General features: G+C 58.4%; 49 protein-coding genes, 1 tRNA gene and 2 pseudogenes (1 of these 52 cut by a window edge). 31 read left to right on the top strand and 21 right to left on the bottom strand.

Features of this window, described 5'->3' with window-relative positions; genetic code table 11:
- From ACGJAX_RS19380 to ACGJAX_RS19355, 6 genes are all read right to left on the bottom strand, one after another.
- Positions 1 to 25, bottom strand: the start of a protein-coding gene (locus ACGJAX_RS19380; protein WP_390955756.1) for an ABC transporter permease subunit. 758 nt of this gene lie to the left of the window's left edge; the window shows 25 of its 783 coding nt (coding positions 1-25); its start codon is at positions 23 to 25; its stop codon lies off the left edge, out of view.
- Positions 26 to 154: 129 nt separating this feature from the next.
- Complete coding sequence (locus ACGJAX_RS19375) at positions 155 to 1,573, bottom strand: ABC transporter substrate-binding protein (protein WP_390955755.1); 1,419 nt, start codon at positions 1,571 to 1,573, stop codon at positions 155 to 157.
- Between the two features lie 219 nt (positions 1,574 to 1,792).
- Entirely contained in the window at positions 1,793 to 2,038 is a 246-nt protein-coding gene (locus tag ACGJAX_RS19370) for a ferredoxin family protein (RefSeq protein WP_008060065.1), read from the bottom strand.
- Between the two features lie 26 nt (positions 2,039 to 2,064).
- Complete coding sequence (locus ACGJAX_RS19365; protein ID WP_390955754.1) at positions 2,065 to 3,795, bottom strand: fumarate reductase/succinate dehydrogenase flavoprotein subunit; 1,731 nt, start codon at positions 3,793 to 3,795, stop codon at positions 2,065 to 2,067.
- Entirely contained in the window at positions 3,792 to 4,544 is a 753-nt protein-coding gene (locus tag ACGJAX_RS19360; RefSeq protein ID WP_390955753.1) for a UTRA domain-containing protein, read from the bottom strand. Before ACGJAX_RS19360 ends, ACGJAX_RS19365 begins: the two co-directional genes overlap by 4 nt.
- A gap of 164 nt (positions 4,545 to 4,708) precedes the next feature.
- The gene (locus tag ACGJAX_RS19355) at positions 4,709 to 5,596 is read right to left on the bottom strand and encodes a Dyp-type peroxidase (protein ID WP_390955752.1); all 888 of its coding nucleotides are present in this window, start codon (positions 5,594 to 5,596) and stop codon (positions 4,709 to 4,711) included.
- A gap of 328 nt (positions 5,597 to 5,924) precedes the next feature.
- On the opposite strand from ACGJAX_RS19355, the gene ACGJAX_RS19350 reads away from it, so the two are divergent.
- Both ACGJAX_RS19350 and ACGJAX_RS19345 read left to right on the top strand, forming a co-directional pair.
- Positions 5,925 to 7,550, top strand: a complete 1,626-nt coding sequence (locus ACGJAX_RS19350; protein ID WP_390955751.1) for an aldehyde dehydrogenase family protein — start codon at positions 5,925 to 5,927, stop codon at positions 7,548 to 7,550.
- Between the two features lie 44 nt (positions 7,551 to 7,594).
- Entirely contained in the window at positions 7,595 to 8,638 is a 1,044-nt protein-coding gene (locus tag ACGJAX_RS19345) for an FUSC family protein (protein WP_247256652.1), read from the top strand.
- Between the two features lie 7 nt (positions 8,639 to 8,645).
- Here ACGJAX_RS19345 and ACGJAX_RS19340 read toward each other — a convergent pair whose 3' ends face one another.
- Complete coding sequence (locus tag ACGJAX_RS19340; RefSeq protein WP_130204108.1) at positions 8,646 to 9,539, bottom strand: DMT family transporter; 894 nt, start codon at positions 9,537 to 9,539, stop codon at positions 8,646 to 8,648.
- Positions 9,540 to 9,675: 136 nt separating this feature from the next.
- Between ACGJAX_RS19340 and ACGJAX_RS19335 the strand changes: the two genes are divergently transcribed.
- Entirely contained in the window at positions 9,676 to 10,113 is a 438-nt protein-coding gene (locus ACGJAX_RS19335; RefSeq protein ID WP_010461024.1) for an Lrp/AsnC family transcriptional regulator, read from the top strand.
- Between the two features lie 66 nt (positions 10,114 to 10,179).
- Here the strand turns inward: ACGJAX_RS19335 and ACGJAX_RS19330 are convergent, their stop codons facing one another.
- Positions 10,180 to 10,851, bottom strand: coding sequence for a Bax inhibitor-1/YccA family protein (locus ACGJAX_RS19330; protein ID WP_247256609.1), 672 nt, complete (start codon positions 10,849 to 10,851; stop codon positions 10,180 to 10,182).
- A 123-nt stretch (positions 10,852 to 10,974) separates the two neighbouring features.
- Between ACGJAX_RS19330 and ACGJAX_RS19325 the strand changes: the two genes are divergently transcribed.
- From ACGJAX_RS19325 to ACGJAX_RS19310, 4 genes and pseudogenes are all read left to right on the top strand, one after another.
- Positions 10,975 to 11,062, top strand: a tRNA-Ser gene (locus ACGJAX_RS19325).
- Positions 11,063 to 11,268: 206 nt separating this feature from the next.
- Positions 11,269 to 11,475: pseudogene (locus ACGJAX_RS19320) on the top strand (hypothetical protein).
- Between the two features lie 492 nt (positions 11,476 to 11,967).
- Positions 11,968 to 13,197: an alanine racemase gene (alr, locus tag ACGJAX_RS19315; protein WP_390955750.1), complete on the top strand. Its 1,230-nt coding sequence runs from the start codon at positions 11,968 to 11,970 to the stop codon at positions 13,195 to 13,197.
- 729 nt (positions 13,198 to 13,926) lie between these two features.
- Positions 13,927 to 14,148 carry a Rid family hydrolase gene (locus ACGJAX_RS19310; RefSeq protein WP_390955749.1) on the top strand — a complete coding sequence of 74 codons (222 nt, stop codon included), beginning with the start codon at positions 13,927 to 13,929 and terminating at the stop codon, positions 14,146 to 14,148.
- A gap of 344 nt (positions 14,149 to 14,492) precedes the next feature.
- Here ACGJAX_RS19310 and ACGJAX_RS19305 read toward each other — a convergent pair whose 3' ends face one another.
- The 3 genes from ACGJAX_RS19305 to ACGJAX_RS19295 all read right to left on the bottom strand — a co-directional run bounded on the left by ACGJAX_RS19305 (position 14,493) and on the right by ACGJAX_RS19295 (position 18,162).
- Positions 14,493 to 16,733: a TonB-dependent siderophore receptor gene (locus ACGJAX_RS19305; RefSeq protein ID WP_390955748.1), complete on the bottom strand. Its 2,241-nt coding sequence runs from the start codon at positions 16,731 to 16,733 to the stop codon at positions 14,493 to 14,495.
- A 110-nt stretch (positions 16,734 to 16,843) separates the two neighbouring features.
- Positions 16,844 to 17,245, bottom strand: a complete 402-nt coding sequence (locus ACGJAX_RS19300; RefSeq protein WP_247256963.1) for a ParB N-terminal domain-containing protein — start codon at positions 17,243 to 17,245, stop codon at positions 16,844 to 16,846.
- Between the two features lie 26 nt (positions 17,246 to 17,271).
- Entirely contained in the window at positions 17,272 to 18,162 is an 891-nt protein-coding gene (locus tag ACGJAX_RS19295) for an aldolase/citrate lyase family protein (RefSeq protein ID WP_390955747.1), read from the bottom strand.
- 611 nt (positions 18,163 to 18,773) lie between these two features.
- Between ACGJAX_RS19295 and ACGJAX_RS19290 the strand changes: the two genes are divergently transcribed.
- From ACGJAX_RS19290 to ACGJAX_RS19240, 11 genes are all read left to right on the top strand, one after another.
- Entirely contained in the window at positions 18,774 to 20,168 is a 1,395-nt protein-coding gene (locus ACGJAX_RS19290; RefSeq protein ID WP_390955746.1) for a Y4yA family PLP-dependent enzyme, read from the top strand.
- Between the two features lie 56 nt (positions 20,169 to 20,224).
- A complete protein-coding gene (locus tag ACGJAX_RS19285; protein ID WP_247256966.1) occupies positions 20,225 to 21,226 on the top strand; it encodes a cysteine synthase family protein in 1,002 nt (333 codons plus the stop codon).
- Between the two features lie 25 nt (positions 21,227 to 21,251).
- On the top strand, positions 21,252 to 22,412 hold the full coding sequence (locus tag ACGJAX_RS19280) for an NAD/NADP octopine/nopaline dehydrogenase family protein (RefSeq protein WP_390955745.1): 1,161 nt from the start codon (positions 21,252 to 21,254) through the stop codon (positions 22,410 to 22,412).
- 39 nt (positions 22,413 to 22,451) lie between these two features.
- Entirely contained in the window at positions 22,452 to 24,302 is a 1,851-nt protein-coding gene (locus ACGJAX_RS19275; RefSeq protein ID WP_390955744.1) for an IucA/IucC family protein, read from the top strand.
- 13 nt (positions 24,303 to 24,315) lie between these two features.
- Entirely contained in the window at positions 24,316 to 25,560 is a 1,245-nt protein-coding gene (locus ACGJAX_RS19270; RefSeq protein ID WP_390955743.1) for an MFS transporter, read from the top strand.
- A gap of 141 nt (positions 25,561 to 25,701) precedes the next feature.
- A complete protein-coding gene (locus tag ACGJAX_RS19265) occupies positions 25,702 to 26,217 on the top strand; it encodes a sigma-70 family RNA polymerase sigma factor (protein ID WP_390955742.1) in 516 nt (171 codons plus the stop codon).
- Complete coding sequence (locus ACGJAX_RS19260) at positions 26,218 to 27,195, top strand: FecR domain-containing protein (protein WP_390955741.1); 978 nt, start codon at positions 26,218 to 26,220, stop codon at positions 27,193 to 27,195. It abuts the gene before it with no gap.
- Between the two features lie 94 nt (positions 27,196 to 27,289).
- Positions 27,290 to 29,704, top strand: coding sequence for a TonB-dependent siderophore receptor (locus ACGJAX_RS19255; protein WP_390955740.1), 2,415 nt, complete (start codon positions 27,290 to 27,292; stop codon positions 29,702 to 29,704).
- Positions 29,705 to 29,766: 62 nt separating this feature from the next.
- Positions 29,767 to 30,954, top strand: coding sequence for an ABC transporter substrate-binding protein (locus ACGJAX_RS19250; RefSeq protein ID WP_390955739.1), 1,188 nt, complete (start codon positions 29,767 to 29,769; stop codon positions 30,952 to 30,954).
- Entirely contained in the window at positions 30,951 to 32,012 is a 1,062-nt protein-coding gene (locus tag ACGJAX_RS19245; protein ID WP_390955738.1) for an iron chelate uptake ABC transporter family permease subunit, read from the top strand. Before ACGJAX_RS19250 ends, ACGJAX_RS19245 begins: the two co-directional genes overlap by 4 nt.
- Positions 32,006 to 32,761, top strand: a complete 756-nt coding sequence (locus ACGJAX_RS19240; protein WP_390955737.1) for an ATP-binding cassette domain-containing protein — start codon at positions 32,006 to 32,008, stop codon at positions 32,759 to 32,761. Before ACGJAX_RS19245 ends, ACGJAX_RS19240 begins: the two co-directional genes overlap by 7 nt.
- Positions 32,762 to 32,806: 45 nt before the next feature.
- On the opposite strand, the gene ACGJAX_RS19235 is transcribed toward ACGJAX_RS19240, so the two are convergent.
- Together ACGJAX_RS19235 and ACGJAX_RS19230 are read right to left on the bottom strand one after the other, a co-directional pair.
- Positions 32,807 to 34,177 (bottom strand): heavy metal sensor histidine kinase, encoded by a 1,371-nt coding sequence (locus ACGJAX_RS19235; RefSeq protein WP_390959935.1) that lies wholly within the window; start codon positions 34,175 to 34,177, stop codon positions 32,807 to 32,809.
- On the bottom strand, positions 34,174 to 34,845 hold the full coding sequence (locus tag ACGJAX_RS19230) for a heavy metal response regulator transcription factor (protein ID WP_090322932.1): 672 nt from the start codon (positions 34,843 to 34,845) through the stop codon (positions 34,174 to 34,176). The genes ACGJAX_RS19235 and ACGJAX_RS19230 overlap by 4 nt, the downstream gene beginning before the upstream one ends.
- A gap of 146 nt (positions 34,846 to 34,991) precedes the next feature.
- Between ACGJAX_RS19230 and ACGJAX_RS19225 the strand changes: the two genes are divergently transcribed.
- From ACGJAX_RS19225 to ACGJAX_RS19205, 5 genes and pseudogenes are all read left to right on the top strand, one after another.
- A complete protein-coding gene (locus ACGJAX_RS19225) occupies positions 34,992 to 35,495 on the top strand; it encodes a heme-binding protein (RefSeq protein ID WP_390959933.1) in 504 nt (167 codons plus the stop codon).
- Between the two features lie 10 nt (positions 35,496 to 35,505).
- On the top strand, positions 35,506 to 35,916 hold the full coding sequence (gene uraH, locus ACGJAX_RS19220) for a hydroxyisourate hydrolase (RefSeq protein ID WP_390955736.1): 411 nt from the start codon (positions 35,506 to 35,508) through the stop codon (positions 35,914 to 35,916).
- A 508-nt stretch (positions 35,917 to 36,424) separates the two neighbouring features.
- Positions 36,425 to 37,150 (top strand): annotated as a pseudogene (locus ACGJAX_RS19215) (PAS domain-containing protein); the annotation flags it as partial.
- Between the two features lie 81 nt (positions 37,151 to 37,231).
- Positions 37,232 to 37,741, top strand: coding sequence for a methyl-accepting chemotaxis protein (locus ACGJAX_RS19210; RefSeq protein WP_245706742.1), 510 nt, complete (start codon positions 37,232 to 37,234; stop codon positions 37,739 to 37,741).
- A 72-nt stretch (positions 37,742 to 37,813) separates the two neighbouring features.
- Entirely contained in the window at positions 37,814 to 38,584 is a 771-nt protein-coding gene (locus ACGJAX_RS19205) for an EAL domain-containing protein (RefSeq protein ID WP_212613248.1), read from the top strand.
- A gap of 201 nt (positions 38,585 to 38,785) precedes the next feature.
- Here the strand turns inward: ACGJAX_RS19205 and ACGJAX_RS19200 are convergent, their stop codons facing one another.
- Positions 38,786 to 40,645: an ATP-binding cassette domain-containing protein gene (locus ACGJAX_RS19200; protein WP_390959931.1), complete on the bottom strand. Its 1,860-nt coding sequence runs from the start codon at positions 40,643 to 40,645 to the stop codon at positions 38,786 to 38,788.
- 384 nt (positions 40,646 to 41,029) lie between these two features.
- Between ACGJAX_RS19200 and ACGJAX_RS19195 the strand changes: the two genes are divergently transcribed.
- The 3 genes from ACGJAX_RS19195 (at position 41,030) to ACGJAX_RS19185 (ending at position 46,061) form a co-directional block, all read left to right on the top strand.
- Positions 41,030 to 42,610, top strand: a complete 1,581-nt coding sequence (locus ACGJAX_RS19195) for a diguanylate cyclase (RefSeq protein WP_390955735.1) — start codon at positions 41,030 to 41,032, stop codon at positions 42,608 to 42,610.
- 12 nt (positions 42,611 to 42,622) lie between these two features.
- Complete coding sequence (locus tag ACGJAX_RS19190) at positions 42,623 to 44,167, top strand: methyltransferase regulatory domain-containing protein (RefSeq protein WP_390955734.1); 1,545 nt, start codon at positions 42,623 to 42,625, stop codon at positions 44,165 to 44,167.
- 571 nt (positions 44,168 to 44,738) lie between these two features.
- Positions 44,739 to 46,061, top strand: a complete 1,323-nt coding sequence (locus tag ACGJAX_RS19185) for a DUF1329 domain-containing protein (RefSeq protein WP_247256977.1) — start codon at positions 44,739 to 44,741, stop codon at positions 46,059 to 46,061.
- A 63-nt stretch (positions 46,062 to 46,124) separates the two neighbouring features.
- Here ACGJAX_RS19185 and ACGJAX_RS19180 read toward each other — a convergent pair whose 3' ends face one another.
- Both ACGJAX_RS19180 and ACGJAX_RS19175 read right to left on the bottom strand, forming a co-directional pair.
- A complete protein-coding gene (locus ACGJAX_RS19180) occupies positions 46,125 to 46,940 on the bottom strand; it encodes a substrate-binding periplasmic protein (protein ID WP_390955733.1) in 816 nt (271 codons plus the stop codon).
- Positions 46,928 to 47,221, bottom strand: a complete 294-nt coding sequence (locus ACGJAX_RS19175) for a hypothetical protein (RefSeq protein ID WP_390955732.1) — start codon at positions 47,219 to 47,221, stop codon at positions 46,928 to 46,930. The genes ACGJAX_RS19180 and ACGJAX_RS19175 overlap by 13 nt, the downstream gene beginning before the upstream one ends.
- A gap of 150 nt (positions 47,222 to 47,371) precedes the next feature.
- Here ACGJAX_RS19175 and potE point away from each other — a divergent pair, with 150 nt between their 5' ends.
- The 3 genes from potE to ACGJAX_RS19160 all read left to right on the top strand — a co-directional run bounded on the left by potE (position 47,372) and on the right by ACGJAX_RS19160 (position 51,301).
- The gene (gene potE / locus ACGJAX_RS19170) at positions 47,372 to 48,718 is read left to right on the top strand and encodes a putrescine-ornithine antiporter (protein WP_390955731.1); all 1,347 of its coding nucleotides are present in this window, start codon (positions 47,372 to 47,374) and stop codon (positions 48,716 to 48,718) included.
- A 41-nt stretch (positions 48,719 to 48,759) separates the two neighbouring features.
- Positions 48,760 to 49,665, top strand: coding sequence for an amino acid ABC transporter substrate-binding protein (locus tag ACGJAX_RS19165; RefSeq protein WP_090322955.1), 906 nt, complete (start codon positions 48,760 to 48,762; stop codon positions 49,663 to 49,665).
- A gap of 220 nt (positions 49,666 to 49,885) precedes the next feature.
- Positions 49,886 to 51,301, top strand: coding sequence for a DUF2252 family protein (locus ACGJAX_RS19160; RefSeq protein WP_390955730.1), 1,416 nt, complete (start codon positions 49,886 to 49,888; stop codon positions 51,299 to 51,301).
- Between the two features lie 68 nt (positions 51,302 to 51,369).
- On the opposite strand, the gene ACGJAX_RS19155 is transcribed toward ACGJAX_RS19160, so the two are convergent.
- From ACGJAX_RS19155 to ACGJAX_RS19135, 5 genes are all read right to left on the bottom strand, one after another.
- On the bottom strand, positions 51,370 to 51,714 hold the full coding sequence (locus ACGJAX_RS19155) for a cupin domain-containing protein (protein WP_390955729.1): 345 nt from the start codon (positions 51,712 to 51,714) through the stop codon (positions 51,370 to 51,372).
- A gap of 136 nt (positions 51,715 to 51,850) precedes the next feature.
- Positions 51,851 to 52,237, bottom strand: coding sequence for a VOC family protein (locus tag ACGJAX_RS19150; protein WP_103405483.1), 387 nt, complete (start codon positions 52,235 to 52,237; stop codon positions 51,851 to 51,853).
- Between the two features lie 92 nt (positions 52,238 to 52,329).
- Positions 52,330 to 53,454 carry an S-(hydroxymethyl)glutathione dehydrogenase/class III alcohol dehydrogenase gene (locus tag ACGJAX_RS19145; RefSeq protein WP_390955728.1) on the bottom strand — a complete coding sequence of 375 codons (1,125 nt, stop codon included), beginning with the start codon at positions 53,452 to 53,454 and terminating at the stop codon, positions 52,330 to 52,332.
- Positions 53,455 to 53,568: 114 nt separating this feature from the next.
- Positions 53,569 to 54,537, bottom strand: coding sequence for an ABC transporter substrate-binding protein (locus ACGJAX_RS19140; protein WP_090322962.1), 969 nt, complete (start codon positions 54,535 to 54,537; stop codon positions 53,569 to 53,571).
- 153 nt (positions 54,538 to 54,690) lie between these two features.
- On the bottom strand, positions 54,691 to 55,530 hold the full coding sequence (locus ACGJAX_RS19135) for a hypothetical protein (RefSeq protein ID WP_390955727.1): 840 nt from the start codon (positions 55,528 to 55,530) through the stop codon (positions 54,691 to 54,693).
- A 116-nt stretch (positions 55,531 to 55,646) separates the two neighbouring features.
- On the opposite strand from ACGJAX_RS19135, the gene ACGJAX_RS19130 reads away from it, so the two are divergent.
- Positions 55,647 to 56,573: a LysR substrate-binding domain-containing protein gene (locus ACGJAX_RS19130; RefSeq protein ID WP_390955726.1), complete on the top strand. Its 927-nt coding sequence runs from the start codon at positions 55,647 to 55,649 to the stop codon at positions 56,571 to 56,573.
- Between the two features lie 229 nt (positions 56,574 to 56,802).
- Entirely contained in the window at positions 56,803 to 57,612 is an 810-nt protein-coding gene (locus tag ACGJAX_RS19125) for a response regulator transcription factor (protein ID WP_090322966.1), read from the top strand.
- The last annotated feature ends 59 nt before the right edge of the window (positions 57,613 to 57,671 follow it).

The raw sequence follows: 57,671 nt of genomic DNA, 5'->3' as shown, positions 1-57,671 counted from the left end.
GCCAGCGCTTAAAGGGTCCGTTCACAATTGTTCCTCTCAACCGATTTCCTGTAGGGGGCGTGCCTGCTCACGATGAGGTGTCAGTCGACATTTCCTTGGCTGACACTCCATCGCGAGCAGACTCGCTCCTACAGGGGACTGCGGTGTTTTTGAATTAGCGCACGGCCACCGCCTGGGTGGTGGCATCGGTGAAGTCGAACACCTTGCCGCCCTGGGCCGTGGCGAATTGTTGGGCCTGTCCCTTGAGCAAAAACGCACTGAGGCGCCCTTTCGCATCACTGGCAAACCACGCCTGATCCGCCAGTAACTTGATGCCGCTGTCGCTGGCCTGGGCATACACCGCGCGGATGTTCTTGCCTTCCTGCTTGAGGCTGGCCAGCGCGGTGAACGCGGCTTCCGCCGACGCGTACTGACGGACTTTCGCTTCGCCACGCACCCAGATCTCGGCCACGTGGCTGAAGTCGGTGATGGCTTTGCCAGTGGACGCATCGACCGCTTTGAGCGGGGTTTGCGCGTAGTTGGCCAGTTGCGCGGTGTAGTCCAGTTTCGAGGCCTTGAAGGCGGCGCGGATGTACTGGTCGTCAATGAAGGTATTCAGATCGAGCCCGCGATCCGCCTTTTTCAGCAGTTTGAGGGTGTCGATGGCGGTGCCGACGGCCTGGCGATATTCAGGTTTCCAGCTCAGGTCACGGGTCTGTACGCCCAACGGACCGTGGAACAGGTAATTGACCTCGGCATCGACCCCGGTGACCTTGGCGATCAGTTCGCTGTACTTCTCCGGCTCGGCGGCGAGCAACTGATTGGCCTCGATGCTGGCGCGCAGGTAGGCGACGACGATCTCCGGGTATTTTTTCGCGTAGGCCTGGTCAACCAGCGCACCGTGGAAGGTTGGCGCCCCAGCCTGGGAGCCGTCATAGATCTTGCGTGCGAAGCCTCGGCTGGGGAACAGCTCGGCGAACGGCACGAAGTCGGCATGGGCGTCGATCTTGCCGGCCTGCAAGGCGGAGCCGGCGACTTCCGGTGGCTGGGCAATGATGTTCACGTCCTTGAGCGGGTCCCAACCCTGGGCCGCCACGGCACGCAGCAACATGCCATGGGCGGTCGAAGCGAACGGCACGGAAATGGTCTTGCCCTTCAGCTCGGCCAGCGACTGCACGCCCGAGGCACTCGGCACCACGATGCCGTTGCCACTGCCCTTGATGCTACCCGACAGCACGCTGATGAACAGGCTGTGCTTGCCCGCCGTTTCGAACGCCACACCGTTGAACGAACCGGGGAAATCGGCCATGGCGCCGAAGTCGAGTTTGCCGGCAACCATTTCGTTGGTCAGGGGCGCGCCGCTGGTGAAGTTCTTCCACTCCACGTCGTACTTCGCATCCTTGTATTGCCCGTCATGGGGCAGGTATTTGTCGAGCAGGCCCAGTTCGCGGATCAACAGACCACCAGCGGCGCAGTTGATCGTGGTGTCCTGGGTGCCGATGGCAATGCGGATGGTTTCGGCCGAGGCCGACAAGGTGAATGAGGCCAGTACCAGACCGGCAAACGCTGCACGCAGCGATGTTGGCAAAACCATGGTGAATCCCCTCGAATCATTTATTGGATGTTCGTCTCCGCCACGATCAGGGCGTGGTGGGAAACGAGGGGTGTTTGAAACAGGCGTCCGGTGGTGGCCGGATGGCTTTAACGCATTTTTTCAACACACGATCTGGAGCCGGCTTGAACGGCGAAAGCGGTGTGTCTGTTGCAGAGGTGGTGAATGTGAAATCGCTTTCGCTGGCAAGCCAGCTTCAAGTCAGCGCAACAAATAAGGGATGTCCACTTTCACTGCCCCGGTCGGGCAGTCCTTCTCACAGGGCATGCAGTACCAGCACTCATCGAAGGCCATGTAGGCCTTTTGCGTGGCCGGGTTGATGGCCAGCAAGTCCATCGGGCAGACGTCGACGCACACGGTGCAGCCTTTGTGGGCGATGCACAGGTCCTCGTCGACGGTGACCGGCGCGTTGGAGCGGAAGAAGATTTCCTGGGGCTGATAGGCCATGTTCGGTCTCTCTTTTGTTGATGGCATCAAGCCGCGTCGGCACCGACCCGCAACCGGTCGTAGGCCTGCATTTCATCGGCGTCGAGCGGGATGATGTAAGGCTCGACGGCTTTCTTGAAACTGGTCATCAGGCCGTTTTCATCCTTCTTCAGGTGGCAATGGCAGAACCAGTCGTTGTCGTTGCGTTGCGGGTGATCGACCCGATAGTGGTAAAGCCCCCAGCGACTTTCAGCGCGGAACAACGAGGCCCGGGCGGCCATTTCGGCACAGTCGCGGATCATGCTGACTTCCATGGCACGCATCAGTTCGTGGGCGTTGTGGGCCTTGATCTGATCGAGGTCGCGCTGGATATCGCTGAAGCGCTGCAGGCCGATTTGCATTTTCTTGGTCACTTTCGGCGGTTGCAGGTAGTCGTTGACGAAGCGCCGCAACTTGTACTCGACCTGGGCCGGTGGCAGGCCGTGTTCGCGGTCCAGTGGCGCGTAGACCCGTTGTTTCTCGGTTTCGATCTGCGCCGCATCCAGCGCCGAAAACTCACGCCCGGCGACGAAATCCGCCGCATTGGTCCCGGCAAACCAGCCGTAGGTGAACGCGCCGAGCATGTAGTTGTGCGGCACCGCTGCCATGTCCCCCGCCGAGTACAAACCCTTGACCGAGGTTTCGGCTCGCTCGTTGACCCACACCCCCGATGCCGAATGCCCGCTGCAAAAACCGATCTCGGAAATGTGCATCTCGACCATTTGCGTGCGGTAGTCGGTGCCGCGATTGGCGTGGAACTGGCCGCGACTCGGGCGCTCGTTGCTGTGCAGGATTTCTTCGATGTTCTGGATGGTTTCCTCGGCCAGGTGATCGAGTTTGAGGAACACCGGACCATTGCCGCTTTCCAGTTCCTGGTGGAACTCCCACATCATCTGCCCGCTCCAGTAGTCGCACTCGATGAAGCGTTCGCCCTTGTTGTTGGCGGTGTAGCCGCCCAGCGGACCGGTGACATAAGCGCAGGCCGGGCCGTTGTAGTCCTTGATCAGCGGGTTGATCTGGAAGCATTCCAGGTTCGCCAGTTCGGCCCCGGCGTGATAGGCCATGGCGTAGCCGTCGCCGGCATTGGTCGGGTTTTCGTAAGTGCCCATCAGGTAGCCCGAGGACGGTAGGCCCAAACGCCCGGCGGCGCCGCACGCCAGAATCACCGCCTTGGCCTTGATCACATGAAAGTCGGCCGTGCGGCAATCGAAGCCCATCACACCATTGACCGCGCCCTCTTCGTCCTTGAGCAAACGGGTACAGACCAGGCGATTGGTGATGCTCACCCGCGCCCGCTTCAACTGGCGATACAGCACTTTCTTGATGTCATGCCCTTCGGGCATCGGCAGCACGTAGGCGCCCATGTGATGGACCTTTTTCACGGCGTAGTCGCCGGTTTCGTCCTTTTCGAACTTCACGCCCCAGCGGTCCAGTTGCTCGATCGTTTCGAAGCTGTGGGTCGCGTAGGCGTAGACCGCCGCCTGGTTGACGATGCCGTCGTTGGCGATGGTGATTTCCTTGGTGTACTGCTCCGGCGTCGAGTGGCCGGGGATGATCGCGTTGTTCAGGCCGTCCATGCCCATGCTGATCGCGCCGCTGCGCTTGACGTTGGCCTTGTCGATCAACAGTACCCGCAGGTCGCGGTTGCGTTCCTTGGCCTTGATCGCCGCCATGGGCCCGGCAGTGCCACCGCCGATCACGACGATGTCGTATTCCTGCTCCAACGTGTTTCGGCTCATGCCTGCTCCCCTTTTTGCCGGTCGATCCGCAGGCGGTACTGGAACGCGTCGCCTCGGTAGTAAAGGTGTTCGAAATCCAGGGGCCGCCCATCAGCGTCATGGGTCAGACGCTCGATGCGCATGATCGGCGAGCCCGGTTCGACGTTCAGCGCCTGGGTCAGATCGCTGTCAGCCAGCACCGCATCGATGGCCAGATCGGCGTGACCGAGGGCCAGGCCGCAGTCGTTTTCGAGGATCAGGAAGATGTCGCGGGTGACCAGGTCTGCCTTCTCCAGGCGCTCGCCGATGGCTTTGGGCAGGTAGGTGATTTCCAGCGAAATCGGCTCGCGATTGATCAAGCGCACCCGTTTGATCTGCGCCACGACTTCACCCTCGGCGACCTGCAAACGCTCGGCCACCTGTTTGTCGGCGGCAATGAATTTGAAACTGCGCAGGCGGTTGATCACCTCGTAGCCGCGACCGGTCATGGACTCGGCCAGGCCTTGCAGGCTGCTGACGTTCTGGAAGGTCTTGGGTTTGGCGACGAAGGTGCCCTTGCCGTGAATCTTGAAGATCAGCCCTTCCTTTTGCAGGTCACCGAGGGCCTGGCGCACGGTGATGCGGCTGACCTTGAACAGCGCGCCGAGCTCGCTCTCCGAGGGCATCTGGCTGTCTTGCGGGTACTGACCATCGAGAATGCGGGCGCGCAGCACATCCCGCAGCTGGGTGTGCAAGGGAACGCTAGTGAGGGATAGAACGTTATCGGTCATGAAGATCACTTGTTATAACGAGTTATGACGTGATCTTAGAGTTCTAAAGAGAGAGCTGAGAAATACTGTTTGGGAATAAGGTTAGAGCGCACGATCAAGCGTGCGGTGAAACACCTGTGGCGAGGGAGCTTGCTCCCTCGCCACAAAAGCCAGCTCGTGATCGGTCAGTCGATACGCAGTGCACGCAGGTCCAGTCGACCGTCCTTGAGCGGCGGACACCAGTAATAGCCGCCGGTAATCGGCCGGCTGATTCGGTACAAACCGTCGGTGATGCCGTCTTCCAGGCCACTCATGCGCCGCAGCTGGACTTCGAAGGCGTCGAGGGAGAAACCGAACGCGAGGAACATCAGACCAGCGCGGTCGCCTTCGATCCATGGCATCGAGCGACGCACGATGAACGCCTCGGGCGCGAAGCTTTCCTGGGCTGTGCGTTTGACGTGGGCGGAGATTGGCGCGTCATCGAGTTCTTCGTTGTCGCTCAGGCGTCGGCCCATGATGTGGTCGGTTTCGTGGGAAGGCAGAGCATGAAAGCTCTTCAAGTCGTGCTGCCACTGCTGAATCGCGGCAAAACTGCCACCGACCGTGCCGTCGACGCCTTCAGCCACCAGCGCGGCAGCCGCGGCGGCCTCGTCCTGGGGGTTTTCGGTGCCGTCTTCGTAGCCAGTCAGGTCATGGCCGTCGCGATGGCGGAAGCCTTCGGTCATCTGCACCAGGCGAAAGGCCGGCGCCAATGCCGCTTCAAGGGCATTGCTGCGATTGAGCAGCTCACCACGGTCGACGCCATGCAACCAGCACCAGAGCGCGTGTTGGGTCGACGGGTTGTCAACGCCCACGCCCGTCAGCGCCGGGAACACCCGCAGCCCTTCAATGTTGCCGTTCAGGGCCTTGACCAGGGACTCACCGAAGCCGACCACGGCCGACTGGCCGTCCACCAGTTGCATCAAATTGTCGAGCGCCGTCGGCAGCGCAGCGGCGGATTCGAGGGCGAAGAACATATGGCGAGCTTGAGGCGGAACAGGGGTGGCGAGAATGCCCGGCTGGTAATGACTCATATGAACTCCTTATGAAAGAGCACGAAGTTTAACCGCAGCACCGGCCGTTGTGTGTGCTCAGGTCAATGTCCATGTACAAGAACTGCGTAAAGCGGTCTACGCTAGAGACACAAGATCCAGACCCTCAACCCTTCTACTCTGCCTGTCGCCGCGCGATCGACTCAACATCCGGGGCATTGAACATTGAATGTAGGAGCGAGCTCGCTCGCGAAAAACCCAAGACCACCGCGGGGCGTCTGATTTTTACGCGTTATCGTTAACGACCTTCGCGAGCGAGCCCGCGCCTGCCATGGCCCGGGCTCGCCAACATCTCTTCAGGGGTAGCGACATGACCACAGCGAACATCCTTGGCAATCTGTTTCCCGAGGCCGGCAGCATCCCGGAAAAATACCGCCTCGACGCCCCCACCGAACAGCGTGAATACCTGGTCGACGGCATACTGAAAACCTGGCCCGGCCCCCTCGCCCAGGTCCGCAGCCCAGTGTATTTCAGTGGCCCGAATGGCGATGAACAAGTCATCCTCGGCAGCACGCCATTGCTCGATGCCGAGACCGCCTTGACCGCCCTCGACGCCGCTGTCCGCGCTTATGACCGCGGCCAGGGCTTGTGGCCGACCTTGCGCGTGGCCGAGCGCATCCAGCATGTCGAATCCTTCCTCGGCCGCATGCGCGAACAGCGCGAGGCAGTGGTCAAGTTGCTGATGTGGGAAATCGGTAAAAATCTCAAGGACTCGGAGAAAGAGTTCGACCGCACCTGCGATTACATCGTCGACACCATCAACGCCCTCAAGGAACTCGACCGCCGCTCCAGCCGCTTCGAACTGGAGCAGGACACCCTCGGCCAGATCCGCCGCGTACCGATGGGCGTGGCCTTGTGCATGGGCCCCTACAACTACCCGCTGAACGAAACCTTCACCACGCTGATCCCGGCGCTGATCATGGGCAACACCGTGGTGTTCAAACCGGCCAAACTCGGCGTGCTGCTGATTCGTCCATTGCTGGAAGCCTTCCGCGACAGCTTCCCGGCCGGGGTGATCAACGTGATCTACGGCAGCGGTCGCGAGACCGTCAGCGCCCTGATGGCCAGTGGCAAGATCGATATCTTTGCGTTCATCGGCACCAATAAAGCCGCCAGCGACCTGAAAAAGCTCCATCCAAAACCCCACCGTTTGCGCGCGGCGCTGGGCCTGGATGCGAAGAATCCCGGTATCGTCCTGCCGGAGGTGGATCTGGACAATGCGGTCAATGAAGCGGTCACCGGGTGCCTGTCGTTCAATGGCCAGCGCTGCACGGCGCTGAAAATCCTCTTTGTCCACGAAGACGTGGTCGAGCGCTTCATCGAAAAATTCAACACCAGGCTCGCCACGCTCAAACCCGGCATGCCGTGGGAAAGCGGCGTGGCCCTGACGCCGCTGCCGGAGTCGGGCAAGGTCGCTTACCTGCATGCGCTGGTGGCGGATGCGCTCGACAAGGGGGCGAAAGTGGTCAATCCCCATGGAGGTCAGGCACGCGCGTCGTTCTTCTATCCCGCGCTGCTGTACCCGGTGACGCCGCACATGCGCGTCTATCAGGAAGAGCAGTTCGGTCCTGTGGTGCCAATCGTGCCGTACCGGCATCTGGATACGGTGATCGATTACGTCCTGGAGTCGGACTTCGGCCAGCAGTTGAGCATCTTCGGCACCAACCCGGTGGCGGTCGGGCGACTGGTGGACACCTTCGCCAACCAGGTCGGGCGCATCAACCTCAACGCCCAATGCCAGCGCGGGCCCGACACCTACCCTTTCAACGGGCGCAAGAACTCGGCCGAGGGCACTTTGTCGGTGCATGACGCACTGCGGGTGTTTTCGATCCGGACACTGGTCGCCACTAAATTCCAGGAAAGCAACAAGGACCTGATCAGCGAGATCATCAGCGGCCGTAGTTCGAGCTTCCTGACCACCGATTACATATTCTGAGGAGTGCCGACCTGAGCCAGTCCAGAGCCCTTCAACTGCCGCCGCTGCTGCGCCGTTTACTGCGTCCGATACTGGATCCGTACCGGCGCTATCGTCATGCCAGGGTCATCCACGCCGTACGGGTGTCACTGGGGTTGCTGGCGTCGATCCTGCTGACCACTGGCATCCACCTGCCCCACGGCGAGTGGGCGTCAGTGACGATGCTGGTGGTGATCGGCGGCTTGCAACACCACGGCAATATCGGCAAAAAATCCGCCGAGCGGGCCATCGGCACCCTGGTCGGGGCCACGATCGGCCTGGTGCTGGTGGTGCAACAGGCGTGGCTTGGCATGCCGTGGCTGACCTATTTCGCCATGGCGGTGATTTGCGGTTTTTTCTCGTACCACGCCATCGGCAAGGGCGGTTATACGGCACTGCTGGCTGCCATTACCGTGTTCATCGTCGCGGGTCATGGTGACAATCCGGTTTCCGACGGGCTATGGCGTGGGGTCGATATCCTCATCGGTATTGCCCTGGCCCTGGCGTTTTCCTTCGCCCTGCCGCTGTACGCGGTCTATTCCTGGCGCTACAACCTGGCCGACGCCTTGCGTGATTGCGCGACGATCTACGGACGCATCATCAACGGTCAACCCGTCACGGCGGACGAACATCTCAAGCTTATGGGGCGCCTGAACACGGTGATGGTGCAGTTGCGCTCGCTGATGCCCTCGGTGTCCAAGGAAGTGAAGATTTCCATGACCGAACTCGATGCCATCCAGCGTCACTTGCGCATGTGCGTCAGCACACTGGAGATTCTCGGCAACATCCGGCCGGATGCCAGCGACCCGGACGCCATGGCCCATCTGCAATCGGCTTTGAAAGCGGAGCACCGGCTGATTCGGGTGCAATTGATCGGCATGGCCCGGGCGTTGAAATCCGGCGCGTCCCAGCGGCTCAGCCGCCCCGTCGAAGTGCTGCCGGATTCAAGCCTGGACACGCCGGTCTATAGCTCGCTGGACGGTTACCGATTGCTGGTCCGGCAGTTGGCGGCCAACATTGGCGAGATGCGCCAGCGCCTGGCGAAGACTTCGCCGCGCTGGAACATCTGACCCTTGATTACTGTGCAACCGTGCGACGCAACTTCAGGCCCCAGCCCTGTTGCATCCCCGCCGCCGCCAGCAGAATCGCGGCAACGCCGATCCATTGCAGGGGTTCCAGGCGATGACCGAAGGCAAACCAGTCGACAAAAATGGCCGCGATCGGATAGATGAACGACAGCGCGCCGGTCAGGGCGGTCGGCAGTTTCTGGATCGCGCCGTATAGCAGCACGTACATCACCCCCGTGTGCACGATGCCCAGGGTCACCAGGCTGGCCCAGGCACTGGGTGCCTGCGGCAGCGCCGAAAAATGCGCGAATGGCGCCAACAGGAGCACACCGGTGCTGACCTGAATCAGTGCGATCAGATGCGGCGGCGTGCCGGTCAGGCGTTTGATGATTAACGCGGCAATCGCATAAAGAAATGCAGCGCCCAACGCCAGAACGATGCCGATCAGGTACTCGTTGCCGCTCTCGCCCTGCCCGCCATGGGCACTGACAATCGCCAGCATCCCGAGAAACGAAACGCCCAGCCAGGCCATCTTCTGCAGCGTGATTTTCTCGTTTAGGAACAGCGCGGCCAGGCCCACCAGCATGAACGGCTGCACGTTATAGACGGCGGTGCCGATGGCAATCGACGCGCGGGAATAGGAGGCGAACAACAACACCCAGTTGCCGACGATCGCCACGCCGCTGAGCACGGCCAGCAGGAAGGTGGTGCGGGTCAGGATACCGGGGCGCAGGAAACCGAATGCAGCGCAAATCAGCAGCAAGGTGCCGGCCCCGAATAGGCAGCGCCAGAACACCACATCCAGTACCGGTTGCCCGGACACCAGCACAAACCAGCCGATGGTCCCGGAGATCAGCATGGCGGCGGTCATTTCGAACGAGCCGCGACGTATTGTTTTGTCCATCATCAGACTCCTGTGTTTGAGGCCAAAGTATGCCAATCCAACCGGGAGCTTCTCCAGTGCATAAATCAGGCTAAACTCGGATTCTGCCTTTTTTATCAAGGTGACTTTGAAGAGTTGCCTAATCGAGGATTGCACCATGACCGATGATATCGACCAAGTGCTGATCACGGCGCTGATGGACGACTCACGACGTTCGCTCAAGGCCCTGGCGCAGATCAGCGGCCTGTCATCGCCGAGCGTCGCCGAACGACTGCGACGACTTGAAGAGCGTGGCGTGCTCAAGGGTTATACCGTTGAAATCGACCCGAAATGCTTTGGCTATCAGCTCCAGGCGATCGTGCGCATTCGCCCGCTGCCGGGTCAGTTGCAGGAAGTCGAACGGCAGATCCAGGCGATTCCGGAATTCACCGAATGCGACAAGGTCACCGGCGACGACTGCTTTATCGCGCGCTTGCATGTGCGTTCCATGGAACAGTTGGACACCCTGCTTGACCGGCTCAACACCCACGCTGAAACCAATACGGCAATCGTCAAGAAAACCCCGGTCAAACGCCGGTTGCCTCCAATGGCCTAGCGGTTTTCGGCAAATCACAGGCAAGAAAAAACCCGCCGAAGCGGGTTTTTTACTCAAGGCTGGCGATCAATCATCGCGACCCATGATGCCAAACAGCTGCAACAAGCTGATGAACAGGTTGTAGATCGATACATACAGGCTGATGGTCGCCATGATGTAGTTGCGCTCGCCGCCGTGAATGATGGCGCTGGTCTGGAACAGAATGCAGACCGAAGAGAACAGCACGAAACCGGCGCTGATCGCCAGTTGCAGACCGCTGATGTGGAAGAACATGCCCGCCAGCGTTGCACCCAGCAGTACGAAGAAGCCAGCAGTGATGAAACCGCCGAGGAAGCTCATGTCCTTGCGGGTGATCAACACATAGGCCGACAGGCCACCAAATACCAGTGCGGTCATCGCGAAGGCCGAGCTGACCACTTCAGCGCCGCCCTGCATGCCTAGGTAACGGTTGAGAATCGGGCCGAGCAGGAAACCCATGAAACCGGTCAGGGCAAATGCCGACACCAGGCCCCAGGCGGAATCACGGAGTTTGTTGGTAAGGAAGAAAAGCCCGTAGAAGCCGATCAGCACCACGAAAACGTTTGGATAACCGACACGCATCTGCTGCGCAACGAAGGCCATCACACCGCTGAATGCGAGCGTGAGTGCAAGCAAGCCGTAAGTGTTGCGCAGGACGCGGCTAACCTCTAGCTGCTCAGCCTGCAAGCTGTTATTAACTGCGTAATCCTGTTCGCGCATGGCGACACTCCTGTTGGTTTGAAACGTTCAGTCGCAAAGATCATAACAGACGCCCTGTAACAAGCTATGCAGAGAGTTTGACAGTGTGTTTCATTCAGGTATTATGGCGCCCGCAACACAAACGGAGGTGTGGCCGAGTGGTTTAAGGCAACGGTCTTGAAAACCGTCGACTGTAACAGGTCCATGAGTTCGAATCCCATCGCCTCCGCCATCTTTATACGACAAAGCCCTGATTTTTCAGGGCTTTGTCGTTTCTGGGAGTTGGTAAAAATCCTGAGCGCCGGCAAGTGTTCCATAACTTTATATGGACGTATTCCAGAACTAAGCCGCTATATCCCTTCTCCGGCATCCTGCAGACAGTAAAAAAACCATCTCAAAATGCGCTGCAAAGCTGCCCCTCAAGACTGAGGATTTGCGATGCCACATTCAGACCTGCTGCCTTCCCGCCTCTTCAAAATCGATGAAAACCGGCTCACACCGGAAGCCGCCATCATGGCACTTACGCTTTGGGCTTAACTACACGGAGCGACCGAGGGCGACGGAAATGTTCGCGGAGCCCTGGAAGCGATCGACCGGAAAGAGGAACTCATCAGGACGACGCTGACGATAATGACGCCGGAGTGACTGCTAGAACGTAGGAGCCTTGACTGAATGAAACATAATGCGTCCTCTTTGAGCGTCACGTTGTTGCCACAAAGAAGTCACTCTAACGGGTAGAGCCCAGAGTGACGGTCAGGTCATTCGGACCGTTGCGAATCACGGAAAACGTCGACAGAGGCGGACGACTGCCCGCAGCTCACGGGCTTGCTATCGCGCGCGGAACCAATTGTCGTAAATCCGCTGGTGCGTACCGTCCTCACGCATGGACAGCAACGCAAGGTTGATCTTCTTGCGCAGCCTGCTACGCCCCTCTCATGTCGCGACACAATGTGCTGATTCGCGGTAGCCGTCCGAGCAACAAACCTTGCTGATGCCATTGCATAGGGCCAAGGTGAGCGCGAACAAATCCCTTACAAGTTTTTACATCTTCGAACCCAGCGTACAACGGCAACTTACATCGCCTTCCAATAATCGGCACCGGAATAATAAAAAGACCGATTACATGGAGAGTTTCAGATGCCCTTTACCCGCACTGTTCTAGCGCTGTCCCTCGGCCTGATTTTTTTGCAAAGCCAAGCCCAGGCGGCACCGCCGCTGTCGCTCGCAAACGGCAACTCCGAGCTGACTGCGCAAATCAGTAATGCCTGGATTGAAATCAACAAAACCGCGCTAGAGCACAATATCCGTACCCTGCAAGCCGAGCTGGCCGGCAAGTCGAAACTCTGTGCAGTACTCAAGGCGGACGCTTATGGTCATGGCATAGGGTTGGTGATGCCTTCGGTGATCGCGCTGGGGGTACCGTGTGTGGCGGTCGCCAGTAACGAAGAGGCTCGAGTGGTTCGCGAAAGCGGCTTTAAAGGCCAGTTGGTCCGTGTTCGCACCGCCTCCCTGGGGGAGCTGGAAAATGCGCTGCAGTACAACGTCGAGGAACTGGTTGGCAACCTCGATTTCGCCCGCCAGGCGGCCGACCTTGCACATAAACACGGTCGCAAATTGCAGGTGCACATCGGCCTAAACTCAAGCGGCATGAGCCGTAACGGCCTGGAAATGGCTACCGAGCAGGGTAAACAAGACGCGCTGGCGATCACCAAACTGCCAAATATCGACGTGGTTGCGATCATGAGCCACTTCGCCGTGGAAGATAAGGACGACGTACGTAAAGGGCTGGCCACCTTCAATGAGCAAGCCGCCTGGCTGATCGACGTCGCGCATCTCGACCGCAGCAAGATCACCCTTCACACTGCTAACTCCTTCGCCACCCTGGAAGTACCTGAATCGCGCCTGGATATGGTGCGCACCGGCGGCGCGTTGTTTGGCGATACCGTCATCACGCGAACTGAGTATCAGCGCGTGATGCAGTTCAAGTCGCATGTGGCCTCGGTCAATAGCTATCCCGCTGGAAACACCGTGGGCTACGATCGCACGTTCACCCTGACACGTGATTCGAAACTGGCCAACATCACGGTCGGCTACTCCGATGGCTATCGTCGCGTGTTCACCAATAAAGGTGTGGTGTTGATCAATGGTCATCGCGTGCCGGTGGTGGGCAAGGTTTCGATGAACACTGTAATGGTCGATGTCACGGATGCACCCGACGTCAAGGCGGGTGATGAAGTGGTGCTGTTTGGCAAGCAAGGTGCAAGCGAAGTCAGCCAGGCTGAAGTCGAAGAGATCAACGGTGCGCTACTGGCCGACCTCTACACCGTCTGGGGCAGTGCCAACCCGAAAATATTGGTCGAAAGGTAATCCCGCCATTATCGTAACTCAGGGGAGCGCGTTCATTCAGGCACAGTTTTGAAGAGCGCTGACACGCTCCAATGTATGACAGGGACCGACAAGAGAGAGCTTGCTTTCTCTTGTCGGAAGATGACCGTCATACCTTTTTCGAGCTGACTCAATGTGACACTGGCTACGGATACACCAGGTTGCTGGCGTTCTTACGACCTGTCGCGGATTACTGCCCCGCACCACTCAGCTTTTCTCGTCGAAACTGCCCTGGTGCCAACGCCGCGATACGCTGTTTCTAAAGGTTTTCGCCCAAAAGCTGACGCTGGTGACAGGCAGAAATCGGCCGATCCTGCCCCTCATAACAGCCTGGAATCTGCCACGAACACCCCCAGATACCGCTTCCGCCCCCCCTTACATCGCAGCCTGCAGTAGCGGCACCGGTCCGCGTTGCAGGAGACGTTTGATCAGCCCGTCGACGGTAAGCGACTGGCTTTCAACGCCTTCAGAAACGTGTACGAGGCGTGATTGAGTGAGTCTCGGGGCGGCTAGCTTTCCTTCTTCGGGGCTACCCAATTCGACCCGCGTTCTGATCGCTGGGTACGCATCAATATGTATCAGAACGCCCCCTTTCCTCATGAATTGAACCAGGTCCTGCCAGCTCCGAGTCCTCGCGCTTGCTGGGTGCAGGGGCCGGGCTAAGCCACAACAACTGAATCATCCAATCTGGAAACCCAACGGATCTCGACCATGAACCCTGCTATTCAACGTATCGGCACAACCAAGCGCTTCAGCCAAGCCGTCATTCACAACAACACTGCGTATCTGGCGGGCCAGGTCTCACCATTGACTGAGGGCGATATCACCGCACAGTCACAAGACATGTTCGACAAAATCGACACCCTGCTGGCCAAGGCTGGCACGGACAAAGGCCAGCTTCTCTGCCCAGATCTGGTTGGCCGACATGGCTGACTATGACGGCATGAATCAGGTTTGGGAGCGGACGCGGGCGCACCTGTGCGCGTGTGCGCGGAGTCACCCATGGCCAAGAAACATTATCGGATCGAAGTTCAGGTCATCGCGGCGCTGATGGGGTGACCGCATCTGCTCACGGGCTCTTTCGTCCGAAAGCAATGAACACATTGAACGGTCGTCGCTGCCTCACAGCGGCACCGTCACTCTCTATAAACCCGAAGATCCCTGACGCCCCTTCAGCCCGAATCGCCTCCTGCGGCAGTGGCTGCGGTTACGCCTGCCAAGACATGATCAAGTCAGGGTAACAACCGCTCAATAGTCCCTACCCCTACCCCTCCTTCTCAAAAATCAACCGTCGCCGATAACTGCAAGGTGCGCGGATAACCAGGAGAGAACGCGCCATAGGAGGCAACGCCCGACCAGTATTCTCGATCGAACACATTCTGTACGGTGGCGCGGAACGTCGTCGGTCGACCTTCGATTTTGGTGGCATAACGCGCGCCGGCATCGAAGCGAGTCCAGGCATCCAGTTCCTGGGTATTGGCTTGATTGACGTATTGGCGGTCGGTGTAAATGACACCGCCGGTGAGGGTAAAGCCCTCAAGCCAAGGCGTGTCCCATTCGGCCCACAGGTTGGCTTGCACGTCTGGCACGCCTACCGGTTTGTTGCCGCGATTGGCGGCAGTGGCCGAATCGGTCAACTTGCCATCGAGTAGCGTCACCCCGCCCATCAAGCGCGTGCCCTGTGCCACTTCGCCGAACATGCTCAACTCGATACCGCGATTACGCTGTTCGGCCTGCACGGAAAACACGTTGTCGACGCCGATTTCGCCACTCGGTTTTTCAATCTGAAACAACGCCAGGGTGGTCATGAACGTGCCGTGTTCATACTTGACGCCGATTTCAAGCTGCTTCGATTCGTAAGGTGCGAACGTCTCGCCAGCGTTGACCGCCGAGCCCGGTGCGATATCACCTTTACTCAAGCCTTCGACGTAGTTGTAGTAGAGCGAAACATCGTCCCAAGGCTTAACCACCACGCCAACCAGCGGGGTCGTGGCATTGTCGTTATATTTCGAGCTGACCGAACCTGCAGCGTTGTAATTGCGTGATTCGATGTCTTGCCGGCGCACCCCCAGGGTCAACTGAAAGCGGTCATCAAGCATGGACAGCGTGTCGGTCAATGCGACACCGGATAGATCCGATTCGGAAATGCGCAGCACTGTTGGCGCGTTGATAAATTGCTTGGGCACATCCACCGGATGGTAAATGTTCGAACGGACTTCGGTGCCGTTGTTGATCCCTCGGGACAGCTCATCCTGATATTGGGTGGCCATCAGCGTAGTCGTGTGAGTGACCGGACCGGTCGCGAACACTCCGCGGATCCCGACGTCGGCGGTAGAGCGGTCGACGTTGAATTTGTAATACCCGGGAATGTTGCTGGTATCGCCCGCCTCGTTGATGATTCTCGGCACCTGGTCAGACATCCGCTTGACGTCTGACCTGCCGCCCCCCGCATGGGCAAACACGGTGACCGCATCATTCAGGTCATATTCGCCGCCCAGCAATGCCGACTGTTCTTTCGTATCGGACCAACCCCAGTCCTGCGACACGTTGGTCCGGCCATTGGGTGCCGATGGAATATCAATACCAGGCGCAACAGTGAATGGCCTCGACGGTGCATCGAAGCTTTCTTTCTGGCTGATGTAATCCAGGTTCAAGCGCAAGCGCTCGCCACGATAATCCAGCGCGATGGCGCCGATACCCAAATCTCGCTGCTGATTATCAACGGCAGTGTCACCCCCTTGCAGGTTGCCGTTGAAGCGCACGCCAAACTGATTTTCTTCACCAAAGCGACGGCTGACATCCAGATGTCCACCGACTTGGGAGTCCGAAGCGTAGCTGGTGGTAACGCGGGTCAGGTCTTCGTCCAGTGGACGTTTGGGAACGATATTGATCACGCCACCGACGCCACTGTTTGGCGAAATGCCGTACATCAAGGCGCCCGGTCCCTTCAGCACTTCGACCCGCTCGGCATACTCGGTGAATACCCGGTAGTTGGGCGCCACGCCATACACGCCATCGAACGCCAGTTCGCCCAGGTTGCCTTCACCGACCGGAAAGCCACGAATGAAAAACGAGTCGACGATGCCGCCAGTCTGCCCGGTGGAGCGCACCGAAGGGTCACGCTCCAGCGCATCGGCCACGGTCACCGTTTGCAGGTCGGCCAATGTCCTGGCGGTGTAACTGGTCACGCTGAACGGAGTGTCCATCACGTCTTTGTTGCCCAGCATGCCCAGTCGGGCGCCCCGCGCAACCTGGCCACCGGCGAACGCTTGCGGCAATGCGGAGGGACCACTGTAGCTGGCGTTGATGTCGGTGGTGTCGAGGGTCAGCGAATGGGTGCTGTGATCGGCCGGTGTCGCGATCGGAGTGTTAGAGGTCTCGTCAGCGGCAACGCCCTGTTGTTCGGGGGCTGAAGCCCAGGCGTTGGCGCTTGCTGCGACCAGGACAACATTCAGCATGGCGGTACGAATGGCGAGTGTTAACGCGCGCTCACCGCAAGGACGACTGACAACAGGCATGACGTGAGGATCCTTTTCAAACAGGGAAAATGGTAATCACTCCTATTGCCAGTCTATTTGCGAAAAAGTATCACTCTCAGTAGAAACTTTTTTCTGCTGCGCTGCCAAAGCTAGGCATACAGGCGTTCCAGCGGTATCGCGATCACCGGCAGCGCCGGATCAAACGCGTGCCGGGTGGTCTTGTATGGAAAGATCTCACCCCGGGCAATCGTGGTGAAAATCCGCGCCACTTCGAACGCCTGCCCGGTCCGCCAATGCCGCACACATACCCGCGGATCGGTGTAATCGAGCTGAATGCAAGGCACCCGCTTCAATCCCAATTGCAAGGCCGCGTTGAACCGGTGATTGCCGTCCATGACGATGCCCTGCGAGCGCTCGACGATAATCGGCTCCAGCCAATGCCCGGCCCGTGCAATCGACTCGCACAGCCTCGTCACATTGGCAAGGTCGACCTGCTCGGACTGCTGCACTTCACTCAGCGGCCGCAACGTAATCCGATAACCGTGTTCCATGGTTGATCTCCTGATTCGCCGAGGCTTCAGCAAGCGCCTGCGCGAGCAATTGGCGCGTATTGGCTGGCCACATCGAGCAGGCGCTGGGCATGTTCGATCAACGGCAAATCAACCATCTCGCCATCCACCTGCACCGCATGACTGCCCGTGGCCACGGCCCTCATCACACGATCGGCCCACGCCAATTGGCGCGAATCCGGCAGGAAGGCGCGCTGAACCGTGACCAGTTGCGAGGGGTGGATGCACAGCTTGGCGCCGAACCCCAACGATCGCGCGTAAAGGGCGTCCTTGGCGACCACCGCCAGATCACTGATCGCCGGCGTGACGCCGTCAATCGGAGACGGTAAGTCCGCCGTGCGAGAAGCCAGCACGATGCGGTGGCGGGCGAAGAGAAACGCTTCAGGGATCTGGCTGCAATTGATATCGAGGGAGAAATCCAGCGAGCCGAACGCCAGGCGCGCCACCCCTGGAATCGCGGCAATCGATTCCACCTGCTGCAATCCTTTGGCCGTCTCGATGATCGCGATGATCTTGAGTTCCGGTTGCCACTTCAGCGACTGTTCGACGACCCGGCCAAGGGCATCCGGGCATTCCACCTTGGGCAGGAAAATGCCATTGCAACGCTCGGGATAGCGCATGTCGTACAGCCAGCTCTGGTCTTGGTGGAACAGGGTACTGCCGACGCTATTGAGGCGGATGTAACGCTCGCAGGAAACGCTCGGCGTACTCTCCTGCCATGCCCAAATTGCTGTCCGAGCGTCGGCTTTGCGGTCCGGATGAACGGCATCCTCGAGGTCGAGAATGATCGCGTCAGGATTCGCTTCGACAGCTTTGGAAAAACGTTCGGGGCGGTTGCCCGGCACGAACAGGTAGCTGATCGCGAGTGGGGTTTTGCTGCTGCGTCGATCGGATGTCATGGCGTTGCTCCTTGGCGTGAATCGTTGTGAATCTGAAAAAATCAGGCCCTGCCAGCGCCGGATTTCCGCGCCTGCCCGTGGCGGCCTGCACCTCGCCGTAACGCCTTGTTCATCAGGGTATTACGGGATTTTTTTAAACAGGACGAACGCGTACTTGAGCGTGTAAATGCACGCTCATTCATTCGCCCTGTGCAGGTCGTTATTCAAAAATATTTGAAAACCTTACTTGATAATGGTTCGCATTAGCAATATTGTTCACGTCGCCAAGAGGAACGATCCTCGCTTCAAAGAACGTCATCAGTCGCAATGGGAAGTGCATACCGGTAATGGCACAAGAATGTCAGTTACGGGCCACTTACACAGACTGGTCATCAACTAGTGGCCGATCAGAATGTCCGTACAAACCTTATGGAGTGGGGTTCTCATGCAATTGTTTTGTCAATCATCCATTACGGTCCGTGCTAAAAATCCCTCTTCAGGTTTCGCGTGGCATCCGCCTCCACTGCATTGAAAACTCGTATCTGACGAGCAAAAAAAATACTGCTTCCCTCGATAACTGCTGGTTATCGAATATCAATGGCCACGTTCTATTTCGAGCCAGAGGATTAACTATGCCTGCAATGAATGCGCAGCCCATCGAACAGCGAATTGAAGTTCATCATCCGGACAGGCTAAAACCGCTTATCGACTTTGTTATTGCCACACTGATCAACCATTTTCCGGGCACACTTTCAGCTCTGGTCAAACAACATGGCTCACCATTAAATCTGGTCTGGCCACATGCTTTCGAATTGAATACGAAGGCGCTGCAAACGGTGTTGAACCAACACAATGTGTGTCACGCCATCTTCTATGGCGCCAAGGCCAACAAGTCCCAGAGCCTGCTGAGCGCGGCGGCAAATTCGGGTATTGGTGTCGATGTTTCGAGCATTCATGAGCTGGAGGCAGCCCTGCGAGCCGGTACGTTGGCGGCAAAAATCTGCGCGACCGGCCCGGCCAAAACCGCTGTGTTTCATCAAGCGCTGATCAGCGCGGGTTCACTGATCTGTGTGGATTCGCTGGAGGAATTGGATCACCTGAAAACAGTGATCGAATCCCTGACAACTCCTGCAAAAGCACGGATTTTACTGCGTTACAGGCCTGCAAGCTGTCCGAAGAGTCGATTTGGAATGGGCTTTGAGGACTTGCTTGAATGCCTTCATCGGCTGACCCGACAACCCAGGCGCTTTCACTTCGAAGGGTTCCATTTCCACTTGGGCGGTTACGGATTCGAATCCCGTGCGCAAGCCTTCTGTGAAGTCTCAGGGTTTGTCCAGGCGGCCCGTGAAATGGGTCTAAATCCACAGATGATCGACATCGGCGGAGGCCTGCCGATTCGTTATGTCGAGCCTCAGGCCTATCGTCAGTTTTTACAGCACGACAATAAGTCCGAGCATTATTACAACAATACAGTGCCCAACTTTTATTATCCCTATGGCAGTGAGCTGACAGCGCCTCAATGGTTGACATTGTTCCTCCAGGCCGACCACTCGCCCGGACTGTCTATTGCCAACTATTTGAACATGCAAAAGATAACACTGGCACTGGAGCCCGGCCGAAGTCTGGTGGACCAGGCGGCCATTTCATTGTTTCGGGTCACACGCACAAAAAAACTGGCCGATAACAAAATCGTCATTTTTGTTGAAGGCAGTAGTTTCAGCGCCTGTGAAACCTGGTTTTCGTCGGAGTATCTCGTTGATCCGATACTTATCAGTACAAGCGAACTACCGCACACACCGACTCAAGCTTATATCGCTGGCCATAGCTGCCTGGACGACGACGTCATTACCCATCGCCTGATCAACTTTGCCACCACCCCCCAGGCAGGCGACTTATTGGTTTACGTCAATACCGCCGGTTATCAGATGGACTTGCTGGAAAACGAGTTTCATCGCCATCCCCTGCCCCGGCGCTTGATGGCGACCTGTTGTACGGAAGGTAACTATGCATTTGCACCTGACTACTAAAGGGAATGATTGAAATGATATTGAATAAAGTTTCTGATCTTATTGGCAATACACCCATGTTGGGTATTGATGTTCCGGATACCGACGCCAGGCTGTTACTCAAGATTGAAAAGAACAACCCCGGCGGCAGCATCAAAGACCGCATGGCGCGGAACATGGTGCTGGCCGCGCTCAAGTCCGGACGCCTGAAACCCGGCGGCGTCATCGTCGAGTCGTCGTCCGGCAACACCGGCATCGGCCTGGCCATGGCCGCCGTCGAATTCGGCCTGCAGTTTATCGCCGTGGTCGATCATCACGCGGCTCAGGACAAGATCGCCGTCATGAAGGCGCTGGGCGCCGATATTCGATTCGTTAAAGGCACCTATCGCGAAGACGAAGTGGCGGTGGTCGAGCGCCAACGCATGGCGGCTGAACTCGCGACCGACATTCCCGGCGCCGTGTTCATGAACCAATCCGACAACGCCGCCAATGCAGGCGGTTACAGTGATTTCGTCCGCGAAACGATTGCTCAGGTACAAGGCCCTATCGGGGCCTACGTCGGTTGTGTCGGTACCGGCGGTTCGATGACCGGGATCGCCCGTGGTTTGAAACTGCACAATCCCGACACCGTGACCGTTGCGGTGGAACCGGCCGGCTCCATTGTCTTCGGCCATCCCGGCTATCCCTACTACCAGTCGGGCACCGGCACTCCGGCCGGTGACACGGTCGGTCTGGTGCTCGACTACAGCTGCATCGATCTGGGCGTGCAGGTCACCGATTCCCAAGCCTTCGAAACCGCCCGCTACATCGCCCGACACCTGGCGCTGTTGGTAGGTGGCTCGACCGGCGGTGCGATTTTCAAGGCATTGGAGCTGATCCACAAAGGCGTGCTGACCGGGAACGTGGTCGTGCCAATCGCCGATGGCGGCGAAAAATACCTGCACACCGTGTTCGACGATAAGTGGCTGCAAGAACGTGATTTGCTGGATACGAACGTCGCACCGCAACTGGATGCCTGGCTGGGCAAGACCCAATGGCTGGACACCGTTTCCGCGCCACTGCAATTAAACGTCGCATGACCCACCCACACAGGAACGCCTCTCGATGAATCTGTTGAAAGTCGCCATTTGTGGTGGCGGCAGGACCGGCCATCTCAACGCCATTCTGTTCAAGCAGCTGCCCAATGTTCAGGTTTCGATGCTCACCAGCAATCTGGAAATCATCGAACAGCATGCCCGTCAGACGCCGATGCAGGCGTTGTTGCCCAACGGTTCGACACTGCAAGCCCGACTGGATCGGGTGACCACTGACCCCAGGGCCGCCGTCGAGGATGCCGACATCGTCATCGTCACCGTGCCGGCCCATGCCCGGCCGCAAACCCTGAAGGACATCGCACCGCATCTGAACGCGAGCAAACCGGTGTACATCGGTGCGATTCCCGGTTTTTGCGGTTTCGACTGGCTGGCCGAAGCCACCCTGCCCGACCGCCCGAACCTGGTGATCTGGGGCATGAAGGACGTCCCGCATACCGCATTCGAGCTGACGCCTGGACGCTCGATCAAAATGGGCGGCGGCAAAAGCCAACTGTACGTGGCCACCCATGCCCGAGAGCCGCAAACCGCGCGCCGACAGCTGGAGAAAATACTGACCAGGCTGTACGGCCCCTGCGTGACGATGCTGGAAAATTACCTGGAGATCACCCTGACGCCGGGCAACCCGATCATGCACAGCTCGGTGATCTACGGGCTGATCGGCCCCTTTGGCCAATGGCATCGCAAGATCTTCCCGCAACGCCTGTGCTGGTGGACCGAGTGCCCGGAACTGGGTGCCTACTTCCTCGAACGCATGGATCAGGAAAGCCAGGCGCTGTGCGCGGTCATTAGCCAGCGCATGGGCATCGACCTGTCATCGGTCAAATCCTTGAAACAGGAAATTGTCGAGGCCTACGGCGAACAGATCCGCGACCAGAGCAGCATGCTTTCGATTCTGCGCACCAATCAGGCCTACAACGACATCCTTGCCCCCATGGTGCCAGCCGACGGCAACCGCGCCGGCTACGTCATCGAACGCGAGAGCCGCGCCTTCAACGAAGACGTCGCCTACGGCCTGGTGCTGCTGGTGGAAATGGCCAAGCGCTTCGACCTCAAGGTGCCCCATATCGAAGAAGTCCTGCAGTGGAGCGTTGGCTACATGCATGGCCTGCGCGACTCCGCGCTCGACTACTTCCCAAGCCTGTGGCCACACGCGACCAGCGCCGCCGCTTGATCCCTTTATTCACATTATTTCGACGAGCAGACCGCTGATATGGATGACTTCAATACACTGATCGCCTATTCCCGTAAAAACGCCATGCGACGTTTGATCCGTTGCCTGTTTGCGGAAAACATCCTTGATCGTTCGAGCCTGATTTTTTCGGCTGAAGGGAATCAGGCCACCTACCCGCTGAAGGATGCCCGCGCCCACCTGTTTTTCTCCGACATCGCCAAGGGTCCGGCCGATACCGTGGTCAATGACGGTGATGTGGTGCTGTTGACGGACGAAGGCGTACGCCAGGTGATCACCCGCCATCAGGATTTGCTGGATGTGCTGCGCGACAGCTTCGACTTCGAGCCGACCGACGAAGGCGTGGCCGGGCTCAAGGCCGACATGGAAAACAGCCTGACCAACGATGCCCACGCCCGTCAGCATCGCCAGCAATGGAACGCGCGAATGGAGCAGGCAGCCAGGGATCAGGGCGTCAACAGCTTCACCGACTACCTGCGCCAACATGCCAATACCAAAGACGCCGCCATCCTTCTGGACCAGTGGGGTTCGCTGGAAGGCCATCCGTATTACCCGACGTGGAAATCCCGTCCGGGCCTGACCGATGCCGAAGTCGAGCAACTGTCACCCGAGTTCAATGCCCAGGTACCACTGCGCATCGCCTCCTTGCGGGCCGAGCATTCGAAAAGCGAGAGCATGCCGCATGTGTCCGGTTACCCCGAGTGGTTCGCCCGCAACTTCCCGGCGCAATGGGAACAATGGAAAGCCTCGCTCAACGACAAAGGGCTGGATGAAACCCAGTGGCTGCCGCTGCCGATTCACGCCTGGCATTTGCAGGCCTATGTGCTCAAGACGTTTGCGGCGGAAATTGAGGAAGGCATCCTGATCACCGACGGCCCGGACATTCAAACCCTGCCGACCATGTCCTACCGAACGATGATGCCGGTACTGGACGATTGCGCACCGCTGATCAAATTGCCGATCGCCGTGTGGATGACCAGTGAATTGCGCAGCCTGCAAGCCAAATCGATTCACATGGGGCCGCGTATCAGCACAGTCATCACCAGGATTCTGGCGGCCGAAAACGGCTTCGATCAGCGTCTGGAAATTTTCCCGGAAGAGATAGGCGTGCGTTACAGGAACGCGGTCACTCAGGACGATCACCCAGGCCGCCATCTGTCTGTGGTCTATCGCGCCAGCAAGCCAGCGTTCGAACGCAACGACCATTGTCTGCCGATTACCGTGGCATCACTGTTCACCCGGTTGCCCGGCAGTGGCCGGCCGTTGTTCACCGATCTGATCGAGCGGGATGGCGCCAGGGCCAATGCTGATCAGGTTGAAAGCTGGTTCCGCGAGTACGCCAAAGTGGTCACCCACCCGGTGGTGGCGATCTACCTGTTGTATGGCATCGGGCTCGAAGCGCATCAGCAAAACACCATGGTGCTGTTCTCCCCCGATGGCAAAGCACGTAGTCTGCTGATCCGCGATTTCGGCGATGGCAGGACTTACGCTCCGCTGCTGGAAGCACGTGGCTACACCCTGCACCCGCATGTGCAGCCGGGTATTTTGCCGACGGTATTCTCAGGCGATATAGAACCGGTACGCATGTTCGTGCTGGACGCGGCGTTCCTGACGCATCTGCACGAAATGGCCCTGTGGTTGACCAGGGAATACGGATTGAACAACAGGCGGTTGTGGGAAGTGCTGCGCGAGCAAACCGATCTTGCATTCGCGGCCGTACGCGACCGGGTCTCGCCAGATTTGTGGGAGGTGGAACATCAGGCGTTTGTGGAAGATCCATGGCCAACCCGGTCGTTGTTGCGCATGCACTTGATGCAGTACTCCAACTATCGTTTGCAACACACCCTGACCAACCCGCTCGCTAGCGTTTAATCGAGGCTGTCCCATGTCCCATGCAGGTGTCGTCCAGGGTTCAAGCGTCAGAATCCTGATTTATCTTCTCTTTGCGATCCAGTTGGTCTCAATGGGTGCGATGGAAATGAGCGGGCCCTTCTGGCCCGTCCACCTGCGTGGGCTGACCTCCTCGGAGTCGGTGTTCAGCTTCGCCAGCATCGCGGTGTACGTCGGGCCGATGCTGGGCATTATTCTGACCAGTGCGTTCTGGGGCCGTATCGGCGACCGCTACGGCCACAAGTTGATGATGATCCGTGCCCTCGCCGGCTTGTCGTTGACCCAGCTTGGGCTGGCACTCTTCAGCGACATCTGGGTGATTCTGATCCTGCGTTTTCTGCAAGGCGCTTTCGCCGGGTATATCGCACCGGCCCAGGCGTATGGCGTCAGCATTGAAGCCCCTTCGCGGCGCGCACGGCTGTTCGCCATCCTGCAGATCTCCACCAACGTCGGCTCGTTACTCGGCGCGGTTGTGGGCGGACTGATCCTCGACTACGCGACGTTCTTCTGGATCAACATCATTGCCTCGGCACTGTGCGCGGTATGCACCGTGGTGGCGGCGGTTACCTTGCCCGATGTACCGCCGGTAAAGAAAACACCGGTCGCAGACAACGCGACACCGGCCAGCCGCTCGGCCAGCGTCTGGCAAGGTTCACCGTTACTGTCGTTACTGGGTGTGATGGGCATTCTGCTGCTGGCGCGCATGCTGCCGCAGACGTCCTTCTCGCTCTACGTCAGCTCGGTGTTCGAGGTCAGTCACTCGGTGGTCGGCCTGTGCTACGGCTTGTTGGCGCTGGGTTTCATTCTTTCCGCAACGGCCTGGTCGCGTTATTTCGAACACCGCACCGCGCAGGAAACCCTGCACCGCCTTACCTACGTCGTCATCGGCTGTATCGCCCTGACGGCGGTGGCAGGCGTCACGCACAACCCTGTGGTGTTTGTCATCGCCTACTTCATCTGGGGTGTGCTGCTGGGGGCCACCACCCCAGTGCTCATGGCGTTGATCTCGAAAACCGCCGACAGCTCGCAACAGGGTCACGTGCTGGGGATTGCCCAGGGCACCGCGCAATTTGCTTCGATTGCGGGGATCTCGGCCGGTGGTTTGCTCAGCCAGGTCTATGGCTTGCAATACACCTACCTGTTTGTTTGCCTGGCCTACGTGGTGGCACTGATCCCGATTGTCGCGCTGCGTTACTGGCCTGCGCAGATGCAACCGAGTCATGCCCCGCCGGGGGATTGATCAAGCAGACTGGCGTTGAACGACGATCCAAGCACTGATCCGCCTGCCACGCGACTGAGGGATACCTGATCGCTGCTTGCGTCCTGGACGCTTTGTAATCTAGCATTGGGAATACTTCTCAATTGCATAAAGTCCGCAGCCATGAGCGAAACCCTTTGCGCGAATAACGACGATCACCTGCGTGCGATCGAAGCCCTGTACAGCGGCCACCACGGCTGGCTGTATGCGACGCTGAGAAAAAAACTGGGGAACGCCATGGATGCGGCGGATCTGGCACAGGACACCTTCACTCGCATCCTCGCCTCCCGGGTCACTGTCATCGAACAACCTCGCGCGTACCTGAGCTGCGTGGCCAAGGGCATCCTGATCAACTGGTACCAGCGCAAGGCACTGGAACGTGCCTATCTGGATGCCCTCGCTCATGTACCCGCTGCTGAAGTGCCTTCGCCCGAATTGCGCTTCATGGTGCTGGAGACCCTGCACGAAATCGATGCGATGCTCGATGCCCTGCCGCCCTTGGTTAAACGTGCGTTCCTGCTCTCGCAGATCAGCGGCCTGAAATACGACGACATCGCCGAAAAACTGGGCGTGTCACTGATCACTGTCAAACGCTACATGAAGCAAGCCTTCGTGCAATGTCTGTTGTTGGTGGCGTAAATGCTCAGTCGCCGCAGGGAGCCGCCTCCCGATCACCAAGCCCTTGAAGAAGCTGCAGACTGGCTGATGCGCTTGAGTGGGGGCGAACTCAGCGACACCGAACGTGCCGAATGGGAATGCTGGAAAGTCAGCACGCCCGAGCGTGTTCGTGCCTGGGGGCGCGCTCAGTTATTGCAGAGCAAATTCGGCGGCCTGCCACCGTCACTGGCGATGTCGGCACTGGATCGACCCAGCAGCCCGCAACGTCGCGCAGCGCTGGGCAAACTGGCGATGATTCTGGCGATCCTGCCGGCCGCTTGGGGCAGCTGGAAGCTGGCAGAATCCCGGCAGTGGTCGGCCGACTATCGCACGGCCATCGGCCAGCGACGCGAATTGACGCTGGCCGACGGCTCGCACATCACCTTGAACACCGATACGGCCATCGACGTACAGTTCGATGCCCACCAACGGCTCATCCAACTGCGCGAAGGCGAAATACGGGTACAGACTGCGCCGGATATTTCCCCGATGACGCGGCCTTTCGTGGTCAGCACCCGCCAGGGCCGAATGCAGGCACTGGGCACAGGGTTCACCGTTCGAGAACTGCAGTCACGCACTCACCTTGCGGTGCTGGAAGGCGCGGTGCAGGTCGAACTCGCCGACAATCGCCTGGGATCGCCATTCATCATCAACGCCGGACAACGCACCGACTTTTCGTCCGATCACTTTGGCCTGCTCACCGCCACCCCTCGCTACATCGACGCATGGACCCAAGGCATGTTGATGGCCGACAAGATGCGCCTGGCCGACTTCGTCGCCGAACTGACCCGCTATCGCCGCGGCTTCGTGCGCCTTGATCCGGCGATTGCCGATCTGCGCATTTCCGGTGCCTATCCGATCAGCGACACCCAGCGCACATTGAACATGTTGGCGCAGACCTATCCGATCCTCGTCAGCGGCCACTTGAATGGCTACTGGATCACGCTCTCTGCGGCCTGAGCCAAAAAAAGTGCACGCTGGTGATACTTTTTTTGATCTCGACTGGCTATGGGGAAGAAGAACCTTTCCGTCCTGTTTATAGGCTCGTCCATTAATGCTCGCTGCACGCCTCCTGCGCCCGGATCGTCAGTTCACCCCAGTTTTTCGCAGTGCGTTGCTAAGCCTCGTCCTGGTCGGTGCCGTTTGCCCGATTGCCTTGGCCGCCGTGCCTGCGCAACTGGACGCTGTCGCGGTCCGTGTCTATGACATGCCTTCCGGGCCACTCGGTGCGGCCCTGTCGAGCGTCGCCGTGGATGCCGGCATCGCGCTGTCATTCCAGCCATCGTTGACTGAGGGTCTTGTCAGCCCCGGACTGACCGGCCATTACTCCACCCAGGAAGCGGTCACTCGCTTGCTGGCGGGCAGTGGCCTGGACATGGTATTGCGCAGCGACGGCAGCTACACACTGGTGCAGCGCCAGGTGACGCTGGATGAAACGGCGGTCATCGGCACTGACAAACGTACCGACGCCCTGCCACCCGTGTATGCCGGTGGGCAGGTCGCCCACGGCGGGCGCCTGGGCATGCTGGGCAACACCGATCTGATGGACGCGCCCTTCAGCGTCAGCACCTACACCTCGACGCTGATCAAGGATCAACAGGCCGTCACCGTTGGCGATGTACTGGAGCGCGACTCATCGGTGCGCTCCACGGGGCAGGCGGGAGGCATTGTCGACTCGTTTTTCATCCGCGGCTTTCCGGTCGGTGAAGGCAACCTCGGTGAATTGGCGTTCGACGGCGTATACGGCGTGGCGCCCAACTATCGGGTGTTCACCGAGTACGCCGAGCGTATCGAACTGGTCAAAGGTCCCGCCGCCCTGCTCTACGGCATGTCACCCAACAACGCTGTCGGCGGTGTCATCAACGTAGTGCCCAAGCGCTCCCTCGATGAGGACCTGACGCGTTTCACCGCCCGTTATGCCATGAACTCGCAGATGGGCGGCCACATCGATGTCAGTCGGCGCTTTGGCGAGGAACGCCAGTTCGGCATGCGCATTAACGGCAGCACTCGGCAGGGCGACACGGCGATCGACGATCAATCCCGCCAAGTCGACATCGGCGCCCTGTCCCTCAACTATCAGGGTGAACGCCTGCGAACCACCCTTGACTGGCTCAACCAGAAAGAACGCTTCGACGCCGCCTCACGGCCGTTTCTGATCGCCCCGGGCGTGGACATTCCCTCCGCCGCCAATGGCCGTACCAACGTGAGTCAGGAATGGGGCTGGTCCGAAACCCGTGACAAATCGGCCCTGCTCAGCGGCGAATACGACCTCAGCGAGGCATTGACCGTGTTCGCCCACGCCGGCGGTGGACAATCGAATGTCGGGCGAATGTCCGACCAGACCCCGACCATCATCAACGCGGCCGGCGACACCTCTTCTGTTCCCGGCTATTACAAATTCGAAGTCGAGCGTTACACCGTCGACGCCGGCGCGCGCCTGCGCTTCGACACCGGGCCGATCAGTCACCGTGCCGCCCTGCAGGTCACCCGTTATCGGGATGTACTGTCCCGGGGAATCATTTCCGGACCGCCCATCCTGTCGAATATTTATCACCCGGTGGATCGCCCGAAACCCGATATCCCCAAACCGGACACGACCAAAGTGTCCGAGAGCGAACTGACCGGGGTGGCCCTCGCCGACACGCTGTCAATGCTGGATGAGCGCGTCCAGGTAACACTCGGCCTGCGCAAGCAGAACATCCATTCCGACAACTACAACACGGCCGGCAGGGTCACCACCTCTTACGACGACGGTAAAACCACGCCACTGTTCGGTGTGGTGGTCAAACCCTGGGACCACGTTTCGTTCTATTACAACGACATCGAAGGCCTCGGCAAAGGTGACATTGCGCCCTCCACCGCGTCGAACGCCGGCGAGGTCTTTGCCCCTTATGTCTCCCGACAACAGGAACTCGGGGTCAAGGTCGACTATGGCACCTTCACCTCGACACTTGCCTTGTTTCAAATCAAGAAGCCCAGTGGCGAATTGGTCTCCGGTGTGTTTTCGGTGCAGGGCGAGCAGCGTAATCGCGGGCTGGAGCTGAATGTGTTCGGTGAAGTCGCGCCAGGCACACGCCTGCTCGGTGGCGTCACCCTGCTCAATGCTGAACTGAGCAAAACCGGCGTTGCCGCCAACCGTGGCAACAAACCGGTCGGCGTGCCGCAGGTTCAGGCCAACCTCTGGGCCGAATGGGATACGTCGTGGGTCGACGGCCTGACGCTCACCGGTGGCGCGATTCATACCGGCAGGCAGTACGTGAACCAGGCCAACACCCAGCAACTGGATGACTGGACCCGCTTCGATGTCGGCGCACGTTACACCACTCGCATCGATGAACGACCGACCACGTTTCGCGCCACCGTGCAAAACGTGCTCGACCACGAATACTGGTCGGGCGTCGCCTCCTACGGCGCGTTCTCCCAGGGTTCACCGCGCACTTTATTACTGTCGGCGACTGTCGATTTCTAAAACGTTCAGCCCGGCAGCGGTGTCAGCCGTTGACCGTCCTGACTTTTGCAAAGGCTTTGACCATGGTGATTTTTGATCGACGCAGCCACGCTTTCGCTGCGCTACTTTTGGCAGGACTGCTGAGCCTGGTAGTGCTTTCCCTTGCACCGCGCGGCGTGCTCGCCGCTCAAGCGGATCCGGCGCTCACTGAGGTAACCGATCTGCTGGGGCGCAAGGTCAAGGTGCATTTGCCGGTCAGACGCGTCATTCTCGGTGAAGGCCGCCAGTTGTATCTGGTCGCCGCACTGGACACACAAAACCCCATCGAGCGCATCGTCGGCTGGCGCAAGGATCTGATCCAGTCGGACCCGGACACCTACGGCGCCTACCTGCGCAAATTCCCCGACATCGCCAGGATCCCCACCTTCGGCGGCTTTGAAGACGGCACCTTCGATATCGAGCAGGCCATATCGCAGCGCCCGGACGTGATCATCCTCAATATTGAGGCGCAACATGCGACCGAAGATGCGCGCTACATCGAGAAGCTCGACGCCCTGGGCATCCAGGTGGTTTACGTCGACTTTCGCAACAACCCGATCCAGAACACCGAGCCGACCATGCGCCTGTTCGGCCGACTGTTCGGTAAAGAGCAACGCGCCGAAGCCTTCATCGATTTTCGCAACCAGCAAATTCGTCGCGTCACCGACGTCATCGAGAAACAACACCCGCCCCGCCCCAGCGTGTTCATTGAGCGCATTGGAGGCTATACCGATGATTGCTGCCTGAGCTTCGGCAACGAGAACTTTGGACTGTTCGTCGATATGGCCGGCGGCAACAACATCGCCCGCCACATCATTCCCACCACGTTCGGCCAGTTGAACCCCGAGCAAGTCGTCGCCTCCAACCCGGCGCATGTCGTCGTCACGACCGCTAACTGGGAAGCCTTTGCACCTGGCGGCCATTGGGTCGGTGTCGGCCCGGGCGCGGACATGGCGCAAGCCAGAAAAAAACTTGCCTGGTACACCCGGCGACCCGCCTACGCCGGTATCAAGGCTCAGGACGATCAAGCCTTTCACGCCATCTGGCATCAGTTCTACAACAGCCCCTACCAGTTCGTCGCCATCCAGCAATTGGCGAAATGGTTCCATCCGACACTGTTTGCCGACCTGGATCCGGACGCGTCATTTCGCCAATTGCACGAGCGCTTCCTGCCGGTGCCGTATGAATCGGGTTACTTTGTCAGCTTGCGCAAGCCGGAGGTCAAACCATGAGCTCATTGACCGACGCCGTGGTCGCCCAGCGCGAAACCTATCGTCGCCTGGTGCTACGTAAACGCCTGATTCTCCTCGGGCTGGTGATCTTGCTGTTGTGCAGCGTACTGCTCGATCTGGCGCTGGGGCCGGCGAGTTACAGCTTCAACGAAGTACTCGGCGCCCTGTTCTCGCCCGACAGTGCTTCAGCGCAAGTGCGCGTGGTGATGTGGGACATCCGCCTGCCGGTGGCCCTGATGGCCGTCGCCGTCGGCGCGGCGTTATCGCTGGCTGGCGCCCAGATGCAGACGATCCTCAACAACCCGTTGGCCAGTCCGTTTACGTTGGGCATTTCTGCCGCTGCCGGTTTTGGCGCAGCGTTGGGGCTGGCGTTCGGTGTCGCGCTGTTCCCGTTGGCAGCGCAGTACATGGTGCCGTTGAACGCGTTCATCATGGCCATGGTGTCGGCGCTGTTGATCCACTTTTTAAGCATGCGTCGCGGCGTTACCGCCGAAACCATCGTGCTGCTCGGCATTGCCCTGGTGTTCACGTTCAACGCGCTGTTGGCGCTGGTGCAGTTCTTCGCCACCGAGCAAGCCGTGGCCGCCGTCGTGTTCTGGACGATGGGCAGCCTGACCAAAGCCACCTGGCCGAAGCTCGGCGTGATCTGCCTGGTCATTCTCGTCACCCTGCCAATATTCGCCAAACGCGCCTGGGCCCTGACGGCCCTGCGACTGGGCGATGACAAGGCCGCCAGTTTCGGCATCAACGTGCGCCACCTGCGTTTTCAGACATTGATCATGGTCAGTCTGCTCGCCTCGTTTCCGGTGGCCTTTGTCGGCACCATCGGATTCATCGGGCTGGTCGGCCCGCACATCGCCCGCATGCTGATCGGTGAAGACCAACGGTTCTTTTTGCCTGCCTCATTGCTGACGGGCTCGTTGATTCTTTCGGCGAGCTCTGTGGTCAGCAAAACCCTGATCCCGGGCGCGATATTCCCCATCGGCGTCGTCACTTCACTGATCGGCGTGCCGTTCTTCATATCCTTGATTCTCGGCGGGAAGAAAAACTCATGGTAAAGCTTCAGCTGGAAAATCTCGGCGCACGCTACGGCCAGCGCGAGATCATTCGCGGCGTCACCACCGCCACGTTTTTCGGTGGACAGGTGGTCGCGGTGGTCGGGCCCAATGCCGCAGGCAAGTCGACGTTATTCAAACGCATGGCCGGACTGATCGACGGGCCCGGCCATGTCATCCTGCAAGACTCGAAAAAAGGCGCCCAGGGCATTAGCTACATGCCCCAGGGTTTGAATGCCAGCGCTCGACTGACGGTCTACGAATCGGTGCTATTGGCGCGTAAACAACTGACAGCGGGCTGGGTCGTACACGATGATGAATTGAAACGGGTCGACGAGATTCTCGCGGCGCTGGGCATCACCGGACTGTCGTTTCGCAACCTTGGCGAATTGAGCGGCGGTCAGCAACAATTGGTCTCGATCGCACAAACGCTGGTACGCGAGCCGGAAATCCTGCTGATGGACGAACCGACCAGCGCCCTCGATATGCATCGGCAGGTGCAGGTGCTTGACTTCATGCGCACACTGGCCCGCAAGCGCGAGGTCATTGTGTTCATTGCCATCCACGACCTGAACCAGGCACTGCGCTTTGCCGACCAGGTGCTTGTTATCGCCGATGGCACCACTCAAGGCAGTGGACCAGGCAACGAGGTCATTACCCAGCAGATGCTGCGTACCGTCTACAAGATCGAGGCGCGCATCGAACAATGTAGCCGCGGGCTGCACCATATCCTGATTGACGATATCGTTTAATTCGCCAACATCCGCTGTGGCAGGTGCAATACCTTCGGTTCGAGTTCAGACACGTTTAAGGGGAAACACCAAGTGAAAGCTTGTACCTGCTTCAGTGCTATCAACGCTTACAGAACCGCCATGCAGTTGCATGATTGAGCGCACAATGGCCAATCCCAGACCACCCGAGTCGTCAGGCTGATTACGTGAAGGGTCGCACCGGTAAAAGCGCTCAAACAATCGCGGCAGATGTTCTGCTGCAATCGGCTCGCCGTGGTTGTGCACCGTAATTGCGAGCGTGTCTTGCGCCACCCTGCTGCTGATCGTCACTGCAGATTCGGGAATGGCGTAGCGCAATGCGTTGGCCAGCAAGTTTGCCAATGCTCGACGGATCAAGCCTGGATCACCCATCAACTGATCCTGAGTCTGGTTAAGCAGTTGCACATCTCGCTCTTGCGCCACGCCTTCGAAATACTCACAGAGCTGCTCAATCAGATCGTGCAGGTTGATTTGCTTGAGGTTTACGCAAGCGTTGGCCTGCTCGGTGCGAGCGAGAAACAGCATGCTGTCGATCATTCGTGCCAGCCTTTCATACTCTTCCTGATTGGAAACCAGCAGGTTCTGATAGTCCTCGATGGAGCGACTGCGCCTCAGGGCTTGCTGGGTATGACCCATCAGGTTACCGAGCGGGGTGCGCATCTCATGGGCGAGGTCTTCCGAGAAACGTGAAAGCTGGGCGAATCCGTCCTCAAGGCGGGCAAGCATCTGGTTGAGGGCGCTACAGAGCAGCTTGAGCTCATTCAGTTCATTGAACTCATCCAGCCGCAGATGCAGATGCTGCACGTCAATTGCCGCAGCGCGCTTGGCCAGCAGACGCACGGGGCGCAAGCCTCGTTGACTGACCCACCAGCCAAATACGAAAGCCAGCAGCGCACCGACGGACATGGCCAGCCATAGCTTGAGCCGGTAAACCCCCATCATCTGCTCACGCTCTGCCAACAACTTGCCAGCGATCAGGGTCAAGCCGCGATCACCCTGCATGACGTCCTGCCAGGCAAGCCGCACCGGCTCGGAAGCGTGATCGTCAACGAGGCGAGCATGGGGTGCCGCCGGCAACTTTGGAATCGTCATCCCCACCGGGTTGATTTCGATCAGCACCTTGCCGGTGTCATCGACGATCCATAGCAAATTGTCGCGATTGCCCAACATGTTTTCGTAGAGCTTGGGCCGACCTCGCAGTTGCTCGATGCTGTCGCTATCGCTGATCAAGGCTTGCATTCGCTCCAGGCGCCCCAGCAGGGCCTGGTCATCGCGCCAGGCAATCTCTCGCTGCAGCGATTGATAGAGATAAAAACCAATGGAGCCCAGTAACAGCGTGCTGACCAGTGCGAACATCATCGCCAGGCGCAGGCTCAGGGTGCGCGGAAACGGATTCAGGATTGCACCTCGAGCATGTAACCGATACCACGCACTGTGTGTATCAACTTGAGTGGGTATGGATCGTCAACCTTGGCCCGCAGTCGACGGATAGCGACATCCACCACATTGGTGTCACTGTCGAAGTTCATCTGCCAGATCCGGGAGGCAATCAGCGAGCGCGATAGCACCTCCCCTTCGCGACTGAGCAGCAGATGCAGCAGGGCGAACTCCTTGTTGGTCAGGGTCAGACGCTCGCCGTTGCGCGTTACCCGGCGTCGCAACAAGTCCAGGCTCAGATCACCCGCCACAAAGTGCTCAACCTCGCGAGGCGGGCCACGGCGCAGCAAAGTGCGTACGCGTGCCAGTAACTCGGCATAGGAAAAGGGTTTCACCAGATAATCATCGGCCCCCAACTCCAGCCCCTTGACCCGATCATCAACCGAATCCCGTGCGGTGAGAAACAGCACCGGGGTCTGCCACTTACGCCGGATGATTTGCAGCAATTGCCAGCCATCCAACCCCGGCAGCATGACATCCAGAATGATCAGATCGAACTCACTCTCCTGTGCCAAATGCTGGCCATCCAGCCCGTCAAGGGCGATCTCTACCGCATAGCCCGACTCAGTCAGGGCTTTGCGCAGGTAATCCGCCATTTTCGTTTCGTCTTCAACCACCAGGATACGCATTTTTTCCTCCGGAACAGGCGCACAGGCTAGCCCGCTTCGCTGATTTCTCACATTACATATTGGTAATCAGGAGGCAATCATTCTGACGGGCTGCGCTGGTCATGATGTCTGGCAATGACTCAGACAGCCTCAACCAAGGAAACCGCATGCGTACAAGCCTATCGACTTCATTGCTGATCACACTCGCAATGAGCTCTGCGTTCGCCGTTGCAGCCCCGGATCAAGTGGCGCAGCGCAAGGACGTGTCACTAGCAATGGCGAACGATTTGCTCAATGCCGCGCTCACAGCCTGTCACGCCGATGGCCGCACAGCCGTTGCCGCCGTTGTTGACCGTGGCGGCAATCTGGTTGCCGTGCAACGCGATGACAATGTCGGCCCGCACAACACGTTAGCCGCGCAACGCAAAGCCTATACCGCCCTGTCGACCAAGACTTCGACGCGGTTGTTAGCGCAGCGTGCTCGCGCTAATCCGGATGCTGAAAACCTCAACACCCTCGATGAGTTGTTGCTGCTGGGTGGCGGCGTGCCATTGACATCCGAGGGTCAGGTCATCGGCGCCATCGGAGTGGCCGGTGCAGGCGGCGCTGCAAACGATGAAGGTTGTGCAGAGGTCGCTATCAACAAAGTTTTACCTGCCGTTAAAAACTAAGGACATCACCATGACTCTATTGAAAAGTTTCTTCGCTGGCGCTGTATTGAGTGCCCTTTCAGCCCTTGCATCAGCGGCGGCAAATCCACTGAGCGTGCACGTACTCAACTTGCAGGATGGCCTGCCCTCCCCTGGCGTCAATGTCACGCTGGAAAAACAGGATGGGAAAAACTGGGACATGCTCAACAGCGCGGCGACCAATGAGCAAGGTCGTATCACCGGGCTGTATCCGGAAGGTCGGGATCTGGAGAAAGGTACCTACCGTGTCACCTTCAAAACCGGTGAGTGGTTCAAGGCGCACAAAACGTCCAGCTTCTTTCCGGAGGTACCCGTCATATTTGAGGTGGACGGCACTGTCCCGCACTACCACATCCCGTTGCTTCTCAGCCCCTACGGCTTCTCCACCTACCGGGGCAATTGATAGTCGAGCGATACCCAATGGATACCAGCCGCCCCTACTCGAAAGGGCGGCACTGTCGTTTGACTTTTCACCATCAAAACCTTCAGCGATGACCACGTTCCCCCCCTCAGGCGTGGTTCTCGTTACAGGGAATGATGCCGGCGACTGCACCTTTCTGGTCCTTGACCATGAATTGGGCCGCTCATCTCCCCCAGTCGATTTAACGGCGCAAAGAATAGCGCCCTTCCCAACGCTGTTCCCGGGCGTATGGGACACAAACCTATACAAGACACTGTCGTGCGCACAAGGCTAATCAGAGGTCAATGACGCTTTTCTTTGACGATGAATACCCGCTCTGCGCTCTGTAACTCACTGGCCTGTGTAGAGGATCCGATCAACGCATTCACCACGAACAACCTGCATCCCTTGTGTTCAACCACGAATTTTCTTGTACATTTACTTTTGAATTGTATAAGTTTTGCGTTAGCTTGATGAAAGTGCCAAGCAGTCCATCTCAACTGAGGTACCTATGTTCAACTCGCAAATCAAAAAAAGCCTGGCCATCAGCCAGCAGCGATTGGCCGACTGCGAAGCCACCCTCGCCGCACTAGGTAGCTCCATGGCTATGATTGAGTTCCAGCCTGATGGCACGACCCTCGGCGCCAATAACAATTTCCTGAGACTGATGGGCTATCGCCTTGAGGAAATTCATGCCCGACATCACCGCTTGTTCTGTACGCCGACATACGCCAACAGCGTCGCTTATCAAGGTTTTTGGTCACGCCTGAGTAAGGGGGAGTTCATGAACGACCGCTTCCTGCGCCTGGACAAACAGGGGCGTGAAATTTGGCTGGAAGCCAGTTATATCCCTGTTCATGACGCGTCTGGGCGGGTGATCAAGGTGGTCAAGATTGCTACTGATGTCACGGCCCGGGTGCTGAAAGAACAAGAGCAGGAGAGCCAGATCAAAGCGATTAACCGTTCCATGGCAACCATTGAGTTCAACCGACAGGGAGAAGTCATCAGCGCCAACGAAAACTTCCTTGCAGTGATGGGTTACCGCCTCGATGAGATTATTGGCAAGCACCATCGCCTGTTCTGTGAGCGTAGCGAAAGTGAATCCAGCGAGTATCGCCAGTTCTGGGAGCGCCTGAATCACGGCGAATTTTTCTCCGGTAACTTCAAGCGCCTCAACAACCAGAGAAACACCGTCTGGTTACGTGCGACTTACAATCCGGTGTACGACGCCAACGGCAACCTTTACAAAGTCGTTAAGTTTGCGAGCGATATCACTGCTCAGGTTCTCCAGCAGGAAACCGAGTCACGAGCAGCACGCATGGCCTATGAGACTTCACTGAAAACCGACGATACAGCGCACGAAGGTGCCCGAGTGGTGCAGGAGACAGTGGATGTCATGCAAAGCCTGGCTGGCGAATTGAATCGAGCAGCCGAAGGTATCAATGCTGTCAGTCAGCAGTCGGAAGTCATCAGCAGCATCGTGCAGACCATCCGTGGCATCGCCGAACAAACGAATCTTCTGGCGCTAAACGCAGCCATCGAAGCGGCGCGTGCCGGAGAGCAGGGTCGTGGTTTTGCGGTGGTCGCTGACGAAGTGCGCAATCTGGCTTCGCGCACAAGCCAGGCCACCATCAAGATTGTCGAGGTGGTGCAGCACAATCGTGAATTGGCCAAGGGGGCCGTGACCAGGATGGAGGCGAGTAAAGACAAGGCGGAACAAGGCGTCAAATTAGCCGGCGAAGCGGGTCAAGTGATTCTGGATATTCAGGATAGTGCTCGACAAGTCGTGCACGCGATCAGCCATTTCTCGTCGGCATTGGCACGATAATTCAGCCTTGCAGCCCTGTGCAAAGTCGCGGCTTGATCGACACATTAATAGTCATTGAAAAACGGGTTTTGAATGAACGAAAAAACACGACCAGTCCCTCCTTGCAGTGCCTGCAGGGATGGTAAAGAACTGGATTTTGAGTTCAGCATGGCTTTCCAGCCAATCGTCGATCTGCGCGACAACAGTATCTTTGCCTACGAGGCTTTGGTACGTGGTTGCGATGGCAGTGGTGCCGCAGCCATTCTTGGTCAGGTGAACGAACAGAACCGTTACGCCTTTGACCAAGCCTGTCGGGTCAAGGCTGTTGAGCTTGCTTCACGCTTGCAAATCCCCTGCTTTGTCAGCATCAACTTCTTGCCCAATGCGGTATATCAAGCAGCCACGTGCATTCGCGCGACGCTTGAAGCTGCCCGCAGGTTTGGATTTCCCACAGAAAGGCTGATTTTTGAGATCACCGAAAACGAAGAACTGGTGGACAAGCAACATCTGAAAAGCATCATTCGGGAATATCGTCTTAAAGGCTTCAAGACAGCGATAGATGATTTCGGTGCCGGGTACTCGGGGCTCAATTTGCTGGCAGAGTTTCAACCCGACATCATCAAACTGGATATGGCCTTGGTGCGTAGCATCTGCACGGATCCGGTGCGACAGGCAATCGTCCAAGGCATTCTCGGTGTATGCAAGGCTCTCAATATTGAAGTGATTGCAGAGGGCGTAGAGACCAATGCTGAATTACAGCAGTTACTGGCCCTGGGCATTCACTACTATCAAGGCTATCTGTTTGCAAAGCCCGAATATGAAACGCTGCCACACGTGAAATGGCCGATACCGAATATCGATTAACCCGCCCGACAAAAACGCGCTACGCGCATGAGACATGGAATTCTCAGGATCCGCCCCTGCCTTGCCTCTTGCAGCGTATGCCGCCAGTACGGCAGCAGCGTGGAAGGATCGACTTTTTCAACACGATCGGCCAAAAGCTGACGGTAGGATCCTGGCTGTGTGTGTGTGCGTGTTCCCGCCCCACTGCGTCCCCCTTCACGCTCACGCTTGATCCATAGTCTCGACCACTCCCTTATCCTCGCCCAGGAATCCTCCGCTCTGATGCTGCCACAGCCGCGCATAGACGCCGTTCTTGCCAAGCAATTCGGTGTGGGTGCCCTGCTCGATGATGCGTCCCTCATCCATGACGATGAGCCGGTCCATGGCCGCAATCGTGGACAGTCGATGGGCAATCGCGATCACGGTCTTGCCCTGCATCATTTCATCGAGGCTTTCCTGAATGGCCACTTCGACTTCCGAGTCCAGTGCGCTGGTGGCCTCGTCAAGCAGCAGGATCGGGGCGTTCTTGAGCATCACCCGGGCAATCGCGACCCGTTGGCGCTGGCCGCCCGACAGCTTGATGCCCCGCTCACCGACAAGGGTGTCGTAGCCAGTGTGACCTTGCCGGTCGCTCAGTTGGCTTATGAACTCATCGGCCTGGGCATTGGCCGCGGCCCTGCGGATTTGCGCGTCGGTCGCATCGGGACGTCCGTAGGCAATGTTGTCGCGAATGGAACGGTGCAGCAGGGAAGTATCCTGCGTGACCATGCCGATGGCGCCGCGCAGGCTGTCCTGCGTCACTGTTGCGATGTTTTGGCCGTCGATGCGAATCTCCCCGCTGTCGACGTCGTAAAAGCGCAGCAGCAAGTTGATCAGTGTGGATTTGCCGGCGCCAGAGCGGCCGACCAGGCCGATTTTTTCGCCCGGGCGGATATGAAGACTCAGGCCATCGAGCACCTGGCGTTCGCCATTGTAATTGAAGCTCACCTTATCGAAGGTGACCGCGCCGCCGGAGGTCACCAGCACGCTTGCGTCCGGTGCATCTTGCACCTTTGGGCCACGGGTAAGGGTTGCCATGCCATCCTGCACGGTGCCGATGCTCTCGAACAGCGAGGTCATTTGCCACATGATCCAGTTCGACATGCCATTGATACGCAACGCCATGGCGGTGATCGCCGCCACGGCACCTGCGCCGATCTCACCCTGGTGCCATAGCCACAGCGCATAACCACCCGCTGCCATGATCAACGCCACCACCAATGCCTGGTTGACGATTTCGAACTGACTGACCAGGCGCATCTGGCGAAAGCCGGTTTGCTTGAAGTCCTCCATCGCCGCACGCGCAAAGTGCGCTTCTCGATTGGAGTGGGAAAACAGCTTCACCGTCGTGATGTTGGTATAGGCGTCCGAGATGCGCCCGGTCATCATCGACCGCGCATTGGCCTGTTCCTGCCCGACTTTCCCCAGACGGGGCACGAAGTACCACATGGCCAGCGCGAACAACACGACCCAGGCAACGAAAGGCAGCATCAGTTTCAGGGCGAAGCCACCGGCCAGTGCAATGATCGCAATGAAATACACCCCGATCCCGGGTGCGATCTCGATCAGGGTGAATAGCACGTCGCGCACGGCCAGCGCAGTCTGCATCACCTTGGTAGTGACCCGGCCGGAAAACTCATCGGAAAAAAACGAAAGGCTTTGCCGCAGCATCAGGCGATGGAAGTCCCAGCGCAGCCGCAACGGCAAGTTAATCGCCAATATCTGGTGCTGCACCATCGTGCGCAACGCCACCAGCCCGACACTGGCCACCATGACGATGCCCATCCCCCACAACACACGACGTTCCTGCGCAGCCGCTTCTGCGCCGGCCTGCCAGGTCGAAAGCAGGTCCACGACCTGCCCAAGGAAGGAAAACAGCCAGGCTTCGTAAATGGACACGCCGGCACTGAGCAACGCAAGCGCAAGGACGTAACCGCGTGCACCCCGCGTACAGGCCCACAGGAAGCGAGCCAGACCGTCGGGTGGCGGTGGTACCTCGTCAGGAGGAAAGGGATCGAGCCTTCGTTCAAACACACGAAGCATCATGTTCTCCAAATCGTTCAAGTTGCGCAGATTCTGACATCGAACGATTGCTTTGAGGGTTTTGCGAAGCCGGGGCCCGCTCCCGCAGGTTCTTGGATCGTTCACACAATCAAGAAATGCCTTCGGACTTGTGGGAGCTGGCTTGCCAGCGATGACGGCCTGACAGACACCTTTGATGTGCCTGTCAATCCGCTATCGCGGGCCCCTCCCACAGGTTTTTCGATGAGGGTGCTGGCTTGAACAACAAATCCGGTAAAAGCCGCCCATTGGTTCAAATAATTCGAACGAGCTCGCAGCGCCCGGTTCTCTGAAAACCTGTAAAGATATCGGCAGGCGCGCCGATAATCCGAAAGAACTTCAGGTAGCTGCACGCGGTTGTTGGCGATGAGCAAGGAACACGAAATGATGTCTTATCGTCCGAACGTCCTCAAAGCATCAGATGTGACTCTTTGCGCTCTGGTGTGCCTGGCCGGGGTGGCCATCACCCTACTGGTACTGATTCTTTTCGTTGGGTCAGAGCAGCGCACCGTTAGCGTTGCGTTTCAACTGGAGGTCGACGAACGATTCAGTCGCCTTCAACGACGCTTTAATACTCAGGTCTTGAAACTGGACGTAGTGAGGCGTTTCTTTATCAACGCCGACGATGTCACTGAAAAGGAATTTCTCGGATTCGTCACGCCTCTGGTTGAAGAGGACGAAGCCTATAGCTGGGTACCGAGGGTTCTCGAGAAGGATCTACAAACGTTTCACACCAAGGCGCTCCTCAATGGCACCCGCGATTTTTCCTATCATGAAATCAATCCGGTCACCGGCGAAAAAGTCCCCCTCGTCAGCCGGCCGGAACACTGGATCTTGCTCTACCTGATGAAGCGCGATGACGTGAAGATCATACCGGGCATGGATGTCATGGCTCGCCCGGGTCGCCAGGCCTTGATGAGCAAGGCACGAGAAACCCATCAAATAGTCGTGTCGGAACCGTTGAAAATGACCAATGGGCAATGGGGGGTTTTCTTTGTCGCCCCCGTGTTCCAGGAGTCCTCTGACGCTTCACTGAACGATGATGGTTTGCAGGGCTTCGTCATTTCCACCGTACGCCTGGCTTCTTTGATGGAGCAAGGCATTCCATCACCCAGTCTGCAACGACTGAACGTGACGCTGTCATTGATCGACCAACAGCATCAGGGAGGAAATATTTATCAGAGCATGGCGCCAGCGGCCCCTTCAACGCTTTATGAGCAGCGGCTGCTGAAAGTAGCTGACCAGAGCTACCGCGTGCAGTTTCGGCCAAGCTCAACCTTTCTGGCGGCCAACAGCCATGCCTTGTACATCGGCCTGATTGTCGTATTCGGTGCAGGGTTGACGCTGTTGATGACTTTATTGGTTTACTTGCTGATCACGCAGCGCGCACGCGCCCTCTCTCTGGTTGAAGAACGCACCCAGGACTTGCACTTGTTAAACATTACCGATCACCTGACCGGGGTCTATAACCGACGGCACTTCGAAGCGTTGATGGCGCGTCTGCTCATCGAGGCTAATGTGCAGCACCAGCCCCTATCGCTGATCATGTTCGATATCGATCACTTCAAATACATCAACGACCGCTGGGGTCATCAGTGTGGGGATAACGTGCTGAAGTCGCTGTGCACACGAATACGTTCGGCAACACGCAAAACCGATCTGCTGTGCAGAACGGGCGGAGAAGAGTTTGCATTGATCTGCCCGGATAGCGAACTGAACGATGCAAGGCTGCTGGCAGAAAAGCTTCGAGTTTTAATCAGTACCCAGCCATTTGATGAGACAGGACAGGTGACTTGCAGCTTCGGCGTTGCGACCCGGAATCCATCGGAATCATTTGACGACTTCATTCGGCGCGCGGACAGCGCCATGTACAGCGCCAAATCAAGTGGTCGTGATCAAGTCCAACTGGCCAATCCGTATAAAACCAACTTTTCACTCTCTATATAAAAGGAAACGAGCATGAGCGACGCCTGGAACGAAGGGTATTTTACGGACGAGGGCTACACCTACAGCTACAGCCGGGAAATCAATCCAGTCTTCCAGCGCTATTGCTTGTTGTTGCGCGGTTTCGCCAGTCTTGAGACCACCAATGGCTATCACTGCGAATTGGGCTTTGGTCAGGGTGTTTCGATCAATATCCATGCCGCCGCCAATCCTGGGTCTTACATAGGCACGGATTTCCACCCGGGCCAGGCGGCCCATGCCAATGCACTGGCGACGGCCTGGAACAGCGATGCGCGGCTGTATGACGACAGCTTCGAGCAACTGCTCGCCCGCGATGACTTGCCACAATTCGACAGCATCAGCCTGCATGGCATCTGGACCTGGGTCAGCCGCGACAACCAGAAGCTGATCGTCGAATTCGCCCGTCGTCACCTCAAACCAGGGGGGCTGCTGTACATCAGCTACAACTGCCTCCCTGGCTGGTCGCCTTCGGCACCATTGCGTCATCTGTTCAGCATGCACGACCGCTTCGCCAAACACACTTGCGTACGCCCGGACCAGCGTATAGATGCCGCCCTGCAATTCTCCGAAGCGCTGCTGGCGGCCAACCCCAACTACGCCAGCGCGGCCCCGGGCCTGGACGCCAAACTACAGGGCATCAAAGGCCAGGATCGCCAGTACATCGCCCATGAATACTTCAACCGCGATTGGAACTGCATGTACTTCACCGATGTGGTCGATGCGATGGCCCCGGCCAAACTCGACTACGCCACCACGGCCGTGCCGCTGGACTCGGTGGACCCGCTCAACTTGAGCGCAGAAGGCATGGACTTCCTGGAAGGAATCGAGCATCCGATCATGCGCGAACAAGCGCGTGACTACTTCGTCAATCAGCATTTCCGTCGAGACCTGTACCTGCGCGGCGCCAACCGACTGTCCGCCGCTGAACAGCGCCAGGGTATGTACAACACGCGTTTTGTCCTGCTGCAGGCGGCAGAAAGCGTATCCGATACCGTCAAGGGGCCTGCTGGCGAAGCTTCGCTTCAGGCAGAGGTATATGGGCCAGTGCTCGAAGCACTGGCGGCCAACGCCTATGCACCGAAAACGTTGCGCCAGCTGTCAGGGGCCGTGCCCTCGATGCCTTATGACGATCTGGTGCAGGCCATCACCGTATTGATAGGCATGGGCGCTGCAGCACCGTGCCAGAGCGAAGCGGCCGAGAAGCTGGTGCAGGCGCGCTGCAACACGCTTAACTTGCAGCTGTGCAAACGCGCCCTGCTCAGCAACAGAATCCAGGTCCTGGCCAGTCCGGTGACGGGTGGCGGCGTGCCGGTCAGCCGCTTTCAGCTGCTGTTCCTGATCTCGATCAAGCAAGGCAACAAACATCCGGCTGAATGGGCGCAGCTGGCGTGGGGCATCCTCGCCGAACAAAACGAAGTGCTCGTCAAGGGCGATCAGCCGTTGACTACGGCCCAAGCCAATATCGCCGAGCTGACTGAACAGGCCCAAGCCTTTGCCGGGCAATCGCTGGTGATTCTCAAGGCGTTGAACATCGTTTAACCGGAAGATGTGGCGCGGGGCAGCTACCGGACTGGAGCCTGCCCCCGCTCGCCCATGATCATCTCTCTCATCAGACAAGTTTTATAGAAACCTCCCTGCCTTAACACAAAGCCAATCACCACCCTACCCACTCAGCGTCACAGCCGAACCCGACCAACGCTTGAGAAGCATCCACCAGCAACAACCGCATAAACCGACAGCTCTCGTCCGGCCACGTCGAAAAATACGGCAGCCCTGACCGAAGCCCCACCCCGGCCGCCCTGCCCGCGGAATTGGTCGGTCTGTCATCAATAGCCAAGGGGCTGTCGTCAAATGAAAAGCGTCCCCTTTCCGGGGGTTCTTTAATGTCAGCCATAAAAGGAGTTGGCGATTGAGCCCGTCGGGTGCCCACAAGGCAAAAACGACCAGACGGGAGAATTGAAAGCCGGCGCAACGCAATGGTTCAGCGCGTCCGTTTGAGTGCACTGCCTGCCCGATGGCTGAGTGCCCAACGTACTGCCTTGAACCGATGGATGCGACCGCTGCGCCTGAGTCACGAGTTGCCTGGTACGCCAGGCCGGAGAATAACAATATGAAATTCGTGAAAAAGCTTCTGGCTGCCTCTTTGTTCATGGCGCTGACCATTGATGCAAAGGCCTATGTCTCAAGTCAGCAAGCCGCCGAACTGGGCACCCGCCTCACCCCGGTGGGTGCTGAGAAAGCCGGTAATGCCGATGGTTCGATTCCGCCCTATAGCGGTGGCCTGACCCATGCCCCTTCCGGCTTCAAGACCGGTGACAGCATGCGTCCGGACCCCTACGCCGACGAGAAACCGCTGCTGGTGATCAATGGCAAAAACGTCGACCAGTACAAGGGCATGCTGACTGCCACCACCGTCGCGCTGGCCCGGCGCTACCCCGACTACCGTATCGACGTCTACCCGACCCACCGCACCGCAGCACTGCCCCAGGCGGTACTGGACAATAGCCGCAAGAACGCCACCGGCGCCCGTTCCCTCAACGGCGGGATCGCTTTTGAGAATGTATTGCCCGGTGTACCGTTCCCGATCCCGCAGTCGGGCGCCGAAGCGATGTGGAATTTCCTGCTGCGCTTCCAGGGCGTCAACATCCACTCCAAATACGACTCCTGGAGCGTCGACTCGGCGGGAGTAGCAAGCCTGGCGGTCAGCGGCGAGGCATTTGTCTCCTTCCCGATTTACGAGAACATGTCCAAGCCCATCAACAACTCCGACATCTACTACCAGATGAAACTGTCCTATACCGGACCTGCGCGGCGTGCCGGCGAGTCGATCATGCTCAAGAACGCCACCAACCCGCTGCAGCGCCCTGGCCGCGCCTGGCAGTACATGCCGGCCCAACGCCGGGTCAAACAGATTTCGATCCTGGCTTATGACACGCCGAATCCCGGTACCGCCCGTGCACTGGAACTGTACGACTGGACACTGGTGGGCAAGCAAGAAATGATCGTGCCCTATAACACCTACAAACTGACCTATGCCCATGACGCCAAGTCGTTGACCACCCCCAACTTCATTGCCCCGGCTTTCGTGCGCTGGGAAAAGCACCGCGTCTACGTCGTCGAGGGCAACCTCAAGCCCGGTGCAAAGCACATCTACCAGAAGCGGCGCTTTTACCTGGATGAAGACACCTGGGCCGCCGTGGCCTCCGATCAGTACGACACCAGTGGCCAGCTTTACCGTGGCTCCTTCGCCTTCCTCAGCCAGAGCTACGACGAGCAAGTCCCGGATGCCACCCCGTTCATGACCTACGATCTGTCGCTCGGCACCTACAACATCAATGGCGTTGTAGGTCCTCATGGCGGCATTCGCTACATCGAGCCGCTATCGACGGCGCAGTGGGTACCCGAGTCCATGGCGGGTGCCGGTATTCGCTAGGGCCGGGTGATCCGCCGCGAAATCGCCGATGACCGAAAAATCCCGGCGATTGCGCTTGAGTCTTCAGGGACGGACGACAGGCTGCGATGGAAACCAGTGCATATGGATTTGCTTGAGCACGCCATTGGCCTCGATGCGCCGGTAGCCTTCGTCATACATCTTCAGCGCCCGCCATCCGTCCGGGTGGTTCAGGCTAAAGCCTATGGTTGCAGCGGACAGCCCACAATTGAAGGCGAACCGGACGACATCTTCGGTACCTGCCTGTCTGGCCTTCTGTTCCTTGGCTTCCAGGTCATTGGTCACGATCAGGGCAGCCGACAAGCGCCGGGCGGCGAGTTTGCGAAGGTTCTGCACATCGGAGTCAGCATTCTCGAACACCACGCCGGCGGATTGCAGCGCGGTGGCCTGTGGCGAATATTCGTAGCCTCTGACGGTGCCCACTACCGTGCCGGGCGGCAAGGTGCAGGGGCTTTTGGGCGACTTCGGCAAGGGGGCGTTGATCGCTTCGAACATGTCATTGTTGACCGTGTAGATGGGTTGCGAGGCCATTTTGATCCTGCCCTCGAATTCGGGCAGCCAACTCATGTTGAAACAGGCCACGCTCGTGCCATTGAGCACCATGTATTTGCAACGGGCATAGGGCACGACTTTGAGCTGCACATCGACCGCCATCTCCTTGAAGGCGGCGACCACCACGTCGTTGGCGTAACCTGTGCCGTCACGCTTCGACCAGGGGGCGGCCGCATCCTCGACCATGATCGTCATCGTCTCGTGCACCTGCGGTGCAGCGACCACACTCGTAGCCAGCAGGTAGAGTGTGCACATCAGAAACATCGGTTCGAACTGCCACATTTTGTGGTTAGTTTTTAGTTGATGCATGTTCCCTCATTGAACCGTCGCCTCCAGTAGCAATAGGTCGACCTATCAAGCAGATACCCAAGAGGAACCAGCCCGTCAGGCTGTGCAGATACCGGGTCGAGATTTTGGCCGGCGCCATGATCGCACAACTGGGCAATGCGCGTGATCTGTCGATTGAAATCTTCGAGTGCGTCGCCTGCCAATGCGTGTCCTCGCTGAATGTTCGCTGATTGATCTAAATCAGACGATTGACCGGCAAAAAAAACCAATGTGTTGTCTCCAGCTTCCGGTTTTGGAGCCATGTCATGTTGGCGCCTTCATTTTTCTGTTCAGAACGCCAAAAGCCATCTTCAATGTAGTTGGCGACAGAACTGTTCGATGGGCACTTTCCGGACCTTGAGTACGACTATCGGCACCAGGGTCAACGCGTAGGGCAGATCAAGGAGTTTTCGATGGCCGACTCAAGCAAAAAAATGAGCCTCGTGGGGCTCACCACACTGGTGACAGTGAACATGATGGGCTCGGGCATCATCCTGCTGCCGACGAGCATGGCCCAACTCGGTGCCGTTTCGTTGCTGTCATGGCTGGTCACCGCCGTTGGCTCCATGTCCATCGCCTATTGCTTTTCCCAGTGCGGCATCTACTGCCTGCGCTCAGGCGGGCTGTCGGCCTACACCGAAGAGGCGCATGCCAAATCGGGCTTCTTCCTCTGTTCGTATCTGTACTTTCTCTCCCTGGGCATCGCCAACGTGGCCGTCGCGATCTCGGCGGTGGGTTACATGACATCGTTCGTGCCCTGGCTTGGCAGTGGCGCGATTCCCCTGTTCATCGGCACGGTCGCCCTGCTCTGGCTCACCACCATCGCCAACTTCGGCGGCCCCGGCATCACCGGCAGGATCGGTACGATTACCGTGTGGGGTGTCATCATCCCGGTGGCCGGCTTGAGCATCATCGGCTGGTACTGGTTCAAGACCGACGTGCTGGTCGCCGCCTGGAACCCGAACAACCTGCCGATCTCCGAGGCCATCAGTAAAGCCATTCCCCTGACCCTGTGGGCTTTCCTGGGCATGGAGTCGGCGGCCCAGGCTTCCGATGCGGTGGAAGATCCCAAGCGCAACGTACCGCTGGCGTGCCTGTTCGGCACGCTGGGTGCAGCAGTGGTCTACATCCTGTCGACGACGGTGATCCAGGGGATGATACCCAACGCCGAACTGGCCAACTCGTCCGCGCCCTTCGCCCTCGTCTATGCCCACATGTTCAACCCCACGGTCGGCAACATCGTCATGGCGCTGGCCGTGATGGCCTGTGTCGGATCGCTGCTGGGCTGGCAATTCACCCTGGCGCAGACGGCCAAGATGACCGCGGACCAAGGCATGTTCCCGAAATTTTTCAGCAAGGTCACCTCCCGGGATGCGCCGATCATCGGCATGCTGGTCTGCGGCGTCTTGCAGACCCTGATGGCGCTGTCGACCATTTCACCCAATGCCAGCGCGCAGTTCGGCAAGCTCGTCAGCCTGGCGGCCGTGACCAACCTCATCCCCTACGTCACAGCCGCCACGGGCCTGCTGGTCATGATGTACAAGGCCAGGGTCAGTGCCGGGATCTATACGCGCAATACCGCGCTCTTACTGATCGCCGTGGCCTATTCGTTGTACGCCCTTTATGCCTGCGGCAAGGATGCGGTATTCGGTGGCCTCATTGTCCTTACCTTCGGCTACCTGCTCTACGGCTTCCTCTCCAAGCGTTTTGTCGCTCCGACTCCCGCCGCTCAGACCAGTACCGGCAATCCTCAGCTGTAACTACCAGGCAACACAGACATTCGAATGCGGGGCGCCAGGATATGAATGTACAACGGATCAAAGCCACCCACTTGCTACTTGCAAGCCTGCTCGCCGTGGGGCCGGTAGTGGCCGATGCCAGTACCCTTGAACGGGTGCGCACGAGCAACACCTTCACCCTCGGCTACCTGCCGGACCTGGCCCCGTTCAGTGCCCAGGCCGGCGACAAGGCCAGCGGTTATGCGATCGAGCTTTGTCTGAAAATCGCTGACCACGTCAAAGCCGAGTTAGGCTTGCCCGACATGCAGGTGCGTTACCAACCGGTCTCCGTCGACGACGAGATGACGGCCGTCAGCACGGGCAAGGTCGACATCCTCTGTACGCCCACCCCGCCCACGCTGGCGCGACGCAAGCATGTGAGTTACTCGATACCGGTCTACACCGCCGGCCTTTCGGTGGTGGTGCGCAAGGATGCACCCGAGACCCTGCTCAATGTCCTCAACGGCAATGTTGCCCGTACCGGGCCGACCTGGCGTGCGACGGTCAACCATGGGTTATCCGATCAAACCTATGCCACCATCGCCGGCGGAATCACCGAGGCATGGATTCGCCAGCAAATGCGCTTGCTCGGCGTGGTGGCGACCCTGATCACCGCCAAGAACATTGAGGCAGGCGTCAACCTGGTCGCCGAAGGCAAGGCCGATGCCTTCTTCGCCGAACGCATGCTGCTGAGCAACCTCCTGGTCACGCACCCATCCACTGCAAAACTGGTCCTGCTGGATCGGGTTTTCGAGTATTCGCCGACTGCGATGGCAGTGGATCGAGACGATGAAAACTTCCGTTTGCTGGTCGATACCGCTCTCAGCGAAATGTACAAGTCGGGCGAGATCGAACAGGCCTGCAACACTTACCTGGGAGGCATCAGTGACATGGCGAAAAAACTGTTCAAGCTCTACGCGATTCCTTAGAAGCAAGCCGCAAAAATCAGGCGACCCCGTCAGCGGAAGAAATAATCCCGCTCCTCTACCGGCCACGCCTTGATCAAGCTCGGGAACTGCTACGCTGAAACAATATTCTTAGGCACTTTTCAGGAAACCGGCACACGCACTTTCTGTGGGCTGATGGAGCAGTCGCATTACCAGATCCGGTGCCCAAGCGAGTCTGACTTCGTTGAGCAAAGGAGTGGACATGCCTCCCCGCAAAAACAGCTCTGCCCACAGCAGGAAAGGACACTCGGAAGACCACTGGGACGAGTTGGTCTTCCACTCGCGCAAGGAGCGTCTGTACGCAGGTGAACAAATACGCGAGCGCGTGCCCCATGCCGATCACGCCGTATGGAAACCGCCGCGCAAAAACCGAGACCCCATCGAACTCCTCGAAATCTCCAATCGCCATCGACTGCCCAATCTGGTGCCGGTGCGTTACGGCCGCATGGTGCGCAGTCCCTTCACATTTCTGCGTGGCTCTGCGGGCTTGATGGCGCATGACCTGGCCACGACCCCGACCACCGGCATTCAGGTGCAGTCCTGCGGCGATTGTCACCTGATGAACTTCGGGTTGTTCGCCACACCTGAGCGCAACCTGATATTCGACATCAACGATTTCGACGAAACCCTGCCCGCCCCCTGGGAGTGGGATGTCAAACGCCTGGCGATCAGTTTTGCCGTGGCCGCTCGGGATAACCGCCTCAGCGATAAAGACGCGCGGGCCATCGCCGTCGAGAGTGTTCGTGCCTACCGCGAACGGCTGCGCAAACTCTCCAGGATGAGTCCATTGGATGTCTGGTATGACCGACTGGATGCCCAATCGATCGTCGATATGGCGCCCAATTCAGAAACCAGGAAATTTCGCGAGCAAATAGTTTCTAAGGCCAGGCTGCGTGTCGGCGATTACCTCTATCCCAAGATCAGCAGCGAAGTCGGTGGACGGCGGCGCCTGATCGATCAACCCCCGGTACTTTTTCATGTGCACGAAAAAGGCTTCATGCAAAACGTGCGCATGGCCCTGCAGGATTATCGATTGTCGCTGCCCCATGAACGGCGCGTGCTTTTCGATCGCTATCGCCTCGAAGATGTTGCCGTCAAGGCTGTCGGGATCGGGAGCGTCGGGACCTATTGTTTCGTCGGTCTGTTCTTTTCCGCGGAAAATCACCCGTTGCTCCTGCAATTCAAGGAAGCCTGTCCCTCGGTGCTGGCGCCCCATGCGGGCAAGAGCGAGTACGAGAATCAGGGCCAGCGCGTCGTCACCGGACAGCGCCTGATGCAGTCGTCCAGCGATATCTTCCTGGGCTGGACACGCGGCCAGAACGGTCGCTACTTCTTTGTCCGTCAGTTGCGTGACATGAAAATGTCAGCGCCCATCGAGAACATATCCACTGCGCGAATGAAGTTGTACGCCGAATTGTGCGGCCTGATCCTGGCCCGTGCCCACGCCAAATCAGGGGATGCCGCGCTCATCAGCGGCTACCTGGGCAAGACGGACTCCTTCGACCAGGCCATCGGCAAATTTGCCCTCGCTTATGCCGATCAGAATGCCAAAGACCACGCCAAGCTGCTGGCCGCAGAGAAATCGGGGCGGATCAATGTGTTGAGAGAAGAAGAGTGATGAAGCCGACTTAAGCGGGGCCGCCGCAAACGCCCGTCGGCTTGCCCGTGAGGATGTCCGGCTTGAGCTTACGTTTGCCTGACAATATCGACCGAGATCTCACACGCCGCGACTGTTCCCCTGTTCTCAAGCCAGTGAGTGGTGTTCCGGTCTTCGGGCCAACCCACTCCCGGACCATAGTCCGTGGCCATTCCATTGCGATGGTCAGTGATCGTTCCTTGCAATATGTAGACGATGCCCGGCCGATCGATATGGTTGTGCACCGGCCCGAACACGCCTCCAGGCTCGATGGTCACCATCCGCATTCTTAGCAGGCGCCCGGCCATGCCCTCGATCTCGGGTCCCAGGTCGATCGTTGCGAGTAACTGCACCGCAACCCCCTTCGTTTCAGGTGCCATCTGTTCGTTGCTCATCATGCGCTCCTCTCTGTATCTGCAGGCCCTAATGAGCAGTAGACACCTTAAAAGGCCTGAGCAGTCGAGAGGCGACCAAGGGTCGATTTCGTCGAGTCGTGAAAGGCGAGGCTTGAATCAAGCCTCGCCCTGAAGCTTACCAGGCAGGTTTGAAGCAATACGCCGCCAGCTTGTTGCCGTCGAGGTCGCGGGCATAAGCCGCATAGGCATTCGGCGCCCAGCCACGAGGACCCGGTGCGCCTTCGTCGGTGCCGCCATTGGCCAGTGCGGCGGCGTGGAACGCATCGATCGCGGCGCGATCCGGCGCTTCAAAGCTGACCGTGACACCGTTGCCCACGCTGGCCGGGGCGCCGTTGGCCGGTTTCAGCACGAAAAAGGACGGTGCGTCCTGGCCCCAGATCGAACCATTGTCGTCCAGGTCGGCGAGGCGCTTCTGGCCCAGGGCGCCGAGTACTTTGTCGTAAAAGTCGCGGGCTTTTTGCAGATCGTTGGTGCCGACGGTGACATGGGTAAAGATGCTCATTGTGATGCTCTCTCTGTTCAAAACATGGTGGGTGGGTAGTGCGTTTGTCGACCGGGCGCCGTCTGTCCAGGACCCTCGCCAGGCCGGTTGAATCAGCGATCGAAATGAATGACGGTGCGGATGCTGCGGCCTTCATGCATCAGGTCGAAGGCCCGGTTGATGTCTTCCAGGCCCATGGTGTGGGTGATGAAGGTCTCCAGCGGGATTTCGCCCGTCCGGGACTTCTCGACATAGCTGGGCAGTTCGCTGCGTCCTTTCACGCCGCCAAACGCCGAACCGCGCCAGACGCGACCGGTCACCAACTGGAACGGACGGGTACTGATTTCCTGACCGGCACCGGCGACGCCGATAATCACCGACTCGCCCCAGCCCTTATGGCAGCACTCAAGCGCGGCACGCATCAGATCGACGTTGCCGATGCATTCGAAGGAGTAATCGACGCCACCCTCGGTCATCTCGACGATCACTTCCTGGATGGGCCTGGCGTGATCCTTGGGGTTGATGAAGTCGGTGGCGCCCAGTTGCCTGGCGATTTCGAATTTGGCCGGGTTGATATCGATGGCGATGATGCGGCCGGCCTTGGCCATGGTGGCGCCGATGATCGCCGCCAGGCCGATGCCACCCAGGCCGAAGATCGCCACGCTGGCGCCCTCTTCCACCTTGGCAGTGTTGAGCACCGCACCGATGCCGGTGGTCACGCCGCAACCGAGCAGGCAGACCTTGTCCAGTGGCGCATCCTTGGGGATTTTCGCCAGGGAGATTTCCGGCAGCACGGTGTATTCGGAAAAGGTCGACGTGCCCATGTAGTGAAAAATGGGTTGGCCCTGGTAGGAAAAGCGGCTGGTGCCATCCGGCATCAGGCCTTGGCCCTGCGTGGCCCGGATCTTCTGGCAGAGGTTGGTCTTGCCGGATCTGCAGAATTTGCACTCGCCGCATTCCGGGGTGTACAGCGGGATCACATGATCGCCCACCGCCAGGGAGGTCACACCCTCACCGACGGCTTCGACGATACCGCCGCCTTCATGACCGAGAATCACCGGAAAGAGCCCTTCCGGATCGGCACCGGACAGGGTAAAGGCATCGGTATGGCAGACACCGCTTGCCACGATCCGGACTCGCACTTCCCCCGTCTGTGGGGGTGCCACATCGACTTCGACAATTTGCAGGGGCTGGTTCGCCGCGAAGGCCACAGCCGCTCGTGATTTGATCTTGTTCATAAAATTCCGCACGCAAAAAGAGACCGCCTCTGGCAACAGAAGCGAGAAAACGCAGTAGTGATGGGTGTTTGCAAGAACGTTAAAGGCGCCGGGCATCCTTGCCCTCATTGCCGATTAAAGCGCTGCCTGGATTTTGCTGGCGACGGCTTCATCCACCCAGGCGTGCCACACCTCAGGGTGTTCCTTGAGGAAGATTCTGGCCAGTTTGGGCGACTCGATGCGTTCCTTGGTCATCCTCGCCAGGTTCTGATTCAACAGTTCGATGGGAATATTGACCTTCTCCAACACCGCCACCAGCTCCGGGGCCTGCTCATTGAAGGCTTTGGAAATGCCGACTTTGGTCACCACGTTTTTGTCGACACCCGGCTTTTCTTCCAGCCGTATCGCATCGATCTGTCCCATCAGTGGCGTCGGCGACCAGTAGTAGAACAGCACCGGTTCACCACGCTTGTAGCTGGACAGTACCGCGGCATCCAGGGCAGCACCGGTTCCAGGGCGGAAGTTGATGAAGGTGTTTTCAAGACCGTAGTCTTTCAACATCTCCGTGTTTTCCTGCTCACAGATCCAACCCGCCGGGCAGTTGTAGAAGCGTCCTTTGGACGGTTCTTCCGCGTCACGGAAAACCTCGGGGTATTTGCTCAGGTCGGCGACCGTCTTCAGGTCTGGCGCCCGCGCCGGCTTGTTGCGTTTCGCGTCGCCTTCGACCACATAACGCGGCACGTACCAGCCCTGGACCGCACCGATGATCGGCGAACCAATCGCAATGACCTTGCCGGCCGCCGCCGCCTTTTTCCAGACCTCACTGCGCTCCATCCACTCTTCGCCGAATACCTGGATGTCGTTGCTGGCCAGAGCGGTCTCAAGAATGATGGTATTGCCGACCAACTCGTCGGTTGCACAGCCGTAACCTTCCTTGAGCACAATCTTCATGATGTCGGTGAGCAGCATCCCGCTCTCCCAGTTCAGACCGGCAAACTTCACCGGCTTGCCCGAGTCACACCACCCGGCCGCCTGGCTTGAAGCACTGGCAACGAGCACGCCAAGGGTGAGTAACGAGGCCAGCAAATTCTTCCTGTATTTCATGATCAGACGCTCCGAAATTATTATTGGGGGCAGCGAGCTGTTGCGTGCGGCACAAACGGCAAACGAGACCACCGATCTAAGGTGGCAAGTGCCTGTGCAAACACGTGAAGCGAAGAAGTGAATCGATTGTTTTTATTGTAAGGGGTGCTGAACCTATACCAGCGGCTCTACCGACGTACGTCCGTAGAACAATTTGCGCGCATAGTCGCTGAACTCGACATTGGGCTGATCCACGTAGGCAAATACCGCGTTGAGCCTGAGCCTGTCGCCGACCACCGGCGTCACACGGTGCAGCGAGTAACGACCACGGAACAATGTCAGGGTCCCGGGCACCTGCGGCAGAACTTCTATTTTCTGTGTGGCCGGGTTGTCGAGGAATTGCCCGACCGCGTCATAGCAATCGTCGTTCTCGTTACGCAGCATGCGTACATATTCAAAGTCGCCACCGGCAGTCGCCGCCTGCAGAGACAGCGTCACGCTGAAGTCGGAACGATCAAAGTGCCAGCCAAGCTGTTGCCCCGCCGTAAAGCCCTGCAGGTTAAGTGCGGCCAACGGATCCGCATGGCGATAGAGCACGTCCAGATTCAGTACATCGCGAATGAACGAAAGCACTTCGTCCGACTGGTAAATCTGCCGGATCAGATGGTCTGTCGGGATATCGGCGTAGGCGACCGTATCTTTCTCGGTGTTCATCAACCGCCGCAGTGGATGCGCCGGGTCAACGCTTTCGTCCTGAGGCTTGAAATACACCGTGTGGTTTTCACGGAAATGGAACATGCGGGGGTGCAGCGCCAGGGTCTGATCCGCCAGGGTGCCGACCACATCATCGCGGACAAACCCCGGGAAGATCGCAACGCCTTCCTCGCCGAGCAACGATTGGCTGCGGGTGACCAGTTGCTGATACGCCGGATTGCTTCGATCGGTGATGGGATAACGCTCAAGGTCGACAATATCGCCCAGAGCGACTGCAGGGGTGAAGGCAAGCGTTGTCATGTTTGTTGTTCTCCGGTGGGCTGTTGTTGCTGAAACCAGATTGCACCGGAGCAAAAAACAAGTCACGCTCATTATTTTACGCAAATTTGTGAATTATTTTCAGGTCGCGCCCACCTATGAGACTTACCCTTGATCACCTCGTGATGTTGCAAACCCTGTCGGAAGTCGATTCAGTGACCGCCGTTGCCGAACGCTTATGGCTGACCCCTTCCGCCGTCAGTCACCGTATGCGCGAGGCGGAGCGGCGCATCGGCGTGAGCCTGACAGAACGTTCGGGAGGCAAACTGAGGCTCAGCCCCGCAGGCGTGCGCCTGGAGCGCGCCGCCAGAGACATCATCGCGATTCTCAACGAAGCCGAGTCCGAAGCTCGATCCATGGCCGGCGGTGTCACCGCTTTCGTGCGCATGGGCGTCACCTCCTACGGCCCGTTCCGCTGGATCCCCAAGTTCATCAAGCATTATTCGAACTTGCGCCCGGACATCGAAATCACCCTGGTGACCGTGCCGCGCAACGACGTTTACGCGAGCTTGATGCAGGGCCGGCTGGATGTATCCATCATTGATGACGGCATGGTGCCCAGCGGTGTCGCCAGGTTGCCGCTGTTTCGCGACGACTTGATTGCGATCATGGCCACCGATCATCCTCTGGCAGGAAGAAAGAATATTTATGCCGAAGACTTCAAGACCTACAACCTGGTGACCTATTCGACCGATCGCGCCAGTGGCTGGGAATATGATCGCTTCTTCGCCCCCGCCAGCATCTTGCCGCGGCGCATGATCACCGTGGAGCTGATCGAAGCCATCGTCGAACTGGTTCGCTCAGGGTACGGAATCAGCATCTTGCAACGGGATTTGGTGACCCCCAGCCTGGAGCGCGGGGAACTGGCCTGGGCCGCCCTGAATGACGGTCTGGACATTGCCTGGAATGCAATTATTCGCCCTTCGGAACAGCAAGACAGCGAGGTCAACAAGATGGTCAAGGAACTTGATACCTGGATCAAACAGGTACAAAACCCCGACACAGCGCCAGCTCTCCACACTTGATCTTTAATCGGCCGGCGCCAAAACCGACACTTTTCATCAGCCCCATGTTTGCTGTCCCCTGCGCGACGGGGTGAATCATTAACCGAAGTTGTAGCACTCGGTAACACCCGGCCCCGTCGCGGTGCATTTTCTCAGCGTCTTTTCCATGACCTGCCCTGCTCCACAAGGCCAACGCCGCCATGGCGTACTTTGTGCATCTTGTCGCGATCCACCCCTGCCTGAAGTCACCATGCGCCCCAAGGAACTGAAACTCTGGACCACCGGTGTCGCCCACTTGCTGGACCTGCCCGCCGGGCACGCGCGGCTGTCGGGCCTTAGCCACTGGTTGCGGCAAGTATGCCCGGTCGATCATTTCGTCTTGTTCGTCTACGAAGGCAATCACCGACCCTTGGCGTTGTTCGACACCTTCTCGGCGGACAAGCGCGCGGTGTATGTCGACGACTATCAGTGCGGACCGTATTTGCTTGATCCGTTCTACCTGGCCTGTACGCGCGGGCAGGCGCCCGGGTTGTGGCGATTGCGCCAGTTTGCGCCCGACCACTTTTACCTCGGCGAGTATTACCTGACTTACTACCAGCAAACCGGTCTGGCAGAGGAAGTGGCGTTTTTCGTCGACCTCGGGGCCGGTGCGACGGCGGTGCTGTCGTTGATGCGCTCCTCGGCCAGTTGCGCATTCAGCCGTGACGAAATGCAGTTGGTCGAGTGCGCGCAAGCGGTGGTCGAGCAGGTCATCAATGAAGCCTGGCGCCTGCGTCAGGCCCAGCAACCACGACCTGCGCAGGATCTGGACTTCAAGATCCGCGAAGCCTTCGATCAGTTCGGCGCGCACATCCTCACCGGGCGTGAGCAGGAGATTGTGCAATTGCTGTTGCGCGGTCACTCCAGTGCCTCGGTCGCCGAACAACTGAACATCAGCCCGGGCACGGTGAAAATCCATCGCAAGAATATCTACGCCAAGCTCGGCATCGGCAGCCAGTCGGAATTGCTCGGGCTGTTTATCCGCGACCTGACTGGCCAGGAACTGGTCGTCGACGTCTGACACCTGAAAAACGACTCTATCCCCCAAGGGATATATACGCCGCAAAACCCGCATTGTTA

The organism is Pseudomonas moorei (assembly GCF_042846945.1).
Taxonomy (GTDB): domain Bacteria; phylum Pseudomonadota; class Gammaproteobacteria; order Pseudomonadales; family Pseudomonadaceae; genus Aquipseudomonas; species Aquipseudomonas moorei.
Note: the sequence above shows the minus strand (reverse complement) of the source record. Positions and strands in the feature narration are given on the sequence as shown.

Coding starts and splice junctions, on each gene's coding strand:
- ACGJAX_RS19375 (WP_390955755.1), bottom strand. CDS start 1,573: ATGGTTTTGCCAACATCGCTGCGTGCAGCGTTTGCCGGTCTGGTACTG.
- ACGJAX_RS19370 (WP_008060065.1), bottom strand. CDS start 2,038: ATGGCCTATCAGCCCCAGGAAATCTTCTTCCGCTCCAACGCGCCGGTC.
- ACGJAX_RS19365 (WP_390955754.1), bottom strand. CDS start 3,795: ATGAGCCGAAACACGTTGGAGCAGGAATACGACATCGTCGTGATCGGC.
- ACGJAX_RS19360 (WP_390955753.1), bottom strand. CDS start 4,544: ATGACCGATAACGTTCTATCCCTCACTAGCGTTCCCTTGCACACCCAG.
- ACGJAX_RS19355 (WP_390955752.1), bottom strand. CDS start 5,596: ATGAGTCATTACCAGCCGGGCATTCTCGCCACCCCTGTTCCGCCTCAA.
- ACGJAX_RS19350 (WP_390955751.1), top strand. CDS start 5,925: ATGACCACAGCGAACATCCTTGGCAATCTGTTTCCCGAGGCCGGCAGC.
- ACGJAX_RS19340 (WP_130204108.1), bottom strand. CDS start 9,539: ATGGACAAAACAATACGTCGCGGCTCGTTCGAAATGACCGCCGCCATG.
- ACGJAX_RS19335 (WP_010461024.1), top strand. CDS start 9,676: ATGACCGATGATATCGACCAAGTGCTGATCACGGCGCTGATGGACGAC.
- ACGJAX_RS19330 (WP_247256609.1), bottom strand. CDS start 10,851: ATGCGCGAACAGGATTACGCAGTTAATAACAGCTTGCAGGCTGAGCAG.
- alr (WP_390955750.1), top strand. CDS start 11,968: ATGCCCTTTACCCGCACTGTTCTAGCGCTGTCCCTCGGCCTGATTTTT.
- ACGJAX_RS19310 (WP_390955749.1), top strand. CDS start 13,927: ATGAACCCTGCTATTCAACGTATCGGCACAACCAAGCGCTTCAGCCAA.
- ACGJAX_RS19305 (WP_390955748.1), bottom strand. CDS start 16,733: ATGCCTGTTGTCAGTCGTCCTTGCGGTGAGCGCGCGTTAACACTCGCC.
- ACGJAX_RS19300 (WP_247256963.1), bottom strand. CDS start 17,245: ATGGAACACGGTTATCGGATTACGTTGCGGCCGCTGAGTGAAGTGCAG.
- ACGJAX_RS19295 (WP_390955747.1), bottom strand. CDS start 18,162: ATGACATCCGATCGACGCAGCAGCAAAACCCCACTCGCGATCAGCTAC.
- ACGJAX_RS19290 (WP_390955746.1), top strand. CDS start 18,774: ATGCCTGCAATGAATGCGCAGCCCATCGAACAGCGAATTGAAGTTCAT.
- ACGJAX_RS19285 (WP_247256966.1), top strand. CDS start 20,225: ATGTTGGGTATTGATGTTCCGGATACCGACGCCAGGCTGTTACTCAAG.
- ACGJAX_RS19280 (WP_390955745.1), top strand. CDS start 21,252: ATGAATCTGTTGAAAGTCGCCATTTGTGGTGGCGGCAGGACCGGCCAT.
- ACGJAX_RS19275 (WP_390955744.1), top strand. CDS start 22,452: ATGGATGACTTCAATACACTGATCGCCTATTCCCGTAAAAACGCCATG.
- ACGJAX_RS19270 (WP_390955743.1), top strand. CDS start 24,316: ATGTCCCATGCAGGTGTCGTCCAGGGTTCAAGCGTCAGAATCCTGATT.
- ACGJAX_RS19265 (WP_390955742.1), top strand. CDS start 25,702: ATGAGCGAAACCCTTTGCGCGAATAACGACGATCACCTGCGTGCGATC.
- ACGJAX_RS19260 (WP_390955741.1), top strand. CDS start 26,218: ATGCTCAGTCGCCGCAGGGAGCCGCCTCCCGATCACCAAGCCCTTGAA.
- ACGJAX_RS19255 (WP_390955740.1), top strand. CDS start 27,290: ATGCTCGCTGCACGCCTCCTGCGCCCGGATCGTCAGTTCACCCCAGTT.
- ACGJAX_RS19250 (WP_390955739.1), top strand. CDS start 29,767: ATGGTGATTTTTGATCGACGCAGCCACGCTTTCGCTGCGCTACTTTTG.
- ACGJAX_RS19245 (WP_390955738.1), top strand. CDS start 30,951: ATGAGCTCATTGACCGACGCCGTGGTCGCCCAGCGCGAAACCTATCGT.
- ACGJAX_RS19240 (WP_390955737.1), top strand. CDS start 32,006: ATGGTAAAGCTTCAGCTGGAAAATCTCGGCGCACGCTACGGCCAGCGC.
- ACGJAX_RS19230 (WP_090322932.1), bottom strand. CDS start 34,845: ATGCGTATCCTGGTGGTTGAAGACGAAACGAAAATGGCGGATTACCTG.
- ACGJAX_RS19225 (WP_390959933.1), top strand. CDS start 34,992: ATGCGTACAAGCCTATCGACTTCATTGCTGATCACACTCGCAATGAGC.
- uraH (WP_390955736.1), top strand. CDS start 35,506: ATGACTCTATTGAAAAGTTTCTTCGCTGGCGCTGTATTGAGTGCCCTT.
- ACGJAX_RS19210 (WP_245706742.1), top strand. CDS start 37,232: ATGGCCTATGAGACTTCACTGAAAACCGACGATACAGCGCACGAAGGT.
- ACGJAX_RS19205 (WP_212613248.1), top strand. CDS start 37,814: ATGAACGAAAAAACACGACCAGTCCCTCCTTGCAGTGCCTGCAGGGAT.
- ACGJAX_RS19200 (WP_390959931.1), bottom strand. CDS start 40,645: ATGCTTCGTGTGTTTGAACGAAGGCTCGATCCCTTTCCTCCTGACGAG.
- ACGJAX_RS19195 (WP_390955735.1), top strand. CDS start 41,030: ATGAGCAAGGAACACGAAATGATGTCTTATCGTCCGAACGTCCTCAAA.
- ACGJAX_RS19190 (WP_390955734.1), top strand. CDS start 42,623: ATGAGCGACGCCTGGAACGAAGGGTATTTTACGGACGAGGGCTACACC.
- ACGJAX_RS19185 (WP_247256977.1), top strand. CDS start 44,739: ATGAAATTCGTGAAAAAGCTTCTGGCTGCCTCTTTGTTCATGGCGCTG.
- ACGJAX_RS19180 (WP_390955733.1), bottom strand. CDS start 46,940: ATGCATCAACTAAAAACTAACCACAAAATGTGGCAGTTCGAACCGATG.
- ACGJAX_RS19175 (WP_390955732.1), bottom strand. CDS start 47,221: ATGGCTCCAAAACCGGAAGCTGGAGACAACACATTGGTTTTTTTTGCC.
- potE (WP_390955731.1), top strand. CDS start 47,372: ATGGCCGACTCAAGCAAAAAAATGAGCCTCGTGGGGCTCACCACACTG.
- ACGJAX_RS19165 (WP_090322955.1), top strand. CDS start 48,760: ATGAATGTACAACGGATCAAAGCCACCCACTTGCTACTTGCAAGCCTG.
- ACGJAX_RS19160 (WP_390955730.1), top strand. CDS start 49,886: ATGCCTCCCCGCAAAAACAGCTCTGCCCACAGCAGGAAAGGACACTCG.
- ACGJAX_RS19155 (WP_390955729.1), bottom strand. CDS start 51,714: ATGAGCAACGAACAGATGGCACCTGAAACGAAGGGGGTTGCGGTGCAG.
- ACGJAX_RS19150 (WP_103405483.1), bottom strand. CDS start 52,237: ATGAGCATCTTTACCCATGTCACCGTCGGCACCAACGATCTGCAAAAA.
- ACGJAX_RS19145 (WP_390955728.1), bottom strand. CDS start 53,454: ATGAACAAGATCAAATCACGAGCGGCTGTGGCCTTCGCGGCGAACCAG.
- ACGJAX_RS19140 (WP_090322962.1), bottom strand. CDS start 54,537: ATGAAATACAGGAAGAATTTGCTGGCCTCGTTACTCACCCTTGGCGTG.
- ACGJAX_RS19135 (WP_390955727.1), bottom strand. CDS start 55,530: ATGACAACGCTTGCCTTCACCCCTGCAGTCGCTCTGGGCGATATTGTC.
- ACGJAX_RS19130 (WP_390955726.1), top strand. CDS start 55,647: ATGAGACTTACCCTTGATCACCTCGTGATGTTGCAAACCCTGTCGGAA.
- ACGJAX_RS19125 (WP_090322966.1), top strand. CDS start 56,803: ATGCGCCCCAAGGAACTGAAACTCTGGACCACCGGTGTCGCCCACTTG.